The following is a 57671-nucleotide window of genomic DNA, read 5'->3' on the forward strand; positions in this document are numbered from 1 at the left end:
TACCTCGTAGGAGCGGGTTTACCCGCGAAGAGGCCGGCCCAGGTTGAACACCGCTCCCAGCTACACTGTCTTATCGAATAGCCGTTGCAGTCCATCGCCCCTTACAAGAGCAGGACCACCCGCCATGTTCGATATCCGCAAATACCCCCAGGCCCGGGCCGTCAGCCAGTCCGCCGCCCTCACCCCCGAAGACTACCGCCACCTCTACCGCCAGTCGGTCGAAGACCCAGACACCTTCTGGGCCGAACAGGCCAAACGCCTGGACTGGATCAAGCCTTGGTCAAGCGTGCAGCAATGCGACCTGCATACCGGCAAGGCCCGCTGGTTCGACGGTGCGCAACTCAACGTCAGCTACAACTGCATCGACCGTCATCTGGCCCAGCGCGGCGAGCAAACGGCCCTGCTGTGGGAAGGCGACGACCCCAAGGACTCCAAGGCCATCACCTACCGCGAACTGCACCGTCAGGTCTGCCGACTGGCCAATGCAATGAAAGCGCGCGGCGTGAAGAAAGGCGACCGGGTGTGCATCTATATGCCAATGATTCCCGAGGCCGCCTTCGCCATGCTCGCCTGCACCCGCATCGGCGCCATCCACTCGGTGGTGTTCGGCGGTTTCTCCCCCGATGCCTTGCGAGACCGTATTCTCGATGCCGACTGCCGCACCGTGATCACCGCCGATGAAGGCGTGCGTGGCGGCAAGCGCATCCCGCTGAAACAGAACGTCGACAAGGCCCTGGCCAACTGCCCGGCGGTCAGCAGCGTGTTGGTGGTGCGCCGCACTGGCGGCGATGTTGCCTGGGCCCAAGGCCGCGACCTCTGGTACCACGAAGCTACGCAGGACGCCGGCGACGACTGCCCCCCTGAACCGATGGAGGCCGAAGACCCGCTGTTCATCCTCTACACCTCTGGCAGCACCGGCAAACCCAAAGGGGTATTGCATACCACCGGCGGCTACCTGCTACAGGCGGCAATGACCTTCAAGGTGGTGTTCGATTACCGTGACAGAGAAGTGTTCTGGTGCACCGCCGATGTCGGCTGGGTGACCGGCCACAGCTACATCGTCTATGGCCCGCTGGCCAATGGCGCAATCTCGCTGATGTTCGAAGGCGTACCGAACTACCCGGACACCTCGCGCTTCTGGCAAGTGGTAGACAAGCACCAGGTGAACATCTTCTACACCGCTCCGACCGCCCTGCGAGCGCTGATGCGTGAGGGCTCTGCGCCACTGCAGAGCACCTCACGCAAAAGCCTGCGCCTGCTGGGCAGCGTCGGCGAGCCGATCAACCCGGAAGCCTGGGAATGGTATTTCGAGGAGGTCGGGCAAAAGCGCTGCCCGATTGTGGATACCTGGTGGCAGACCGAAACCGGCGGCATCATGCTCACCCCACTGCCCGGCACACAGTCACTCAAACCCGGCTGCGCCACCCAGCCAATGTTCGGCGTGCAACCGGTGCTTCTGGACGAAAAAGGCAAACTGATCGAAGGCCCCGGCGCCGGCGTGCTGGCGATCAAAGCCAGCTGGCCCGGGCAGATTCGCAGCGTCTACGGCGACCACCAACGGATGGTCGACACCTACTTCAAGCCCTTGCCCGGCTACTACTTCACTGGCGACGGTGCCCGCCGCGATGCCGATGGCGACTACTGGATCACCGGGCGCATCGACGATGTGATCAACGTGTCCGGGCACCGCATCGGCACCGCTGAAGTGGAAAGCGCACTGGTGCTGCATGACAGCGTGGCCGAAGCCGCAGTGGTCGGCTACCCCCACGACCTCAAGGGCCAAGGCGTCTACGCCTTCGTCACGACCATGAATGGCGTGACGCCAGATGACACGCTAAAGGCCGAGCTGCTGGCCCTGGTCAGCAAGGAAATCGGCAGCTTCGCCAAGCCTGAGCTGATTCAGTGGGCGCCAGCGCTACCCAAGACGCGCTCAGGCAAGATCATGCGGCGTATACTGCGCAAAATCGCCTGCAATGAGCTGGAGAACCTGGGCGATACCTCGACCCTGGCCGACCCAAGCGTGGTACAGGGCCTGATCGACAAACGCCTCAACCAGTAACTGGCGGCCACCCATCATGGCCGCCCTGCACAGCAGGTCGCCATGGAAGCCCTTCGTCGCCGCATCGAAACCCAGGTCATGAGCCTCACCGGGCTGGCCCTCGGCCAGCTCGACCTGGAATCGCCCAAGGGCGACCCCGGCCTGTTCGGCCCGCAAAGCATCAGCTGGCGGGTACATGGCGACTTCCCGAGCATGCTGGTCGGTGGCATCAGCGCGCTGATGCTGCAGTTGTTGCATCCCCTGGCCTTGGCCGGTGTGTGGGACCACTCCAATTTTCGTGAAGACCTGCTCGGCCGCTTGCGCCGCACCAGCCAGTTCATTTCCGGCACCACCTTCGGCGCCACTGGCGATGCCGAGTGGCTGATCGACAAAGTGCGCACCATTCACCTGCAGGTCACCGGCACGGCACCAGATGGCCGCCCCTATGCGGCCAGCGACCCGGATCTGTTGACCTGGGTGCATGTAGCGGAGGTCAGCCGTTTCCTCGCTGCCCACCTGCGTTACCGCAACCCACGCCTGCCACGCGCCGAGCAGGATGCCTATTACAACGAAATCGCCCTGATCGCCGAGCGCCTTGGCGCCCGTGACGTGCCGCGCTCGTGCCAGCAAGTTGAAGACTATCTGCAACACATACGCCCGCAGCTGCATTGTGATGCGCGCAGCCATGAGGTGATACGAATCCTGCTCGACGCCCCTGCTCCCAGCCGCCTGGCACAGCCGGTTGGCAAACTGATGCTGCACGCGGGTATCGACTTGCTGCCCGGCTGGGCCCAGGCACTGCTCGGCCTGCAGCACGGGCCCCTGCAGCAGCGCCTGATCCGCCTGGGCCTGCAACGCACTGCGCCGGTACTGCGCTGGGCAATGCGCGACGGCTCGGCACACCGAGCCAAACGGCGCATGGGCATTGATTGAGCGCAAAGGGTGGCCCCTGCGGAACTGATTTAACGTGCCATACTCCAAGCACTCCTGCTTAGACTGACGAAGCGACACATGTACAAAGGATTGACTCGCGCCGCTGGCGCAATCGTGGCCTTGGTAGCCCTGTATAGCCTGCTTGGCTTTCTCATTCTTCCTGGTGTCGCACTGCGCATTGCCAACCAGCAGTTGGCCCAATACGCCACCGTGCCGGCCCACCTCGAACGGATCGAACTCAACCCCTTCAGCCTCGAGTTGACGCTGTGGGGCCTGCAGATCGGCGAGCCGGGCAAGGAGCAGGTCGGCTTCGAGCGTCTTTACGCTAACGCCTCGCTCGACAGCCTGTGGACCAAAGCCCTGCATCTGGAAGCGGTGGAACTCGACAAACCGCGCAACGAAGTGCTGTTCGCCAAGGACGGTACCCTCAACCTGACCGGGTTGTTCAAACTACCGGCCAGCGAAGCCAAACCCGAAGAGCCGCCCAGCGACCCGTTCCCGCTGCGTATTGGCAGCATCAAGCTCGTCGACGGCTACCTGCACTTCGAGGACCTGCGCCCCAGCGAGCCGATCGAGTTCCTCTACGACAACATGAATCTGGAGCTGAAAAACCTCAGCACCCTGCCCAACGACAACGCCGACATGACCTTGGTGGCCAGCGGCCCCAATGGCGGACGCATCGACTGGAAGGGCACGCTGAGCCTGTCGCCGATCGCCTCCGAAGGCACACTGAAGGTCACTGACGGCAAGATGAAGCTGTTCTGGCCCTACGTGCGCGATGCCGTGCCACTGGTGCTGGAAGACGGCGTGGTAAGCCTCGATACGCACTACAAGCTCAACCTCGCCAAACAGACCGAGCTGCTGCTGGATAAGGTCTCCGTGCGCATCGCGCCATTCGCCATCAAGGCGCCGGATGGCCGACCGTTGGCACGCCTGGCCAGCCTGGAGGTTAGCGAAACCACCATTGATCTGGTCAAACAGCAGGTCACCGTGGGCAAGGTTCGCAGCGAAAAGCTCGAAACCTGGGCGGCGCTGGAAAAAGATGGCCAGCTCGACTGGCAGAAGCTGTTCGCCAGCCAACCCGCCAAGGCTACGCCGAAGGAAAAAGCCGAGCCGGCTGCCGCAGAACCTACGCCTGAAGAGAAAGCTGCCAAGGAGCCAAGCAAGCCTTGGCAAGTGCTGCTCAAGGACGTGCAGTTGCGCAACTACCTGGTGCACCTGGCAGATCGCAGCCAGAAGGAACCGGTAGCCTTGGACATTGGCCCCCTCAACGCCGACCTGCAAGGTTTCGACAGCCTCAACCAGTCGCCCTTCACCCTCAAACTCGATACCGGTGTGGGCAAGCAAGGCAAGCTGCAGGCCGCAGGCCAGGTCAACCTGGCACCGATATGGGCAAAGCTGGATGTGAGCACCCGCGACATCGACCTGCGTGTGGCCCAGGCCTACATTAGCCCGTTCATCCTGCTGGAGCTGCGCAGCGGCATGCTCTCGAGCGACCTCAAGGTCGACCTGAAGAACACCGCGCCGCTGGCCTTCAATGTGACCGGCAAGGCGCAGGTCAGCCAGTTGCACACCCTCGACACCATCAAGAGCCGCGACTTCGTCAAATGGCAGCAGGTGAACGTCGACGGCTTGTCCTACGTGCACGGCGATGCACTGTCGATCGACAAGGTGACCCTGCTGCAGCCCTATGCACGCTTCATCATCAACGAAGACCGCACCACCAATGTCAATGACCTGCTGATCCCGCAACCGGCCGACGCCCCGGCGAGCAGCCAGCCCAAGCCGACCACGGCCAGCAACAACAAGCCGCTTGGCATCCATATCGGGCAGATCGACATCAACGACGGCTCGGCCAACTTTGCCGACCTGTCGCTTACCCCCAACTTCGCCACGGCCATCCAGCAACTCAACGGCCAGATCGGCACCATCGACAACCGCAAGCCGCTGCCGGCCAAGGTCGAAGTCAAGGGCAAGGTAGACCGCTACGCACCGGTCACCATCAAGGGCGCACTCAACCCGTTCAACCCACTGGCCAGCCTGGACATTGCCACCAGCTTCAAGCGCGTCGAACTGACCACGTTGACGCCCTACTCCGGCAAGTTCGCCGGCTTCCGCATCCGCAAAGGGCGGCTGAACCTGGACCTGCACTATCTGATCACCAACGGCCAACTCAAGGCCGAGAACAAGGTAGTAGTGGAACAACTGCAGCTGGGCGAGAAAGTCGACAGTCCGGATGCAGTCGACCTTCCGATCCGCCTGGCGGTGGCATTGCTGAAGGATACCGAGGGCAAGATCTCGATTGAGCTGCCGGTGTCTGGCGACCTCAACAACCCGCAATTCAGCGTGATGCCGATTGTTTGGCAAACCCTGCGCAACCTGGTGCTGCGCGCGGCGCAGGCGCCATTCAAATTCATTGGCGGACTGATCAGCGGCGGCAGCTCGGAAGACCTTGGCAATGTGGCGTTCGCCCCCGGCTCCAGCGAACTCAGCGGCGAGGCGCAGTCGTCCCTGGACAAGCTGGCATCCGCGCTGAAAGAGCGCCCGGAACTGCGCCTGGAAATCGAAGGCACCAGCGCCCAGGCCAGCGATGGCCCGCTGATTGCCCAACAGCGCCTTGAGCGTGAGTACCAGGCCACCTGGTACAAGATCCTGCAGCGACGGGGTGACAAGGTGCCGGCCAATGCCTCGATGCTGGTGGTGGACGACAGCGACAAGCCCGCGATGCTCGAAGGCATTTACCGCACCCGCCTGAAACAGCAGCCGCCAGCAGAATGGGAGCAACTGAGCCGTGACGAGCGTACCGCCAAGCTGCGCGCCGCGGTGATCAAGTCTTGGGCTGAGAGTACCGCCTTGCTGCGTACACTGGGCCAGGAGCGGGCCAGCAGCATCAAGGACTACCTCGTGGACAAGGGCAAGCTTGAAGATGACCGGGTGTACTTCATCGACACCAGCCTGGGGCAGCCTGAAAGCGATGGGCGGGTGATTACGCCGATGCATCTGGATGCCGAGTAATCCCCTCCGGCAGGCCTGATCTCTTTCGCAGGCACGCCCGCCCCCACAGACCTGCGCACTACCTGTGGGAGCGGGCGTGCCCGCGAAGAGGCCCGTACGGGCTTCAAACCAACCGCTGCCCCGACACCGCCGGGTGATACAACGGTTGAACCTTGTTCCCGGCCGGGTCCAGCAGGTGGAAGCTGCGTGCGCCGTCACCATGGTTGAACGGCCGGTCGAGCAAGGTCACGCCATGAGCCTTGAAGTACTGGTACCAGGCTTCCAACTCCTCCACGCTGTCGACAATGAACCCGTAGTGATCCAGGGTCTGCAACCCGTTGGCCGCCCCTGCCCCACGCCCCAATGAAAGGTTGTCGTTACCGCAGGTGAGGTACACCAGGTCCTCATTGGCACGATTCAGCACTTCCATGCCCAGCACATCGACGTAGAAGCGTTCACACTCCTCCAGGTTAGGCACCAGCAGGGCAATGTGGCGCAAGCCATTCAGGCGGCCAGGGCGTGCAGGCAATTCGGACATTGGCGAAGCTCCATTTTTGTATACAATTCATTATTGAATTTAAAACAAAAGGAGAGATTTGTGTATAGCCTGTTCATCAAGACCCGAGTGAAGCCTGGATGCGCCGAAGCTTTCCTCAGTGCAATCAAGGTCAATGCTGCAGCTTCCGTGGCGAGTGAGCCAGGCTGCCTGGTGTTCGATGTGTCGCAGGACCGGGTCGATCCGGAGGTGATCTACTTGTACGAAATCTACCGCGATGATGCTGCGTATGAAGCGCATACCCAGACCGCGCATTTTCGCGACAGCCGCCCATTGGTGGAGCCTCTGATCCTTGAGCAGGAATGCTTCGAAAGCGATGTGATCGCGCGCAACCCAGTGTATTGAGCGCAAGAAAAAGCCCTGGCACGGGCCAGGGCTTTGGTGAAAGTGGCCAAATCCATTTGGCCGACGGGACATTCCTTTACTCGGCTTTCAGGCCGTCAGACATTACGCTCTTGACGCCTTTGATGTTCTTGGTGATGCGCACCGCTTCTGCTTTCTGCGATTCGGTAACCTTCACATCAGAAGACAGCGAAACAACACCTTGGCTGGTCTCGACTTTGATGTCGCTGCCTGGGATGCCTTTTTCAGTCAGCAGATCAGCTTTGACCTTGGTAGTGATCCAAGTGTCGGAGCCTTCTTGCTTGGCGTTGTCGACGGTGTTGGCCGCCAACATGACTGGAGCCTGGGTTGGCTCAGCGGCGAATGCACCGTTAGCCATGGTCAGGGTCAGAGCGGTAGCAGTAGCGGCAGCAATGGCGAACTTCTTCATGTGGGTCACTCCTGTTTTTCGAAGGGTCTGCGCCGTATGTCCTGGCGTCAGGTATGAAGGTAGTTGCATGGGCTGTGCCAGCTTAGCCTCCCCGTTTATTTCCTTTTAAATCAAACAGTTAGTAAAACACCATCGCAGTTGGGGTCGTGCATTTTGCAATCTGCGCGGTAAACCTGCATGCAAGATGCAAGTCCGCAAAAGGTTCCCGTCCCCATGAAAAAAGGGCCCCGAAGGGCCCTTTCTCTATTGCGTGACGGTCGCTTAGACGCCCGAGGCCTTGGCCGCAGCGACGTCCTTGATCGACAGCTTGATACGGCCGCGGTTATCCACGTCCAGTACCAGCACTTCGACTTCCTGGCCTTCCTTGAGGATGTCGGTGACTTTCTCGACGCGAGCATCGCTCAGCATGGAGATGTGCACCAGGCCGTCCTTGCCAGGCAGGATGTTGACGAAGGCGCCGAAATCGACAATGCGCTCGACCTTGCCGACGTAGATCTTGCCGATCTCGGCCTCAGCGGTGATGCCCAGGATGCGCTGCTTGGCAGCATCTGCCGCTTCCTTGGTTTCGCCGAAGATCTTGATCGAGCCGTCGTCTTCGATGTCGATCGAAGCCTTGGTCTCTTCGCAGATGGCGCGAATGGTGGCGCCGCCTTTACCGATGACGTCGCGGATCTTGTCGGTGTCGATCTTCATCGCGATCATGGTTGGGGCGTTGGCCGACAGTTCGGTACGCGACTGGCCAATGACCTGGTTCATCTGGCCGAGGATGTTCAGGCGCGCTTCCAGGGCTTGGCCCAGGGCGATTTCCATGATCTCTTCGGTGATGCCGTTGATCTTGATGTCCATCTGCAGCGCGGTGACGCCTTTGGCGGTACCGGCTACCTTGAAGTCCATGTCGCCCAGGTGGTCTTCGTCACCCAGGATGTCAGTCAGGACTGCGAACTTGTCGCCTTCCTTGACCAGGCCCATGGCGATACCGGCAACTGGCGCCTTCATCGGCACACCAGCGTCCATCAGGGCCAGGGATGCACCGCAGACCGAAGCCATGGAGCTGGAACCGTTGGATTCGGTGATTTCCGAAACCACGCGGATGGTGTAAGGGAACACGTCAGCAGCAGGCAGCATGGCCTGAACCGAACGGCGGGCCAGACGGCCGTGGCCGATTTCGCGACGGCCAGCACCGCCCATGCGGCCACACTCACCTACCGAGAACGGTGGGAAGTTGTAGTGCAGCATGAAGGGGTCTTTCTTCTCGCCTTCGAGGGTGTCCAGCAGCTGGGCATCACGGGCAGTACCCAGGGTCGCAACGACCAGGGCCTGGGTTTCGCCACGGGTGAACAGTGCCGAACCGTGAGTTTTCGGCAGCACACCCACTTCGATGTTCAGCGGGCGTACAGTCTTGGTGTCGCGGCCGTCGATACGTGGCTTGCCGTTGACGATGTTTTCGCGAACGGTGCGGTATTCGATTTCGCCGAAGATGTCTTTTACTTCGGAAGCCGAAGGCTGGCCTTCTTCACCGGAGAACTTGGCAACCGCCTGGTCACGCAGCTCGCCCAGACGCGCGTAGCGGTCGGCCTTGACGGTGATGGTGTAACCCTGCGAAACCGCTTCGCCGAACTCGGCGCGGATAGCATTGAACAGCTCGGTGTTGGCAACGGCAGGTTTCCAGTCCCAAGTCGGCTTGCCAGCTTCGGCAGCCAGCTCTTTGACAGCCTGGATAACAGCCTGGAATTCGTCGTGGGCGAAAAGTACGGCACCCAGCATCTGGTCTTCGGTCAGCTCTTGAGCTTCCGATTCAACCATCAGGACAGCGTCGGAGGTACCGGCAACGACCATGTCCAGGCTCGAGGCAGCCAGTTGCTCATAGGTCGGGTTCAGCAGGTAGCCAGTGCTTTCGTGGAAGGCAACGCGGGCAGCGCCGATCGGGCCTTCGAACGGAATACCGGAAATGGCCAGGGCAGCCGAGGTACCGATCATCGCAGCGATGTCCGGGTCGGTCTTCTTGCTGGTGGAAACCACGGTGCAGACGACCTGCACTTCGTTCATGAAGCCTTCCGGGAACAGCGGACGGATCGGACGGTCGATCAGGCGAGAGGTCAGCGTCTCTTTCTCGGAAGGACGGCCTTCACGCTTGAAGAAGCCACCTGGGATCTTGCCAGCGGCGTAGGTCTTTTCCTGGTAGTGAACCGACAGCGGGAAGAAACCCTTGCCTGGATCAGCCTGTTTGGCACCTACCACAGTCACCAGCACGGTGACGTCGTTGTCGACGGTAACCAGCACGGCGCCGGTTGCCTGACGGGCAATACGGCCCGTTTCGAGAGTGACGGTCGATTGACCGAACTGGAAAGTCTTGATTACCGGGTTCACGGTTTCCTACCTTTTTCAGTGGCTCTTGGGGGAACTGGTTTCTTGCGAATTCTTGGGCAGAACGGGGAATCGGCCCCATTGACCGTCCAGATACAACACGAGGCTGGGAGCCTGGCACCAAGCGGAAAAACCGCTCAGCATTGCCAGGCTGCCAACCTCGGAGATACGCGTGAAGTGCCCAACGGCAGCGCTGCAAAACAGCCCTGCCGAAGCCTGCGACACCCCACGCACACCACTGACCAGGCCGCTATTAGCGACGCAGGCCCAGGCGACCGATCAGGGCGCTGTAACGAGTGGTGTCTTTGCCCTTCAGGTAATCCAGCAGCTTACGACGCTGGTTGACCATACGGATCAGACCACGACGGGAGTGGTGGTCTTTGTCGTTGGCCTTGAAGTGGCCTTGCAGCTTGTTGATGTTGGCGGTCAGCAGAGCAACCTGCACTTCCGGGCTACCGGTATCGCCGGCGGCTTGCTGATATTCGGCAACGATCTGAGCTTTTTCTTCAACGCTGAGGGCCATTTGGCTTCTCCTGATAACGGATCCCGCATGCGGGGTCCAATAGGCCAGGGACAAATCCCTGTATTAATAAAAAAGGTGTGACCGTGCCTACTGACAGCCACCCTTGATGCCGTGGGGCTCGGCAACTGCCTGACCCCGCGGTTTCGGTCATTCCGACCGAATTAGCCGACGCGGCGCAATGCGCCCGTCTTCGCTCACTTCACCGATACCGATGAAGCGTGCATTGTGATCCTGTACCCGAACCATGCCAAATTGTGGCGCGTCCGGCGCGCGTACCGCCTGGCCATGCAGCCAGTAGAACGCACTGTGTTCCGACAGGCTGACCAACGGCCAGTCCTGCAGCCCGCTGTCCGATGGCATCAGGAAGCGGTCGAGCGCTTCGTTGCCACCTTCGGCATGGGCCTGTTCGAGTTCCTCGAGGGTGACCGTCTGTGCCAGCGCAAAGGGCCCTGCCTGGGTCCTGCGCAGCTCGGCGACATAGGCGCCGCAACCAAGGGCTTCACCGATATCCTCCACCAGCGTGCGGATATAGGTGCCTTTGCTGCATCCTACGCTCAGCCGGGCACGGGTGCCTTCGCACTCGAGCAACTCCAAGCGGTTAATAGTAACAGAACGCGCCTCGCGCTCCACTACCTCTCCTGCACGTGCCAGCTTGTACAACGGCTGGCCGTCACGCTTGAGCGCCGAGTACATAGGCGGTATCTGGCTGATCGGGCCGCGAAAACGTGGCAGCAGTGCTTCGATGTCGGCGCGACCAACGGTCACGTCGCGGGTCTGCAGCACCTCACCCTCGGCATCGCCGGTGTTGGTAGTCTGCCCCATCTGCATGACGGTTTCGTAGCCCTTGTCGGAATCCAGCAAGTACTGCGAAAACTTGGTCGCTTCACCGAAGCACAGCGGCAACACGCCGGTTGCCAGTGGGTCGAGGCTACCGGTATGGCCGGCCTTTTCCGCGTTCAGCAGCCAACGCACTTTCTGCAAGGCGGCATTGGACGTGAAGCCCAGCGGCTTGTCGAGCAGGATGATGCCGCTGACATTGCGGCGGATACGTTTGACCTGGGCCACCGCTTACTCCTTGGTGTCCGACTCGTCGGCATCCTTGTGCAGGCGGTCTTCGGCCACTGCACGCTCGATCAGCGCCGACAGGTGCACACCACGGCTGACACTTTCATCGAAATGGAAGTGCAGCTGCGGCACGCTGCGCAGTTGCATCGAACGCCCCAGGTGCAGACGCAGGAAGCTGGCAGCGCTATTCAATGCCTTGAGCGATTGCTGCACAGCATCCGGGGTTTCCTCGCCCATGACGGTGATGAACACCTTGGCATGGCCCAGGTCACGGCTCACGTCCACGGCGGTGATAGTCACCAGACCGACACGCGGGTCCTTGACTTCGCGACGGATCAGCTCGGCCAGCTCGCGCTGCATCTGATCGCCAATACGTTGGGTACGGCTATATTCTTTGGCCATTCTTGCTACCTGTAACTTAAAGCGGCAAACGCCCGGACAGACGAATGCCTGACCGGGCGCTACCTGAAGAGGTACCGCAAGCCGCCCTGTAGCAGGCGCTTGCGGCTCGCTCGCCCTTAAAGGGTACGAGCCACCTGGACTTTCTCGAAGACTTCGATCTTGTCGCCGACCTTGACGTCGTTGTAGCTCTTGACGCCAATACCGCACTCCATGCCCGAACGGACTTCGGAAGCATCGTCCTTGAAGCGACGCAGCGATTCCAGTTCGCCTTCGAAGATCACAACGTCATCACGCAGTACGCGAATCGGACGGTTGCGGTACACGGTACCCTCGATGACCATACAGCCAGCGATGGCGCCGAACTTCGGCGAACGGAACACGTCACGTACTTCGGCGACACCCAGGATGTTCTCGCGAACATCGCTGCCGAGCATGCCGGTCAGGGCCTTCTTGACGTCTTCGATGATGTCGTAGATCACGTTGTAATAACGCATATCCAGACCTTCCTGCTCGACGATCTTGCGCGCACCGGCATCGGCACGCACGTTGAAGCCGAACAGTACAGCATTCGAAGCCAGCGCCAGGTTGGCGTCGCTCTCGGTGATACCACCGACGCCACCACCTATCACGCGTACTTGCACTTCGTCGTTGCCCAGGCCGCCGAGCGAACCCTGCAGCGCTTCCAGAGAACCACGCACATCGGTCTTGAGAACGATGTTGAGGGTTTTCTTCTCTTCCTGACCCATGGTCTCGAAGATGTTTTCCAGCTTGCCGGCGTGAGCACGGGCCAGCTTGACCTCGCGATACTTGCCTTGACGGAACAGGGCAACTTCACGGGCTTTCTTCTCGTCGGCAACCACGGACAGCTCGTCACCGGCTTCCGGAGTACCGTCCAGGCCGAGGATTTCGACCGGGATCGACGGGCCAGCTTCCTTCACAGGCTTGCCGTTCTCGTCGAGCATGGCGCGAACGCGGCCATAGTTGGAACCGCACAGGACCATGTCGCCCTGACGCAGGGTACCGTCCTGAACCAGGATGGTCGCCACCGGGCCACGGCCCTTGTCCAGGCGCGATTCGACGACCACACCACGACCTGGCGCGGTTGGAGTAGCGGTCAGTTCGAGGATCTCGGCCTGCAGCAGAACGGCTTCGAGCAGCTCGTCGACACCGGTACCCATCTTCGCCGAAACCTTGACGAACGGCGTGTCACCACCCCAGTCCTCGGAGGTAACGCCTTCGACGGACAGCTCGTTACGGATGCGATCGAGGTCAGCACCTGGCTTGTCGATCTTGTTCACCGCAACGACCAGCGGAACACCGGCTGCCTTGGCATGCTGAACGGCTTCGCGGGTTTGTGGCATCACACCGTCGTCCGCCGCCACCACCAGGATGACGATGTCGGTCGCCTTGGCACCACGGGCACGCATCTGGGTAAACGCAGCGTGACCTGGGGTATCGAGGAAGGTGACCATGCCGCGGTCGGTTTCCACGTGATAGGCACCGATGTGCTGGGTGATACCACCGGCTTCGCCAGCGGCAACCTTGGCACGACGGATGTAGTCGAGCAGCGAGGTCTTACCATGGTCAACGTGACCCATGACGGTAACCACCGGCGCACGCGACTCGGTCTGGCCTTCGAACTTCAGCGATTCGGCCAGGGAGTCTTCCAGGGCGGTGTCGCTGACCAGCGTGACCTTGTGGCCCAGCTCTTCGGCGATCAGCTGAGCGGTTTCCTGATCGAGCACCTGGTTGATGGTGACTGGGGTCCCCATCTTGAACATGAACTTGACCACTTCAGCGCCCTTGACGGACATCTGGTTGGCCAGCTCGGAGACGGTAATGGTCTCGCCGATGGTCACGTCACGGATGACGGGGCCGGTCGGGTTCTGGAAGCCGTGCTGATTACGCTTTTTCAGCTTGCTCTTGCCACCACGGCCACGACGAGCGCCATCGCTCTCTTCGTCGGTAGTGCGCGGAGCCGCACGCGGAGTCGGCGCCTTTTCCTTCTCCTTGACCTTGACCTTGATCGACACACGAGGCGCCTCGCCACGACGACGGTCGTCATCACGGGTACGGCTTTCGTTGCGACGGGTCTCGTCTTTCTTGCGCTCGGCAGCACGGGCTGCGGCGTCTTCAGAGGCCGGAGCGTCTGCGACTACCGGGGCCGGAGCAGCGGCAGGAGCCGGCTCTGGCTTGGCAGCAGGCGCTGGAGCGGCTGCAGTGGAGCCGGCCGCCTGACGGCGAGCCTGCTCTTCATTGCGCTGGCGAACTTCGGCCTCGACCTTGTCGCGAGCGGCATTTTCAGCCGCGCGGCGCTCTTCCAGCTCACGCTTCTGCTCAGCCTGGATTTCTTCAGGGCTGCGCTGCACGAAAACTTTCTTCTTGCGTACTTCTACGCTGATGCTTTTGCTACCGGCGACACGCAGGGTGCTGGTGGTTTTGCGCTGCAAGGTAATCTTGCGCGGCTCTTCCGCCTTGCTTTTGTGGCTGCTTTTCAAATGAGTCAGCAGGGTCTGCTTCTCATTGTCGGTCACTACCTGACCGGCGTCGGTGTGCGGCAGACCTGCCTCACGCATCTGCTGCAGCAGGCGCTCTACCGGTGCCTCGACCTCTTGGGCCAGTTCTTTCACCGTGACTTGCGTCATGCACTTCTCTCCTCAGGCCGCGCCTAATTACTCGAACCAGTGGGCTCGGGCGGCCATGATCAACTTGCCGGCACGCTCTTCGTCGATGCCGTCGATGTCGAGCAGATCGTCGATCGACTGCTCGGCCAGGTCTTCGCGGTTAACCACGCCGCGCACCGCCAGTTCAGCCGCCAGGTCTTTGTCCATGCCCTCAAGGGAGAGCAGGTCTTCGGCCGGGTGGGCGTCTGCCAGTTTTTCTTCGGTAGCGATGGCCTTGGTCAACAAACGGTCCTTGGCTCGAGCGCGGAGCTCATTGACGATGTCTTCGTCAAAGCCATCGATGTTGAGCATTTCTTCCAACGGTACGTAGGCAATTTCTTCAAGGCTGGTGAAGCCTTCGTCGACCAGCACTTGGGCCAGCTCCTCGTCGACTTCCAGTTCCTCGATGAAATTGCGCAGGATGTCACCGGTTTCGGCCTGTTGCTTGGCCTGGATGTCCTTCTCGGTCATCACGTTCAGGGTCCAGCCGGTCAACTGACTGGCCAGGCGAACGTTCTGACCGCCACGGCCAATGGCCTGGGCCAGGTTGTCCTCGGCGACGGCGATGTCCATTGCATGGGCATCTTCATCAACGATGATCGCCGCGACTTCAGCCGGCGACATGGCGTTGATGACGAACTGCGCCGGGTTATCGTCCCACAGGACGATATCCACACGCTCACCACCCAGCTCCCCGGATACGGCCTGGACGCGCGAACCACGCATGCCGATACAGGCACCTTGCGGATCGATACGCTTGTCCTTGGAGCGGACGGCAATCTTGGCTCGCGAACCCGGATCACGGGAAGCAGCCATGACTTCGATGAGGCCCTCGGCAATTTCCGGCACTTCAATGCGGAAAAGCTCGATCAGCATCTGCGGCGCGGTGCGCGACAGAATCAGCTGTGGGCCACGGTTTTCGGTGCGAATTTCCTTGAGCAGCGCACGCAGGCGCACGCCAACACGGAAGGTTTCGCGCGGAATGATGTCTTCGCGAGCCAGCAAGGCCTCGGCGTTGTTGCCCAGGTCAACGATGACGTTGTCGCGGGTAACCTTTTTTACGGTACCGGAGATGATCTCGCCAACGCGCTCACGGTAGGCATCGACCACCTGGGCACGCTCGGCCTCACGGACCTTCTGCACGATGACCTGCTTGGCGGTCTGGGCGGCAATACGACCGAACTCGATGGACTCGATCTTCTCTTCGATCACGTCACCGACCTTGGCTTCAGGGTGGGTGTCCTTGATCTTGTCCAGCCAGGTCTCGATCGCCGGATCATCAAGATCGGCTTCGTCGACCACGGTCCAGCGACGGAAAGTCTCGTAGCTACCGGTGTGGCGGTTGATTTCCACACGTAGGTCGACTTCGTCTTCAAAACGTTTTTTGGTTGCAGTGGCCAGGGCCACTTCCAGCGCTTCGAAAATGACGCCGGGCGGTACACCTTTTTCGTTGGATACCGATTCAACAACCAGCAGTACTTCTTTGCTCATCGTACGCCTCGCCTTGCGCAAGCCATTGGGCCCGGATAGTCCGCCGGGCCCGGCACGTCTCAGTCAAAACTGGGAATAATATTGGCCTTGTCGATCGAGTCGATCGGTAACAGGAACTCCTGGTTGTCCACCTGGACCACCACATCCTGCTCCTCCACACCGCGGAGAAGGCCCTGGAAGTTACGACGACCCTCGAAGGGTGAGCGCAGCTTGATCTTCACTTGTTCGCCGGCATGCGAGGCAAACTGTTCCAGCGTGAACAGTGGGCGATCCATGCCTGGAGAAGACACCTCGAGGGTGTACTCACTGCTGATTGGATCTTCCACATCGAGGATTGCGCTGGCCTGACGGCTGACTGCTTCGCAGTCGTCCACCAGAATACCGCCTTCCTTGTCGATGTAGATGCGCAGTACCGAATGCTTACCCTGGGAAACGTATTCGATCCCCCAGCACTGATAGCCCAGACCCTCGACAACCGGGGCCAACAAGGCCTGCAACTGTTCTAGCTTGCTCGACACCTGAACCCCCTCGTGCATGCTGTGCAAATAAAAAATGGGCGAAGCGCCCATCCCTGAAAGCGCCGTAGGACAACGACGCCGAAACTGTTCGGTTAGCAAAAAGCCCCTGAAAAGGGGCTCCGCTGAAGCTGGTTGCGGGGGCTGGATTTGAACCAACGACCTTCGGGTTATGAGCCCGACGAGCTACCAAGCTGCTCCACCCCGCGACAAAGCTGGGGCAAAAGTATAAGACCGAACCCTGTTGAGGGTCAAATCCAAACATTCACCTACAAGAAAGCCCGCTAAAGCGGGCTCTCAAGCTTTAATTGGTACCGAGAAGGGGACTCGAACCCCTACACCCTATGGGCACAACCACCTCAAGGTTGCGTGTCTACCAATTCCACCACCTCGGCAATACTACTACTTGAAACCCGTTACTTCTGCTCTTGAGCCGGAGGAGGTACATCACCCGTGTTATTGGTGGTTTCGCTCTTCTGCTGTTGGAGCACCGGTACATCATCATTAACTGCCGGTTTTTGCGGCTCTTTCACTTCTAGCACTGCTGGATCTGGAAGACCTGCTTGGCTAAGCTGCTGAGCTTGTTGCTTCGCGAAGTATCCTAACCCAAGTGCTGTCAAAAAGAAAGTGGCAGCGAGTATAGCAGTTAATTTACTTAGGAACGTTGCAGAGCCTTGGCTCCCGAACACGGTATTTGAAGCCCCCGCGCCGAAAGATGCACCTGCTTCAGCACCTTTACCCTGTTGCAACAGAACCAGCACTACAAGCGACAGCGCTGCCAACAGATGAAAAACAACGATGACTGTTTCCAGCATTTGTTCAGTTTCCTGCGGCGCGACAAATTGCACCGAATTCGTCTGCGTTCAGGGAAGCCCCACCAATGAGACCCCCATCGATATCCGGCATGCCGAACAGTTCGGCCGCATTGGCCGCCTTCACGCTGCCGCCGTATAGCAACTGCACCTTCGCAGCCACTTCAGCATCTTCTGCCGCCAACTGGCCGCGGATGGCGGCGTGCACATCCTGGGCCTGCTGTGGCGTGGCCGTAAGGCCTGTACCGATGGCCCATACAGGCTCATAGGCAATTACTGCATCGGCAAAAGCCTTAACACCGAATGCTTCGATGATACTGCTTAGTTGACGCCCGACAACTTCGAGCGTTTTGCCAGCCTCGCGCTCTTCAAGGGTTTCCCCTATGCAAAGCACTGGCTTCAAGCCTTTGGCCTGGGCCGCTGCAAACTTGCGATTGAGCACTTCGTCGGTTTCACCAATAATCTGGCGACGCTCCGAGTGACCAATCAACACCAACTTGCAACCTGCTTCAACCAGCTGCTCGGGAGCAACTTCCCCGGTCAGCGCACCCTGTTCGGGTTGTACAGCAGAATTCTGTGCGCCGACAGTAATTTCTTTACCTGCCAGGCCATCAATCACCTGATTGATGAACAAGGCCGGTGGAAATACGGCGACTTCCACTTCGCTCGGCAAGGCGAGATTACTCAAGCCTTTGGTCAGCTCAGCGACGCTAGCGCGGGTACCGTGCATTTTCCAGTTACCAGCTACCATAGGGCGACGCATGCTTTACCTCGTCGGTCAAAGTGGGCGCAGATCTTACCCAACCAGATCTGCGCTGGCAAGCGCCTTCAGACACAAACTTCGCCGACCAGTTTGGCCAGCGCTTCAGCATGGGCCCGCACCTGGCTTTCGTCCTCGCCCTCAACCATGACCCGCACCAACGGCTCGGTACCGGACTTGCGCAACAGCACACGACCCCGCCCCGCCAGCGCTTCGGTAACCTTGGCACTGGCTTCCTTGACGGCGGGGTGCTCCAGCGGGTCGACCTTGCTGGCGCCAAAGCGCACATTGATCAGCACCTGCGGGCACTTGCGCAGGGCCTGACGGGCCTGGGCCAGGGTTTCGCCCCGGCGCTTGAGCGCCATCAGCACCTGCAGCGCGGCAATGATCGCATCGCCCGTTGTGGTGTGGTTGCAGCACACGACGTGACCGGAGTTTTCACCGCCGACCAGCCATTCACGCTCCAACAGCTCGGCCATGACGTAACGGTCGCCGACCTTGGCCCGCACAAACGGGATGTCCAGGTCCTTGAGCGCCAGCTCCAGGCCCAGGTTACTCATCAGCGTACCGACCACCCCGCCTTGCAGCTTGCCATGCTCCTGCAGGTCGCGAGCGATGATGAACAGCAGCTCGTCACCGTCGACGATGGCGCCCGTGTGGTCGACCATCAGCACGCGATCGCCGTCACCGTCAAAGGCAATGCCGAGATCGGCATGCCCGACCAGTACAGCGGCCTGCAGCGATTCGATGTGTGTCGAGCCGCAACCTTCGTTGATGTTCAGGCCGTCCGGTTGCGCATGCAGCACGGTCACGTCGGCACCCAGCTCACGGAATACGCTGGGCGCAACCTTGTAGGTAGCACCATGGGCGCAGTCGACCACCAGCTTGAGGCCGTCGAAGCTGGTGCTGCTCGGCACGCTGCTCTTGCAGAATTCGATGTAGCGGCCGGCGGCATCGTTGATACGCGAAACCTTGCCCAGCTTGCCCGACTCGACAACGGTCATCGGTTGGTCGAGCAGCTCTTCGATCATCAGCTCGACCTCGTCCGGCAGCTTGGTGCCCTGGCCCGAGAAGAACTTGATGCCGTTGTCATCGTGCGGGTTGTGCGAGGCACTGATGACGATGCCGGCTTCGGCGTGGAAGGTACGCGTGAGGTAAGCGATGGCCGGTGTCGGCATCGGCCCGAGCAGCATCACATCGGCACCTGCCGCGGACAGGCCGGCTTCGAGTGCGGACTCGAACATGTAGCCGGAGATGCGCGTGTCCTTGCCCACCAGCACGCGGCAATGGCCTTGCTTGCGGAAGGCCATGCCGGCCGCCCAGCCAAGCTTCAGCATGAAGTCAGGCGTGATCGGGTATTCGCCGACGCGGCCACGAATGCCGTCGGTACCAAAGTATTTTCTGCTCATAGGGACTCCAATGTTCTTATTCGGCGTTTTGCACCGCAGCGATCATGCGTACCACATCAACGGTTTCGGCCACGTCATGTACCCGAAGGATGCTCGCCCCTTTGGTCATGGCCAACGCCGCCAGCGCAAGGCTGCCGTACAAGCGCTCGCCGACCGGACGTTCCAGCGTCAGGCCGATCATGCTCTTTCGTGAAACGCCCACCAGCAGTGGGCGCCCAAGGCGATAGAGCGCTTCCATGTGCTTGAACAGGCTCAGGTTGTGCGCCAGTGTCTTGGCGAAACCGAAGCCCGGGTCAAGGATGATTCTATCAGCGTCGATGCCCGCTGCTGCGCAGGCGGCCATCCGCTGTTCAAGATAACGGGTGACGTCGGCGGTAACGTCCTGGTAATGCGGATCGTCCTGCATGTTGCCTGGCTCGCCACGCATGTGCATCAGGCACACCGGCAGACCGGTATCCGCCGCAGCGTCCAGGGCGCCGTCGCGCTCCAGGGCCCGCACGTCGTTGATCAGCCCGGCACCCAGGCGTGCTGCTTCACGCATGACAGCAGGCGTGGAGGTATCGACCGAAATGACCACGTCGAGGTGACTGTTGATGGCCTCGACCATTGGCGCCACACGCTCCAGCTCCTCGGTCACCGAGACTGCACGCGCACCCGGGCGCGTGGACTCGCCACCGATGTCGATCAGCGTTGCGCCGGCGGCAACCATCGCTTCGGCGTGGCGCAGGGCCTCGTCGCGCTGACTGAAACGACCGCCATCGGAGAAGGAATCGGGGGTGATATTGAGAATACCCATGACATGGGTATGCGACAAATCAAGAACCCGGTTGCCGCAAGGCAACCGGGTGGGGTACTGCACTGAGCTCATAGATGCCCTTAGTGTTCAGCCGCTGGGCCGCCGATTGGCGATTCCGGACGCTCATCCTGGGCCGCAGGCGTGCCCGAGTGCTTGTCATCGTCCCAATCACGTGGCTCACGTGGTGTGCGCCCAGCCATGATGTCGTCAATCTGATCGGCATCGATGGTCTCGTACTTCATCAGCGCTTCGGTCATCGCCTCGAGCTTGTCGCGGTTGTCGATCAGCAACTGCTTGGCAGTGGCATAGCACTGATCGATGATGCTGCGCACCTCGGAGTCGATCAATTTGGCAGTCTCGCCGGACACGCTGGCATGCTGGCTACCGGCACTGCGGCCGAGGAACACCTCGCCCTCTTCCTCTGCATACATCAGCGGGCCGAGCTTCTCGGACAGGCCCCATTTGGTCACCATGTTACGAGCGAGCTGGCTGGCGCGCATAATGTCGTTGGACGCGCCAGTGGTCACGCCATCGAAGCCCAAGGTCATCTCCTCGGCGATACGGCCGCCATACAGCGAGCAGATCTGGCTGATCAGCGCACGCTTGGAGAGGCTGTAGCGGTCTTCTTCCGGCAGGAACATGGTCACACCCAAGGCACGACCACGCGGGATGATCGAAACCTTGTAGACCGGGTCGTGCTCAGGCACCAGGCGACCGACAATGGCGTGGCCAGCCTCGTGATAGGCAGTGTTTCTCTTTTCCTTTTCGGACATGACCATGGTCTTGCGCTCAGCGCCCATCATGATCTTGTCCTTGGCCAGCTCGAACTCTTTCATTTCGACCAGGCGCTTGTTGGAACGCGCGGCAAACAGCGAAGCCTCGTTGACCAGGTTGGCCAGGTCGGCGCCGGAGAAGCCTGGGGTACCACGCGCGATGACCGCCGGGTTGACGTTCTCGCCGATCGGCACCTTGCGCATGTGCACCTTGAGGATCTGCTCGCGACCACGAATGTCTGGCAGGCCCACCACCACCTGGCGGTCGAAGCGGCCGGGGCGCAGCAGCGCAGGGTCGAGCACATCCGGACGGTTGGTGGCGGCGATGACGATGATGCCATCGTTCATCTCGAAGCCGTCCATCTCCACCAGCAACTGGTTGAGGGTTTGCTCACGCTCGTCGTGACCGCCGCCCATGCCGGCGCCACGATGGCGACCAACGGCGTCGATTTCGTCGATGAAGATGATGCACGGGGCGTGCTTCTTGGCCTGCTCGAACATGTCGCGCACACGGCTGGCACCGACACCCACGAACATTTCCACGAAGTCCGAACCGGAAATGGTGAAGAACGGTACTTTCGCTTCGCCCGCAATGGCCTTGGCCAGCAGGGTCTTACCGGTACCGGGTGGGCCAACCATCAGCACACCGCGCGGGATACGGCCGCCCAGGCGCTGGAACTTGCCCGGATCGCGCAGGAACTCGACCAGCTCACCAACCTCTTCCTTGGCCTCGTCGCAGCCCGCAACGTCAGCCAGCGTGGTCTTGACCTGGTCTTCGGACAACAGGCGTGCCTTGCTCTTGCCGAAGCTCATCGGCCCGCCCTTGCCGCCCGCGCCCCCTTGCATCTGGCGCATGAAGAACATGAACACGGCAATGATCACCAGGATCGGGAAGCTCGCCACCAGCAACTGCGTCCAGATGCTCTGCTGCTCAGGCTGCTTGCCTTCGACGACCACGTGGTTGTCGACCAGGTCGCCGATCAGGCCATTGTCGGTAATGGCCGGGCGCACAGTCTTGAAGTTGTCGCCGTCGGTGCGCTTGCCGGTAATGATGTAGCCATCGACGGTCACACGCTCGACCTTGCCATCCTTGACCTGCTGGATGAAGTCGGAGTAGTTGAGGGTCTGCGGCTCGTTAGGGCTGGAGAAGTTGTTCATCACTGTCACCAGGACAGCTGCGATGATCAACCACAGGATCAGATTCTTTGCCATGTCGTTCAATTAGCTACCCTCTGAGGCCGGCGCACGACGCAGCCGTGCCTCGCATGATATTCATCGCCCTAACTTACTACATTACCTACGCAGCCGCAGGCACCGTCTGTAACCCTTTGTGAAAGCTAGACTACACGAAGTTCGGACGATCCTGACGCAGTGGCCGATTGGAATTAACTATCGACCACCCCGCTTCACACCTTTCATTACCCTTTGAAGCCCCTGCCCAACAGGTATTGCTCGCGGGAACGGTCCCGTGACGACGATGGCTTGCGCATTTGTACCTTGTCGAACTTGCTGCGCACGTCCTTCAGGTACACGTCAAAACCTTCGCCCTGGAAAATCTTGATCAGGAAGTCGCCCCCGGGCTTGAGTACGCGGGTCGCCAGATCGAGGGCCAGCTCGCAGAGGAACATGGCACGCGGAATGTCCACCGCGGGCGTACCACTCATATTGGGGGCCATGTCGGAAATCACAAGGTCTACATGCGAATCGCCCACCGCTTCGAGAATGCGCTGCAGCACTTCGTCGTGGGTGAAGTCACCCTGAATGAAGGTCACGTCGGCGATCGAGTCCATTTCCAGAATGTCGGAAGCGATCAGGCGACCCTGGCCACCAATCAGACGACTGGTCACCTGGGACCAGCCACCAGGGGCCGCGCCGAGGTCGATCACGCTCATGCCTGGGCGGATAAGGCGGTCCTTCTCCTGGATCTCCAGCAGTTTGTAGCTCGCACGCGAGCGATACCCATCCTTCTGCGCCTGCTTCACAAAAGGGTCGTTGAAATGCTCTCGCAGCCAGTTTGCGCTGCTTTTGGAACGTTGTACCACGGGGCACCTCGATGATATGCGTCGTGATTGACTGGGCGGAGCCGGTGGCCCTCGGGTAAAATGCCGGTCAATTTTACAGAATCAGACGGAAAGGGTCAGATTATGCCGCTCAATAACGAGCAGAAGAAGCAATACAAGTCCATTGGTCATGACCTGAAGCCGGTCCTGATCGTTGCTGGCAACGGTTTGAATGAAGGCGTGATCGCCGAACTGGAGCGCGCTCTGGTCGACCATGAGCTGATCAAGGTCGAAATTCGCTCGGAAGACCGCGAAGAACGCGCCGAGACCATCGCCGAGCTGTGCAAGGCCGGCCGCGCCGAGCTGGTGCAGACCATCGGCAAGAAAGCCCTGATCTACCGCAAGAACCCACAGCCGAACAAGCAGCTGTCCAACATCCACCGTTACAAGTAACGGTAGCTCCGATCAGTGGCGCGGTGAACGCGCCCTGACCGGTACCGGCTGGGCCACCAGCACGATGCCGGAAAAGCCCAGCACCAGGAAGCAGAACATCTGCCAGCGCTCGCCCACGGAAATACCGTAGCGCAAGGTGTAATACCCCACGCAGGCCCCGAAGCCGAGCAACAGCATCTGGCCGCGGAACTGCCGCCACCAGGCCGCCAGGCCGTCCACCCTCGCCAGCACTGCCAGCTGGGTCAACAAGCCAAGCAACGCCACGCCGATCAACCAGCGGTCGATCTGCCCGGCGATATCCTGTACCAGCAGCGGGGCCAGGCCACTGACCTTGAGCGCAGGCACCAGCCCGACATGGAACACCCACAGGCCACCGACCCAGAAAACCTGGGCCAGTTGCCAGAGGATCCCCTCGAGGGACGGCGCACGCAGGCGTCGGTCAGATGTGCTTGACTTCGACAATCTCGTACTCGACCGTGCCACTAGGCGTCTTGACGACGACAGTATCACCTTCTTCCTTGCCGATGATGGCACGGGCAATGGGTGCGCCGCTCGACAGCTTGCCCTGCTTCACGTCAGCTTCATCCTCGCCAACGATCTGGTAGGTCACCTCTTCATCGGTTTCGGTGTTGGCCAGTACCACGGTGGTACCGAAAATCACCTTGCCGGTGTGAGGAATGGTGGTCACATCGATGACCACCGAATTCTGCAGGCGGCCTTCGATATCACGGATACGCGCTTCGACCATACCCTGCTCCTCACGGGCGGCATGGTATTCGGCGTTTTCCTTGAGGTCACCCAGCTCACGCGCTTCACCAATGGCCTGACTCAGGCGCGGACGCTCGGTCTTGCTCAGGAACAGGTGCTCTTCTTCCAGGGCGCGAGCGCCCTGGACGGTCATCGGGTATTTGGTAATGCTCATGCTTTCAGTCCTGCATGCAGATCCTGCAAGCGACGAACGGTCTTTTCCGGACCGAATTTCAGCGCTTCGCAGATGGCTTCACCAGCCGCAATGGTAGTGGTGCAGTAAATCTTGTGCTGCAGCGCATTGCGACGAATCGAGTAGGAGTCGGCGATCGACTGGCGACCTTCGGTGGTATTGATGATCAGCGACACTTCGTCGTTCTTGATCATGTCGACCACGTGAGGGCGACCTTCGGTCACTTTGTTCACACGGCGCACTTTCAGGCCAGCCGCCTCGATAACCTTGGCGGTGCCGGCAGTGGCAACCACTTCGAAGCCCAGGGCGATCAGGTCGCGGGCAACGCCGGCCACTTGTGGCTTGTCGTCGTCCCGTACGCTGATGAACGCGGTACCGCCCGTCGGCAGCACTTCGCTGGCACCCATCTGGGCTTTGGCGAAGGCTTCACCGAAGCTGTCACCGACACCCATCACTTCACCGGTCGATTTCATCTCAGGGCCGAGGATCGGGTCAACCCCTGGGAACTTGGCGAACGGGAAGACGGCTTCCTTCACGCTGTAGAAGTTCGGGATGATTTCCTGGGTGAAGCCCAGCTCTTTCAGGGTTTTACCCGCCATGACACGGGCTGCGATCATCGCCAGGGACGTGCCGATGCACTTGGACACGAACGGTACGGTACGCGAGGCACGCGGGTTGACTTCGATCACGTAGATCTTGTCGCCCTGCAGGGCCAGCTGCACGTTCATCAGGCCGACTACGCCCAGCTCCAGCGCCATTTTCTTGACCTGAACGCGGACTTCGTCCTGCACTTCCTTGCTCAGCGAGTAAGGTGGCAGCGAGCACGCCGAGTCGCCGGAGTGTACGCCAGCCTGCTCGATGTGCTGCATGATCGCGCCGATGACCACGTCGGTGCCGTCGCACACCGCATCCACGTCCATCTCGATGGCGCAGTTGAGGAAGTGGTCGAGCAGTACCGGGCTGTCGTTCGACACTTGTACCGCTTCACGCAGGTAGCGCTTGAGCTCGTCCAGCTCGTAGACGATCTCCATGGCACGGCCGCCCAGTACGTAGGACGGACGCACGACCAGCGGGTAGCCGATGCTGCCGGCAGCACGGATGGCTTCTTCTTCGCTGCGCACGGTGGCGTTTGGCGGCTGCAGCAGGCTCAGGCGCTGAACCATCTGCTGGAAGCGCTCACGGTCTTCGGCGCGGTCGATGGCGTCAGGGCTGGTACCGATGATCGGCACGCCAGCTTCTTCCAGAGCGCGGGCCAGCTTCAGCGGGGTCTGACCGCCGTAGTGAACGATCACACCTTTCGGCTTCTCGACGCGGCAGACTTCCAGCACGTCTTCCAGGGTCAACGGCTCGAAGTACAGGCGGTCGGAAGTGTCGTAGTCGGTGGAGACGGTTTCCGGGTTGCAGTTGACCATGATGGTCTCGTAACCGTCTTCACGCAGCGCCAGGGCTGCGTGCACGCAGCAGTAGTCGAACTCGATACCTTGGCCGATACGGTTCGGGCCGCCACCCAGGATCATGATCTTGTCGCGGGTCGACGGATTGGCCTCGCACTCTTCCTCGTAGGTGGAGTACAGGTAGGCGGTGTCGGTGGCGAACTCGGCGGCGCAGGTGTCGACGCGCTTGTACACCGGGAACACTTCCAGCTTGTGGCGGTGGCGACGCAGGTTCTTGTCGGTGATACCCAGCAGTACTGCCAGGCGCTGGTCCGAGAAGCCCTTGCGCTTGAGGCGCAGCATGTAGTCCTTGTCGATTGCCGACAGGGCCAGGGTCTTGACCTTCTCTTCTTCTTTGATCAGGTCTTCCATCTGCACCAGGAACCACATGTCGATGCCGGTCAGATTGAAGATTTCTTCGCAGGTCATGCCCGAACGCATGGCATCGGCGACATACCAGATACGCTCAGCACCCGGCACGGTCAGTTCGCGCTTGAGGATGCTGGCGGCTTCCGGGCTGGCCAGGTCGACTTTCGGGTCGAGGCCGCAGGCGCCGACTTCCAGGCCGCGCAGGGCTTTCTGCAGGGACTCCTGGAAAGTACGGCCGATGGCCATGACTTCACCCACGGATTTCATCTGGGTGGTCAGACGGGCGTCGGCTTTCGGGAATTTCTCGAAGGCGAAGCGTGGCAGCTTGGTGACGACGTAGTCGATCGACGGCTCGAAGGACGCTGGGGTGCGACCGCCAGTGATGTCGTTCTGCAGCTCGTCGAGGGTGTAACCAATGGCCAGCTTGGCGGCGATCTTGGCGATCGGGAAGCCGGTGGCCTTGGAGGCCAGGGCGGACGAACGCGATACGCGCGGGTTCATCTCGATGACGACCATGCGGCCGGTGTTCGGGCAAATGCCGAACTGGACGTTGGAACCGCCGGTTTCCACACCGATTTCACGCAGCACCGCCAGCGAGGCGTTGCGCATGATCTGGTATTCCTTGTCGGTCAGGGTCTGTGCCGGGGCAACAGTGATCGAGTCACCGGTGTGCACACCCATCGGGTCGAAGTTCTCAATCGAGCAGACGATGATGCAGTTGTCCTTCTTGTCGCGGACCACCTCCATCTCGTATTCCTTCCAGCCGATCAGCGATTCGTCGATCAGCAGCTCTTTGGTCGGCGACAGGTCCAGACCACGGGTGCAGATTTCTTCGAACTCTTCACGGTTGTAAGCGATACCGCCGCCGGTGCCGCCCATGGTGAACGACGGGCGAATGATGCACGGGAAGCCAAGCTTCTCGAGGACCGCATTGGCCTCTTCCATGCTGTGGGCGATACCAGAGCGCGGGCATTCCAGGCCGATGTCCTTCATGGCCTTGTCGAAGCGCGAACGGTCTTCGGCCTTGTCGATGGTGTCAGCGTTGGCACCGATCATCTCTACGCCGAACTTCTCCAGAACGCCGTGGCGCTCCAGGTCCAGGGCGCAGTTCAGGGCGGTCTGGCCACCCATGGTCGGCAGGACGGCGTCCGGGCGCTCTTTCTCGATGATCTTGGCCACCGATTGCCACTTGATCGGCTCAATGTAGGTGGCGTCGGCCATGGCCGGGTCGGTCATGATGGTGGCTGGGTTGGAGTTCACCAGGATGACGCGGAAACCTTCCTCGCGCAGGGCTTTACAGGCCTGGGCGCCGGAGTAGTCGAATTCGCAGGCCTGGCCGATCACGATCGGGCCAGCGCCGAGAATCAGGATGCTTTTGATGTCTGTACGTTTTGGCATGGTGGTCACTCAAATCCGGGGTCAGTCGGCAAGCCGCTTTGAACAATCTGGGTCAGGCGCTGCCGGGCGCGGCGTGTGCCGGCCCGGGGCCTTGAAGCAGGATGCTCAGCGGCGCTTGGCCATGGCATCGGTGAAACGATCGAACAGAGGCGCGACGTCGGTCGGGCCCGGGCTCGCTTCAGGGTGGCCCTGGAAGCTGAACGCGCTCTTGTCGGTACGCTCGATACCCTGCAGGGTGCCGTCGAACAGCGACTTGTGAATGGCGCGAACGTTACCCGGCAGGGTCGCCTCGTCAACGGCGAAGCCGTGGTTCTGGCTGGTGATCATGACCACACCGGTATCCAGGTCCTGGACCGGGTGGTTGGCACCGTGGTGGCCGTGGCCCATTTTCACGGTCTTGGCGCCGGAAGCCAGGGCCAGCAGCTGGTGGCCGAGGCAGATGCCGAATACCGGGATCTCGGTTTCGAGGATTTCCTTGATCGCCTGGATCGCGTAGTCGCACGGCTCAGGGTCACCAGGGCCGTTGGACAGGAACACGCCGTCCGGGTTGAGTGCCAGCACTTCGCTGGCAGGGGTCTGGGCCGGCACCACGGTCACGCGGCAGCCACGGGCAACCAGCATGCGCAGGATGTTCAGCTTGACGCCATAGTCGAAGGCGACCACATGGTAAGGCAGGTCGGCTGCGTCGATGGTCGGGTGGCTGTCGGTTTTCAGCTCCCACACGCTGGAGCGCCACTCGTAGCGTTCCTTGGTGGAAACTACCTTGGCCAGGTCCATGCCCTTCAGGCCTGGGAAGCTGCGGGCGGCGGCGATGGCGGCTTCTTCGCTGATGTTGTCACCGGCCAGGATGCAACCGTTCTGGGCGCCTTTTTCACGCAGGATACGGGTCAGGCGGCGGGTGTCGATGCCAGCGATGGCAACGACGTTGTTGGCCTTGAGGTACTCAGGCAGCGACTGGGTGTTACGCCAGTTGCTGGCCAGCAGCGGCAGGTCACGGATGACCAGGCCAGCGGACCAGACGCGGTTCGACTCGGCGTCTTCCGGAGTAGTACCGGTGTTGCCGATGTGCGGGTAGGTCAGGGTAACGATTTGCTGCGCGTAGGAAGGGTCTGTAAGGATTTCCTGGTAGCCGGTCATAGCGGTGTTGAATACCACCTCACCAACGGTCTGACCGTCGGCACCGATGGCTTCACCGCGAAAAATACTGCCGTCGGCAAGGGCGAGTATGGCTGGCTTTGTCAAGAAGACCTCCCGTAAATCAAGCATGAAAGGGCGATCGCAGGTTGCAAAAAAGCGGAGTGACGTATGGACACGTCACCCCGCTTTCATGTGCTGAATTCAATTCGCTGCGCGCTTTTAGTGGACACACTAAAGCTGTAGCTTACAGAAAAGTGTGTTTTCGGTCTACCGTGGATGTGTCTCTAAAACACATCAATGCGACAGACTGACATCTGTGTTGGCTTCTTCGCGGGCTTGCCCGCGAAGAAGCCAACACCACACTCACGGCTTAACGCAGCTCAAGCACATCCTGCATGTCATACAGCCCCGGCTCGCGCCCATCCAGCCACAGCGCCGCACGCACGGCACCCTTGGCGAAGGTCATGCGACTGGAAGCCTTGTGGGTGATTTCCAGGCGCTCGCCTTCGGCAGCGAACAACACGGTGTGATCGCCCACCACATCGCCGGCACGCACGGTAGCGAAACCGATGGTCTTGCGATCACGCGCGCCGGTCTGCCCTTCACGGCCATATACGGCCACTTCCTGCAGATCACGGCCCAGCGCATTGGCAACCACTTCACCCATGCGCAGTGCGGTACCCGATGGCGCATCGACCTTGTGCCGGTGGTGCGCCTCGATGATTTCGATATCGACATCATCGCCCAGCACCCGCGCAGCCATATCCAGCAGCTTGAGGCTAAGGTTGACACCCACGCTGAAGTTGGCGGCGAACACGATTGGAATGTCCTTGCCAGCTTCGGCCAACAGCTGCTTCTCTTCGACTGTAAAACCGGTCGTGCCGATGATCATCGCCTTGCCGTGTTTGCGGCAGAACGCGAGGTTCTTCAGGGTCACCGAGGGGTGAGTGAAGTCGATCAGTACATCGAACTCGTCGGCAACCTTGGCCAGGTCGTCGGACAGCAGCACGCCAATTCGGCCAAGTGCCGCCAGCTCTCCGGCATCAGCCCCGACCAACGAGCTGTCAGGGCGATCGATCGCCGCAGTCAGCCCCGCGCCCGATGTTTGTTGCACGGCTTCGATAAGGGTTTTGCCCATCCGCCCCGCCGCGCCCATCACTGCAATACGTCGCATAACCTGTTCCTTGTCAGAGATCGCCGAAGAAGCGCTTCACACCATCGAACCAGCCGCTGGCCTTGGGCGAGTGGGAACTGTCACCTTCCAGCGAATCACGCAGCTCTTCGAGCAGCTCGCGCTGACGGCGACTGAGATTGACCGGGGTTTCTACGGCCACACGGCACAGCAGGTCACCCGCACCACCGCCACGCACCGGGGCAACGCCCTTGCCACGCAGACGGAACTGCTTACCGGTCTGGGTGCCTTCCGGAATCTTCAGCTTCACGCGACCATCCAGGGTCGGCACTTCCAGCTCGCCACCCAAGGCAGCATCGGTGTAGCTGATCGGCACTTCACAGTACAAATGCTTGCCGTCGCGCTGGAAAATCTCGTGCTCACGCACGCTGATCACCACGTACAGGTCGCCAGTCGGGCCACCATGAGTACCAGCCTCGCCCTCACCCGACAGACGGATGCGGTCGCCGGTATCGACACCTGCCGGCACCTTGACCGACAGCGTCTTGTATTCCTCGACACGACCTTCACCATGGCACGAAGTGCACGGGTCGGTAATGATCTTGCCTTGGCCATGGCAGCGCGGGCAGGTCTGCTGCACCGAGAAGAAGCCTTGCTGCATGCGCACCTGGCCGATGCCGCCACAGGTCGGGCAGGTCGACGGGGTCGAGCCCTTCTTGGCACCGGAACCGTCGCACGGCTGGCAGTTGACCAGGGTGGGCACGCGGATACTGACCGTGGTGCCACGCACCGCTTCTTCCAGGTTCAGCTCCAGGGTGTAGCGCAGGTCGCTGCCGCGCTGGGCACCGCCTCGACCGCCACCGCGACCACCGCCGCCGAAGAAGTCGCTGAACACATCACCGAAGATGTCGGAGAAGTTGGCACCACCAAAGCCGGCACCACCGCCACCCATGCTTGGGTCGACACCCGCATGGCCATACTGGTCGAAGGCCGCACGCTTGCTCGCGTCCGACAGCACTTCGTAGGCCTCGTTGGCCTCCTTGAACTTGTCTTCCGACTCTTTATCGCCCGGGTTGCGGTCCGGGTGGTACTTCATCGCCAAACGGCGGTAAGCCTTCTTGAGGTCCGCTTCAGTGGCGCCGCGCTCGACACCCAGGACCTCATAATAATCACGCTTGGACATAGGTCATTTGCACCTTGTTGGGCGTGTGGCATCTGCGCCACGCCATCAGCACCCGCGCGCGACCCTCAAGAGCCGCTGACAGATGCTGTAAAAATTCTCGAATTCCAGATACGCCAACGCGGGAGCAAGCCCCCGCGCGGCGACATCCTACCAGCTCCCCGGCAAACGACGGGGAACTGGCCGACAACATGCAGGGATTACTGCTTGTTGTTGTCTTTCACTTCTTCGAACTCGGCGTCAACCACGTCATCGTGCTTGGCTTCCGGCTCGGCCTGCTGCGCGCCACCCTGAGGCTGTTCAGCCGACTGCTCGGCGTACATCTTCTGGGCAACCGGGGCAGAGACCTTGGACAGCTCCTCAACCTTGGCGTCGATGGCAGCCTTGTCGTCGCCTTTGACAGCGGCTTCCAGGGCAACAACGGCGGCCTCGATGGCGGTTTTCTCTTCAGCGGTAACCTTGTCACCTGCATCAGCGACCATCTTGCGGGTCGAGTGCACCAGCGCGTCACCCTGGTTACGGGCAGCAGCCAGCTCTTCGAACTTGCGGTCTTCCTCGGCGTTGGCCTCGGCGTCACGCACCATGCGCTCGATCTCTTCGTCCGACAGGCCGGAGTTGGCCTTGATCACGATCGACTGAGTCTTGCCGGTGGCCTTGTCTTTCGCACCTACGTGCAGGATGCCGTTGGCATCGATGTCGAAGGTCACTTCGATTTGCGGCACGCCACGCGGTGCTGGCGGAATGTCAGCCAGGTCGAACTTGCCCAGCGACTTGTTCTGCGCAGCCTGCTTACGCTCACCTTGCAGCACGTGAATGGTCACGGCGCTCTGGTTGTCGTCGGCAGTCGAGAACACCTGCGACTTCTTGGTCGGGATGGTGGTGTTCTTCTCGATCAGCGCGGTCATCACGCCACCCATGGTTTCGATACCCAGGGTCAGCGGGCTTACGTCCAGCAGCAGGACGTCTTTCACGTCACCGGCCAGTACCGCACCCTGGATGGCAGCGCCCATGGCGACGGCTTCGTCCGGGTTGACGTCCTTGCGCGCTTCTTTACCGAAGAAGTCGGCTACTTCTTTCTGCACCAGCGGCATGCGGGTCTGACCGCCGACCAGGATCACGTCGTCGATCTTGCTGGCGTCGATGCCGGCGTCTTTCAGGGCGATGCGGCAAGGCTCGATGGTACGCTTGACCAGGTCTTCGACCAGCGACTCCAGCTTGGCGCGGGAGATCTTCACGTTCAGGTGCTTAGGACCGGTGGCATCTGCAGTGATGTACGGCAGGTTGACGTCGGTCGACTGAGCGGACGACAGCTCGATCTTGGCTTTTTCTGCGGCTTCTTTCAGGCGCTGCAGGGCCAGAGGATCGTTCTTCAGGTCCATGCCCGACTCTTTCTTGAACTCGTCGACAAGGTAGTCGATCAGGCGCATGTCGAAGTCTTCGCCACCCAGGAAGGTGTCGCCGTTGGTAGCCAGTACTTCGAACTGGTGCTCACCGTCGACTTCGGCGATTTCGATGACCGAAACGTCGAAGGTACCACCACCCAGGTCATAAACGATGACGGTGTGGTCGCCCTTGGCCTTGTCCATACCGTAAGCCAGTGCAGCGGCAGTCGGCTCGTTGATGATGCGTTTTACGTCCAGGCCAGCGATGCGGCCGGCGTCTTTGGTAGCCTGGCGCTGGCTGTCGTTGAAGTAGGCCGGAACGGTGATGACCGCTTCGGTGACTGGCTCGCCGAGGTAGTCTTCGGCGGTCTTCTTCATTTTCTTCAGAACTTCGGCGCTGATCTGCGGCGGAGCCATTTCCTTGCCAGCAGCCTCGACCCAGGCGTCACCGTTGTTCGCCTTGACGATCTTGTACGGCACCAGCTTGATGTCTTTCTGCACGACATCTTCTTCGAAGCGGCGGCCAATCAGGCGCTTCACTGCGAACAGGGTGTTGTGCGGGTTGGTGACAGCCTGGCGCTTGGCCGACTGGCCGACCAGGATTTCGCCATCGTTGGCGTAGGCCACGATCGAAGGGGTAGTACGCGCACCTTCGGCGTTTTCGATGACTTTGACGTTACCGTTTTCCAGAATGGAGACGCACGAGTTGGTGGTCCCCAGGTCGATACCGATGATTTTACCCATGTTAACTCTCCCGAAACTTGAATTTGGTAGCAGCGACTACTTTGGCCAACTGCGGTAATACTTGAAGGCTTGACACCTAGATGGGGATGCCCCGAAGGATTTCAAGCCTTTTCATTGATCGAGGGTTGCGCCGCGCTCGGCGCCTTGCTGACCACCACCATGGCGGGGCGCAGCAGGCGGCCGTTCAGCAGGTAGCCCTTCTGGAACACGTTCAGCACGCTGTTTGGCTCGACCTCGGCGTTTTCCTGCATGGCCATGGCCTGGTGGTGCTCAGGGTTGAACGGCTGGCCGTGCGGGTCGACAGCTTCAAGGTTGTAGCGCTTGAGGGTGTCCTGGAACATCTTCAGGGTCAGCTCGACCCCTTCGCGGATCTGCTTGACGTGCTCATCGTCGGCACTGGAGTGAGCCAGGGCCAGTTCCAGGCTGTCGATCACCGGCAGCAAGTCGCTGGAGAACTTCTCCAGGGCGAACTTGTGGGCTTTCTCCACATCCTGCTCGGCACGACGGCGTACGTTCTGCAGGTCGGCAACGGCGCGCAGCGCCTGGTCCTTGGCTGCGGCCAGCTGTTCCTCGAGCTCCAGAACACGGGTATCAGCTGCATTGCCTGCACCGGTTTCTTCCACGTTAAGGTCTTTCTCGTTCAGCTGCTCATCAGCCATGGGGTCTCTCCTGCGCAATTTTGTGGACTGCGAGCCAGGCTCGCCTTGGATGTCGGCTATATGGGGCCGGAAAAACCAGGTTCAAGGGGCAAGGTGGTTTTCGAGGCTGCAACAGAATCTGCGAAGGGGCATTGGCAGGCCTGAAAAAAGTACTGTATAAATAACCAGACCTGATTTCCGGGAGCCGCCCCCATGCTGGTGCACCTGTCCATTCACAACTACGCCATCGTCGAGCACCTCGACCTCGAAATCGCCCGTGGCATGTCCGTCATCACCGGCGAGACCGGTGCCGGCAAATCGATCATGCTCGACGCCCTCGGCCTTGCCCTGGGCGACCGTGCCGACAGCGGCGTGGTGCGCCCCGGCACCGACAAGGCGGACATCCTGGCCACCTTCGACCTGGTGGACATTCCCGAAGCGCATACCTGGCTGGCCGAGCGCGACCTGGACAACGAAGGCCTGTGCATCTTGCGCCGGGTGATCACCGCCGAAGGCCGCAGCCGCGGCTACATCAACGGCACGCCCTGCCCGCTCGGCGACCTCAAGGCGCTGGGCGAACTGCTGATCGATATCCACAGCCAGCACGAGCACCAGTCCCTGCTCAAGACCGACACCCACCGTCGCCTGCTTGACGAGTATGCCGGTGCCGTCGACCTGGCCCGCCAGGTACAGCTTGCAGCCAAGCGCTGGAACCAGACCCGCCTGGAGCTGGAGCGCCTGTCCAACTCGGGCGACGAGCAGCGCGCCCGCCACCAGTTGCTCAGTTACCAGCTGGAAGAGCTGGACAACCTCGGCCTGGGCGAGCACGAACTGGAGCAGCTGGAGCAGGAACACAAGAACCTGACCAGCGCCGAAGCCCTGTTCGGCATCTGCCGCCAGGTCATCGACCAGTGTAGCGAGAGTGATTCGGGCAATGTGCTCAGCGCCCTCACCTCCAGCCTCAACCGCCTGGGTGCCGCCACCAACTCGCCCAAGGCACTGAGTGAAGCGGCCAACCTGATCGCCAGCGCGCAGATTCAGGTCGAGGAAGCCGTGGGCGAACTCAACCGCTTCCTCGACAACTTCGACGCCGACCCGATGCGCCTGCAAGCCCTGGAAGAGCGCCTGGACACCATCTACACCCTGGCGCGCAAACACCGGGTGCACCCCACCGAGCTGCCCCACCTGCAACAGCAACTGATGGAGGAGCTGGAAGGCCTTAACGCCAGTGACGAGTCGATCGAGCGGCTGGGCGAAGAGCTTGCCGCCTACGCCCAGCACTATAAAGAGAAGGCGCGCGAACTCAGCGGCCTGCGCCAGCAAGCAGCGCAGCAGCTGGCAGGCGCGGTGGAGCAGGAAATCCAGCGCCTGGGCATGCCTGGCGGGCGCTTCTGCATCGAACTGACAGCGAACGAAGGCGCCGAACTGTCACCCCATGGCCTGGAGCAGATCGAACTGCTGGTCAGCGCCAACCCTGGCCAGCCGCTCAAGGCCCTGGCGAAGGTGGCGTCGGGTGGCGAACTGTCGCGCATCAGCCTGGCGATCCAGGTCATTACCGCGCAGACCTCGCGTATTCCCACCCTGGTGTTCGACGAAGTCGACGTGGGTATTGGCGGGCCAACGGCAGAAATCGTCGGCCAACTGCTGCGGCGCCTGGGCGAGCGCGGCCAGGTACTGACCGTGACCCACCTGCCGCAGGTGGCGGCGCAGGGGCATCACCATTTGTTCGTGCACAAGGTGCGCAACAGCGACACCACCCACACCGCCGTGGCTAGCCTTGGCAAGCGTGAGCGCGTGGAAGAAGTGGCGCGGATGCTCGGCGGGATCGACCTGACCAAGGAATCTTTGGCGCATGCGCGCAAGATGGTGGTGAGCGGCAAGGCCTGAGCCTTGCTTTTCCAGGACGATTCGCGGGCACGCCCGCTCCCACAGGGTGATCACAGGATCTGAAACCTGAGGTGTACCTGTGGGAGCGGGCGCGCCCGCGAAGAGGCCGGCACGGACAACACATCTTTTAGCCCCAGAAAGCACAAAGGCGACCCGAAGGTCGCCTTTGCTATCCATAACGAAAAATCGTTACTTCTTCTTACGCACGTACAGGACCAGATTGTGGTCCACCAGCTCGAAGCCATGCTCGGCTACGATTTCGCGCTGGCGCTTCTCGATTTCGGCGTCCATGAATTCGATGACTTCACTGGTATCCACGTTCACCATGTGGTCGTGGTGACCGCCATCAGCCAGCTCGAACACTGCATGACCGCCGTCGAAGTTGTGGCGAACCACCAGACCCGCCGCCTCGAACTGGGTCAGCACGCGATAGACGGTGGCCAGGCCTACATCCTCGCCAGCCTCCATCAGCGCCTTGTAGACATCCTCTGCACTCATGTGACGCTGCTCGGTAGAGTCGAGCATCTGAAGGATCTTGACTCGAGGCAGGGTCACCTTGAGACCGGCTTTGCGCAATTCGCTATTTTCAACCATGGTCAGCTTTCTCGCCGATGCTGCTTCGCAGCTTCTCTTAATACGGGTATGATCGGGGTTTACGTTGTCCAGCCAAGATAGTGGAAGTCGCCCACCGATGCAAAACACCAAGCTCTTGCTAACCAGCCTCACCCTAGTGGGACTGCTCGCACTCGCCGGTTGCTCGTTTCCCGGGGTTTACAAAATCGACATCCAGCAGGGCAATGTCGTCACGCAAGACATGATAGACCAATTACGCCCGGGAATGACCCGCCGGCAAGTAAGGTTTATCATGGGCAACCCGCTGATTCAGGACACCTTCAACACCAATCGTTGGGATTACCTGTACAGCCTGCAGCCTGGTGGCGGTAAACGTCAGCAAGAACGCATGAGTGTATTTTTCAACGAAAGCGATCAACTGGTCAGCCTGTCTGGCGACTTCATGCCAGGCGTAAGCCGCGATCAGGAAATCCTCGGCGGCAGCAGCGACACCACCGTCAGCCCAGCCACCGAGCCAGGCCAGGCCGAACAGCCGGCAGCGCAACCTGAAGAAAAACCGGCCAAGCCTGGTTCGACCGAAGAGTCCATCCAGCGCGAGATCGACACCATCGAGACCACCCCGGTCCCGACCCCGGCACCGCTGGAAACCCGCTAAGCGGGAACAGCAGATGCAAAAAAGCCCGGACCTGGTCCGGGCTTTTTGTTTGCGCCTTATCCGTCAGGCATTCAATTGCTTGGCGCGCTGGCAGAACGCATCGACCAGTGTGTTGGCCGCCTGATTGAACAGCGGGCCCAACGTGGCGCGCACAATCGGCCCAGCGTAATCGAAGGAAAGGTCCAGGCTGATCTTGCAGGCTTTTTCACCCAGCGCCTTGAACACCCACACACCATGCAACTGGGTGAATGGCCCTTCTTCGAGGTTCATCTCAATGGACTGCCCCGGCACCAGCACGTTACGCGTCACGAAGTGCTGGCTCATACCACCCTTGGCCACTTCGAGCTTGGCACGCATGTGTGTATCGCTGGTTTCGATCACCGTCGAGGCCGAGCACCACGGCAAAAACTCAGGGTAGCTGGCCACATCGTTGACCAGATCGTAAAGCGCCTGGGCGGGGTATGGCAGCAGGGCGGAGCGTTGAATATGGGTAGTCATCCAGGCGTCACTTCCAAGGCTGGGTGGCGGCGCTTCGCAGCGTGCCGAAAACAGGTTCTGTGCGTATGACAGGGTTTGTATTGTCCGGTATTCATTCCAGTGGCTCAAGCACACCGAAATCCCATAGCGGACGACGCGCGGACTTGCCTATAATGCCGCCCCTATGGCTAAGCAAAAAAAACATCCGACCGGGACCATCGCGCAAAACAAGAAAGCGCGACACGATTACTTCATCGAACACAAGTTCGAGGCCGGGCTGGTCCTGTCCGGCTGGGAAGTAAAAAGCCTGCGAGCCGGCAAGGCGCACCTGACTGACAGCTACGTGCTGCTCAAGGACGGTGAGGCCTGGCTGTTCGGCAGCCACATCACCCCGCTGACCACGGCCAGCACCCACGTCATCGCCGACCCTACACGCACCCGCAAGCTGCTGCTGAACAAGCGCGAGCTCGAGCGCGTGGAAGCGGCCGTGGCGCAAAAAGGCTACACCTGTGTGGCTTTGGCGCTGTACTGGAGCAAGCACCTGATCAAGTGCGAAATCGCACTGGGCAAGGGCAAGAAGGAATTCGACAAGCGCGACACCATGCGCGAACGCGATTCCAACCGCGAGCTGCAGCGGGCTGTGCGGAACAAGGGCAAGGAAGACTAACCAGCCTGCCTGGCCGCTGTGGGAGTGGCCTTGTGTCGCGAAAGGGCTGCGAAGCAGCCCCAGCAATCTGCGCATCGACGCCGATCCTGGGGTCGCTCTGCGACCCTTTCGCGACGCAAGGCCGCTCCCACAGGCCCCGCGTTACAGCACAAAGAGCGTGCTCTCAGCGCCCGCTGCGCCGCTCCGCCCGCGCCACCCGCTGCGCTTCTTCGTGCGCCTCATGCAGCACCTCCTGCACATACAAAATGTGCCGGCTGGACACCTCTCGCGCATCCTCCGCCCTGCCCTCGACAATCGCCAGGTACAGTTCCCGGTGCTGACTGATCAGCATGTCCCGGGTTTCGGTGCGCTGCTGGTACATGCCGCCGATGTTGGTCACCACGTTGCGCTTGAGCAGGTCGAACAGCCCCCGGATGGTGTGCAGCAACACCGCGTTATGGCTGGCCTCGGCGATCGCCAGGTGAAAGCGCGCATCAGCCGCGCCCTCCTCGGCACGGGTCACCTCATCGACCCTGGCATAGCAGTCCTGCAGCGCATCGAAGGCCGCCTTCAACCGTGCCCGGTCCGGCTCGGTGGCACGCTGGGCAGCGTAATAGGCGCAGGACGCCTCCAGGGTATGGCGGAATTCGAGCAGGTCACGCTGCGCTTCGGCACTGTGCTCGAGCAACTGCAGCAACGGGTCGCTGAAGGTGGACCCCAACGACTCCGCCACAAAATTACCCCCGCCCTGACGGCTGACCAACAGCCCCTTGGCCACCAGCTTCTGGATCGCCTCACGCAGTGACGGGCGGGACACACCAAACTGTTCGGCCAGGACGCGCTCGGCCGGCAGCCGCTGCCCCGAGGTCAGCGTGCCTTCCAGAATCATCCCTTCCAGCCGATCGACAATGTCGTCGGACAGGCGCCGTTGGCGTACCTGATCAAAAACCATCACATGCTCTCCACAAACCCCCGGCAAATTTCAGGGGGTGTCTATTCTCGCCGATCCAGGCCACGCAAACACCCATCAAGCCGCGATTTTCCGAGCACATCAGACGCCCGCTCATCGGCACGCGACCAAAGTTTTGCACGGGACAAATTGACACACCCACGGCAGCGCTTTTAACCTAGCGCCCAGCCATTGTAAATTGGTCTTACCAATTATCCAATGCCAGTGCCTGACCAACAACAATTAGGGGCCACCCCATATGCAAACCTGGCAACAACTCTATAGCCCGCTTGGTAGTCTTGGCTTGTCCGCACTGGCGGCGGTCATCCCTATCGTGTTCTTCTTCCTGGCCCTCGCCGTGTTCCGCCTCAAGGGCCACGTAGCGGGCAGCATCACCCTCGCGCTGTCGATCCTGGTGGCGATCTTCGCCTTCCAGATGCCTGTCGACATGGCCCTCGCCGCCGCGGGTTACGGCTTCCTCTATGGCCTCTGGCCAATTGCCTGGATCATCGTTGCCGCGGTGTTCCTGTACAAACTCACGGTCAAGAGCGGCCAGTTCGAAGTGATCCGCAGCTCGGTGCTGTCGATTACCGACGACCAGCGCCTGCAAGTGCTGTTGATCGGCTTCTGCTTCGGCGCCTTCCTCGAAGGTGCGGCAGGCTTTGGCGCACCGGTGGCCATCACTGCCGCACTGCTGGTGGGCCTGGGCTTCAACCCGCTGTACGCTGCCGGCCTGTGCCTGATCGCCAACACCGCGCCAGTGGCCTTCGGCGCCCTGGGCATCCCGATCATCGTGGCCGGCCAGGTTACCGGTATCGACGCCTTCCACATCGGCGCCATGACCGGCCGCCAGCTGCCGCTGCTGTCGCTGTTCGTGCCGTTCTGGCTGGTGTTCATGATGGACGGCCTGCGTGGCGTGAAGGAAACCTGGCCTGCCGCCCTGGTCGCCGGCCTGAGCTTTGCCGTCACCCAGTACTTCACCTCGAACTTCATCGGCCCGGAACTGCCAGACATCACCTCGGCTCTGGCCAGCCTGATCAGCCTCACCCTGTTCCTGAAAGTCTGGCAGCCCAAGCGTGCGTTCAGCGAGGCCAAGGGCAGTGTCGGCGCAGCCGTTGTGCAGCCAAGCGGCAGCCAGCCTAGCCCGTACAGCTTTGGCGAGATCTTCAAGGCCTGGTCGCCGTTCCTGATCCTCACCGTGCTGGTCACCATCTGGACCCTGAAGCCGTTCAAGGCGGCTTTCGCTCCGGGCGGCGCGATGTACAACTTCGTGTTCAACTTCGCCATCCCGCACCTCGACCAGCTGGTGATCAAGACCGCACCGATCGTTGCCGCGCCGACCGCCATGCCGGCGGTGTTCAAGCTCGACCCGATCTCCGCCACCGGCACCGCGATCTTCCTCTCGGCGCTGATCTCGATGGCGGTGCTGAAGATCAACTTCAAAACTGGTCTTACCACTTTCAAAGAAACCTTCTGGGAACTGCGCTGGCCGATTCTGTCGATCGGCATGGTGCTGGCTTTTGCCTTTGTCACCAACTACTCGGGCATGTCCTCGACCATGGCCCTGGTGCTGGCCGGTACCGGCGCCGCGTTCCCGTTCTTCTCGCCGTTCCTCGGCTGGCTGGGCGTGTTCCTGACCGGCTCGGACACCTCGTCCAACGCCCTGTTCGGCTCGCTGCAGGCCACCACCGCGCACCAGATCGGGGTCAACGACACCCTGCTGGTGGCGGCCAACACCAGCGGCGGCGTAACCGGCAAGATGATCTCGCCGCAATCGATCGCCGTGGCCTGCGCCGCTACCGGCCTGGTCGGCAAGGAATCCGACCTGTTCCGCTTCACCGTCAAGCACAGCCTGTTCTTCGCCACCATCGTCGGCCTGATCACCCTGGTCCAGGCTTATTGGCTGACCGGCATGCTGGTCCATCACTAAAGTGAAAGGGGCCGGGCGCCATCGCGCGCCCGGCACTCCCACAAGCAACGCTGCGAGAATCCATGATCATTTCTGCCTCTACCGACTATCGCGCCGCGGCCCAACGCAAGCTGCCCCCCTTCCTGTTCCACTACGCTGACGGCGGCGCCTACGCCGAGCACACCCTGCGCCACAACGTGTCGGACCTGGCCGGCATCGCCCTGCGCCAGCGCGTGCTGAACAACATGTCCGAGCTCAGCCTGGAAACCAAGCTGTTCGACGAAACCCTGAGCATGCCGGTGGCCCTGGCCCCGGTCGGCCTCACCGGCATGTACGCCCGTCGCGGTGAAGTGCAGGCAGCGCGCGCGGCAGCCGCCCACGGCATCCCGTTCACCATGTCGACCGTGTCGGTGTGCCCGATCGAAGAAGTGGCGCCCGCCATCAACCGGCCAATGTGGTTCCAGCTGTATGTGCTCAAGGACCGCGGCTTCATGCGTAATGCCCTGGAGCGGGCCAAGGCCGCCGGCGTCAAGACCCTGGTGTTCACCGTGGACATGCCCGTACCCGGCGCTCGCTACCGCGACGCCCACTCTGGCATGAGCGGCAAGAACGGCCCGCTGCGCCGCGTGCTGCAAGCCATGACCCACCCCGAGTGGGCATGGGATGTGGGCGTGATGGGCCGCCCGCATGACCTGGGCAACATCTCCAAATACCGTGGCAACCCCACCGGCCTTGCCGACTACATCGGCTGGCTGGGCAACAACTTCGACCCGTCCATTTCCTGGAAAGACCTGGAGTGGATCCGCGAATTCTGGGACGGCCCGATGATCATCAAGGGCATTCTCGATGCCGACGACGCCCGCGATGCGGTCAAGTTCGGTGCCGACGGCATCGTGGTGTCCAACCACGGCGGCCGCCAGCTCGACGGCGTGCTGTCCAGCGCCCGCGCCCTGCCGGCCATTGCCGACGCGGTCAAAGGCGACCTGAAGATTCTGGCCGACTCGGGCATTCGCAGTGGCCTGGACGTGGTGCGCATGATCGCCTTGGGTGCCGACACCGTACTGATCGGCCGCGCCTTCCTCTACGCCCTTGCCGTGCATGGCCAGGCCGGCGTGAAAAACCTGCTTGAGCTGTTCGAAAAGGAAATGCGCGTGGCCATGGTGCTGACCGGTGCCAAGTCGATCAGCGAGATCACCCGCGACTCGCTGGTACGCGAACTGGGCGCCTGAACGCCTGCAAGAACCACCGCCTGAATGACCCGGGGCATGTAGCGCACAGACGCCACAGCCCCGCGAGGAGACTGCATGAGCCTGCCCGCCGCGTTCCTGCGTGATGCCGAGCGCCTGATCCCCGCCGAACGCCGCTTCGACGACCCCACCTCCACCCTGGCCTTCGGCACCGACGCCAGCTTCTACCGCTTGATCCCCAAGCTGGTGGTGCGCGTCGAGTCCGAGGACGAAGTGGTCGGCCTGATCAAACTGGCCCAGCGCGAGCGGGTGCCGGTCACCTTCCGCGCTGCCGGCACCAGCCTGTCTGGCCAGGCCATCAGCGACTCGGTGCTGATCGTGCTCGGCGATAACTGGAACGGCCGCGAAATCCGTCGCCAGGGTGAGCAGATTCGCCTGCAACCCGGCGTGATCGGCGCCCAGGCCAACGCCTGGCTGGCCCCCTTCGGGCGCAAGATCGGCCCCGACCCGGCCTCGATCAACGCCTGCAAGATCGGCGGCATCGTCGCCAACAACGCCAGTGGCATGTGCTGCGGCACCGCGCAAAACACCTACCACACCCTGGCGGGCCTGCGCCTGGTGCTGGCCGACGGCACCCGCCTGGACAGCGAAGACCCGGCCAGCGTCGCCGCCTTCGAAAGCAGCCACGCCGAACTGCTGGAAGCACTGGCCCGCCTGGGCCGCGAAACCCGCGCCAACACCGCGCTGGCCGAACGCATCCGGCACAAATACCGGCTGAAGAACACCACGGGCCTGTCACTGAACGCGCTGGTGGACTACGACCAGCCGCTGGACATCCTGCAGCACCTGCTGGTCGGCTCGGAAGGCACCCTGGGCTTCATCAGCGCCGTCACCTACGACACCGTGCCCGACCACCCGCACAAGGCCAGCGCCCTGCTGGTGTTCCCCAGCGTCGAAAGCTGCTGCCGCGCGGTACCCGTGCTCAAGCAGCAGCCGGTCTCGGCCGTGGAACTGCTCGACCGCCGCAGCCTGCGCTCGGTGCAGAACATGCCCGGCATGCCGCTGTGGGTAAAAGGCCTGTCGGACAATGCCTGTGCCCTGCTGATCGAATCCCGCGCCGCCAGCCAGAGCCTGCTGCACGAGCAACTGCAGCAGATCATGGCCTCGATCGCCGACTTCCCGCTGGAACAACAGGTGGACTTCAGCGAAGACCCGGCCGTGTACAACCAGCTGTGGAAAATCCGCAAGGACACCTTCCCCGCCGTCGGTGCCGTGCGCCAGACCGGCACCACGGTCATCATCGAAGACGTGACCTTCCCCGTCGAGCAACTGGCCGAAGGCGTCAACCGCCTGATCCAGCTGTTCGACAAGCATCACTATGACGAAGCGATCATTTTCGGCCACGCGCTGGAAGGCAACCTGCACTTCGTCTTTACCCAAGGTTTCAACAGCGCCGAAGAAGTCGCCCGTTACCAGGCGTTCATGGACGACGTGGCGCAGCTGGTGGCGGTGGAGTTTGGCGGCTCGCTCAAGGCCGAACACGGCACCGGGCGCAACATGGCGCCCTTCGTGGAGCTGGAGTGGGGGCACGACGCCTACCAGCTGATGTGGAAGCTCAAGCGCCTGCTCGACCCCAACGGCATCCTCAACCCCGACGTGGTGTTGAGCGACGACCCGGATATCCACCTGAAAAACCTCAAGCCGCTGCCTGCCGCCGACGAAATCGTCGACAAGTGCATCGAGTGCGGCTTCTGCGAACCGGTGTGCCCGTCCAAGGGCCTGACCCTCAGCCCGCGCCAGCGCATCGTCATGTGGCGTGACATCCAGGCCAAGCAACGCGCCGGCATCGACACCCGCGCACTGATGCAAAGCTACCAGTACCAGGGCATCGACACCTGCGCCGCTACCGGCCTGTGTGCCCAGCGTTGCCCGGTCGGCATCAACACCGGCGAGCTGGTGAAGAAACTGCGCAGCCAGGCCGCCGACCACGCTAAAACCGCCGACTGGCTAGCCGAGCACTTCCACACCGCCCTAAGCGGTGCGCGCCTGACCCTGACCGCCGCCAATACCGCACGCAAGCTGCTTGGCGCCCCGCGCCTGGGCCGCCTGAGCGCCTCGCTGAGCAAAGCCAGCAAAGGCCGCCTGCCACAGTGGACCCCGGCCATGCCGCAACCGCTGCGCCCCCTGGCCTTCGGCGCGACCAGCAACGACGCCCGCCCCCGCGTGGTGTACCTGGCTGCCTGCGTCTCACGGGTAATGGGCCCGGCCTATGCCGACCGCGAACAAAGCTCGCTGCTGGACAAAACCCGCGCCCTGCTGGAAAAGGCCGGTTACCAGGTGGTGTTCCCCGTCAACGCTGACAGCCTGTGCTGCGGCCAACCGTTCGCCTCCAAGGGCTACCCCGAGCAGGCCGAACACAAACGCCAGGAGCTGATCACCGCCCTGCTGCACGCCAGCCGCGGCGGCCTCGACCCGATCTATTGCGACACCAGCCCCTGCACCCTGCGCCTGGTGCAGGACCTGGGCGACACCCGGCTGGACCTGTACGACCCCGTGCGCTTCATCCGCACTCACCTGCTCGACCGACTGGAGTTCACCCCCCAGGACGAACCTGTAGCCGTGCACGTAACCTGCAGCACCCAGCACCTGGGCGAAAGCCAGGCCTTGATCGACCTGGCGCGGCGTTGCAGCAAACAGGTGGTGATCCCGGAAGGCATTCATTGCTGCGGGTTTGCCGGTGACAAAGGCTTTACCACCCCCGAGTTGAACGCCCACTCGCTGCGCAGCCTGAAGGACGCCGTGCAGTATTGCAGCGAAGGCATTTCCACCAGCCGCACCTGCGAGATAGGCCTGTCGAGCCACAGCGGCATCGACTACCACGGCCTGGTCTACCTGGTAGACCGCGTCACCCGGCCACGCAGCTTCTAACGCGTTGATATAGGTGGGGAGCGCTGTGTAGGAGCGGGTTTACCCGCGAAAGGGCCGGCCCTGCTGGCCAATTTCTACCCGTCGTCCACCGTCGCAGCCACCACCGTATTCGCGGGTAAACCCGCTCCTACGCAGATTGGAGGTGGACACACATTGGTGATTGGACACAGCCCGTCGTGTAGGAGCGGGTTTACCCGCGAAGAGGCCGGCCCTGCTGGCCAATCTCCACCCGCCGTCCACCGTCGCAGCCACCACCGCGTTCGCGTGTAAACCCGCCCCTACACCGATTGGTGGTGCCCACACATCGGTGGCTGTACACAGCCCGCCGTAGGAGCCGGTTCACCCGCGAACACCGGCAACGCCGGTGCCATCCCCACCTCAATATCGCCCCGCCACCATCCCGATTGAACCCCCGCCAATCCCCCACAGTCCACCTTACAGGCCCACCTTCCAGAGGCCCCAGAGGAGACACCCATGAAAGGTACCGCACTTTCGGCCCTGTTCGCGGCCGCCACCCTGCTGGCTTCGCCGGTGTTCGCCGCCGATGACCTCTGCACCACCAACCTGCAAAAGATCGACGACAGCATGGCCACCGCTGGCGCCACTTCCGAAGGCCTGGACAAGGCCATCACCGAGCACGTCGACAAAGCCAAGGCCGCCCAGGCCTCGGGCGACACCAAGGAGTGCATCGCCATTACCAGCAAAGTGCTGGAGCGCCTGGAAAAAACCGAGAAAGGCAGTAGTGGCAACGGCGGCGCATGAGCCCCAAAGCGGGCGACTGGACCGGCTGTCGACGTCGCCCGCGCAATGGCGTATACTCCGTCCTACGCGCCGTAAGGTGCGTTAGCCAAGAGCTAGTGCGGGGCCGATTAGGATTCGACGCCGGTAGCGAAACTCTAGGTGCATGCCGAGTTGGTAACAGAACTCGTAAATCCACTGTTGCAACTTCTATAGTTGCCAATGACGAAACCTACGGCGAGGAATCCTACGCTCTCGCAGCGTAAGTGACCTTTGCTTCTGGTAGCTTCGGCTCCAGCAATCACTAGGGGATGCCTGTAAACCCGAAATGATTGTCATACAGAACAGGATCGTCGCGTAGCACGTTGTGGGCGAAGTGACTAAAACTTACACAACTCATCCAAAGCACCCTGCCCGTCGGGCGGCTGCGGATTAAATCAGTAGACACGGCTAAGCATGTAGTACCGACAGCGGAGTACTGGCGGACGGGGGTTCAAATCCCCCCGGCTCCACCAAATCCAAAGAAGAAGACGCCCTCGGGCGTCTTTTTTTGTGCCTGGTATTTGGGCGCTGCGGGTCGTAAAAATCGGAGTTAACCCTTCCTTGCAGGGCGTTTCCCAAAGATATTCCCTGCGGCTCCCAGTCCGTTGTAGATCTCTTCGAATGTACCATCACGGTTCATACGTTCAATTTGACTCTCTAGCAAAGCGCAGTCGCCCTCACCCCACCAGCGACAATCCCCTACCCACCCCACCACGCGGCAGATCCTCGAGCCCGTCGATACCATTGGCCAGGTACCGACTACGCCACTTGAACACCACCGGCGCGGTAACGTTCAGCCGCAAGCTGACCTCCTTCGGTGTCAATCCACTGTCCAGCAACAGCAGAATCGAGGCCCGGGTAACGCTACGATAGGGCATTCGCCCGGAGCGGGCAGTCTTCCTCAGATGTGCGCGGTCGTCATCCGACAGCAGGAATTCCAGTGCCTTCCTGGCCATGCAGCCTCCTGGTTACATTCAAAACGGTTCATTTGCTGGCCGACGCCATCAGCACGCCAAAACAGACGAAAGTGACGCCCGAAAGCTTGCCGACAATCCGCGCGCCGCGGTTGGTCGACAACCAGCCCCTGGCGCCGTTGGCCATCAGCGCATAGCCGGTGTGCACCAGCACCACCAGCAGGGCGTAGGACGACACCAGTATGAAGAACTGGCTGTAGTAGCTGTCCTGCGCACGGATGAACTGCGGGAAAACCGCCAGGAAGAAAAATCCTGCTTTGGGGTTGAGCAACTGGATCGACAGCGCCTCGACAAAACGGCGCCAGGGTTGCGTGGCGGTCACTGTGAGCTCGGAGATAAAGCGCTGCGTGCGCCACATCTTCACCCCCAGGTACAGCAGGTACAGGGCACCAACATACTTGAGCACGGTGAACGCCATCGCCGAGGTCGCCAGGATCAACCCGACACTGCTGGCCGAGAGTCCGGCGACGATGAAGGCGCCCAGGGCGATGCCGAGGATCCCAGGCAGCGCGCCGCTCCATCCATGGCGCAGGGCGTTGGAAAGTGTCAGCACCACTCCGGGGCCAGGGCTGAGTACGGTAAGCGTCGCGAGAATGAGGAACAGTCCATAACTAGCCATGCAGCATGCCTCCTGGCAGCAGGTTCAACAACGTCCGCGCCGCCCAGAGCAGGTATTGCCCCAGCAGCCCGGTGAACAGCAGGCCGGCACCGACCACATAGAGGTACGGTTGCAAGCCTTGATAACGCCTCCACCCCCGCTCGCCACACAGCGCCTGAATACAGGTGGCGCCATCCAGCGGCTGCACCGGCAGCAGCAGATACAGCAGGAAATCGCCGGGCAGGCACAGGCCAAGTATCACGGCAGCGCGCAGCGAATCCCGATCGGCAGCATGGGTGGTGTTCACAGCCATGGGGCGGCGGCCAGGGCAGAAAGAGCGGCCTTCAGGGTGGCGCGAAGCGCAACTGCTGACAAACGCTTTTATTGCGCCTTTGATGTGACTAAATTAGACAGATGATCGCCGACCTCCCGCCCTTGAACGCCGTCCGTGCCTTTGCCTCGGCTGCGCGTCACCAGAGCTTCAGCCGTGCCGCCGAAGAGCTGCACGTTACCCACAGCGCCGTCAGCCGCCATATCCGGCTGCTCGAGGAACACCTGGGGGTGGTGCTGTTCGAACGCCGCAACCGGCAATCGCTGCTGACCCCGATCGGCCAGGCCTATTTCGAACAGATCAGCCAAGGCCTGGCGCAGATCGCCAACGCCACCCACGCCCTGACCCACGGCAGTGCGCCGCGCAAAGTAGTGATCAATGTCCGACCGTCTTTCGCGGTGCGCTGGCTGATCCCGCGTCTGCCCGATTTCATGGCGCAGCATCCGGACATCCAGCCTGAGGTGGTCACCAGCACCCTGGCCCCGGACCAGTCACGGGAAGCCTTCGATGTGGTGGTACGCCGTGGCAGCTCGGGCTGGGCGGCCAACGTGGAACCGCACGTCCTGCTCGAGGACGACATGCTGCTGGTCGCCGCACCCGCCCTGCTGCAGGCGATACCGGTAATTGCACCGAGCGATGTGCTGCGCCATACCCTGCTCTCGGGCCGCACCCGCAGTGGCGACTGGGCGGCCTGGTGCAAACTGGCCGGCATCAGCCAGCCGCAGCGCCAGCCAAGACTGCAGTTCGACCACATGCACCTGGTGCTGCAGGCCGCCGTCGATGGACTTGGCGTGGCGCTGTGTCCGGCCTCGCTGCTGGGCAAGGACCTGGCCACCGGTCGCCTGCACAGCCCACTGCCACACCTGCGCCTGCCACTGACCCGTTACTACTACGGGGTATCCCAGGATGCGGTCGCCGAGACCCAGGTGTTCATCGACTGGATGTTCTCGCAGTTCAGCCCAGGCAGCGACCCGTTGCCGTTATGAGCGCCACTGACACGCAGCGCGCCGTCCTGCACCGGTAACGGCGTATCGAGAAGACACCTGCAGTGTTATCGAAGGGGGCCTCGGGCGTCTTTTTTTGTGCCTGCCATTTGGGCGCTGCGGGTCGAAAAAATCGGATTTAACCCCTTTCTTGTAGGGCGTTTCCCAAAGATACTGCCTGCGCCTGTTTTCCGTTGCACACGTTAAATACGGTCTCTAGTCTCGACGTGTCGTTGGCATTCAACGACCGGGTTTAGCCGCCCGCTATCGTCAGACAACACAGCCGTGCAATTCCGAGCAATCGGCATTGGCGCTTTATGGCGGCTGTGCGTGGGGCACCTTCGGGTGCGCCGGGTGCCTGACGTCCCGGTCGGCTAACCCGCGTACAGTTGCCACCTTACTGTTTAGCCGCGGTGGGTGGTTGCTTCACTACGACAGGAGCCACGCCATGCTAAAGATAGTCCCCGACCCACCCCACCACCTCCACTCCCTGGAAGACACGATCATGATGGCCTCGGACTACGCGCTCTGTGCAGAAGCCGTAGCCCAGCAGGCAATACTGATGCAGCCCAAGTCACCCGCATCGGTGTTGATCATGGCCTCGATGCACGAGCTAGAAACCCTGCGGCGATTACTCGAATCCGCGCTGACGCAAATACAGCAAACAGCCAACCCGCAACCGATGCATTGATTCGCATACCGAGCGGAAAACTGTGGGAGCCCGGCTTGCCGGCGCATCAGCAGAACCAGGGAAATTGAACAATGACAACCGAAGACACCCAATGCACAGTGGGTAAAACCATCTTCTTTCAAGGTGAAAACCAGACCCATCCATTGTTCCGCATCGAAGCCGGCATTCCTTGCCAGAACGCCCGCGAACAGGCCTCGGAACTGATGGGCTACGCGCGGGACCTGACCATCGACGGGCTGATGGAAGACAAGCCCAAACTGATCTGGGCGGCGCACTACCTCTGTGCTTTGGGTAAAGCGCTACTGGATGATGCCGAACTCGGCATGATGCGTTAAGCCCTGCGTCTTCCATTTACGTGGCCGCGATCACACGACCTAGGTGGCGGCCATATCATCGAAATGCGGGAAGCGCTCCTTCAAACGCTCAATCGTAGATCTCCATTTCGGTGTTTTTGGCCGACACACCGTATTCTGATTGCCGAACATCCCAATCTCTCGGACTGCCTGACTGATCGGCACGGTTTGCAACCATTGCACCGGAACGAAATACTCGCACTGCTCTGGGTCGTCGATGAATGCTGCGTCGTAGCTAGCACGGGATGCCACCTCCAGAACTAGACGCTCCTGGCCATCTTTCATCACTGTAAATTCATTTGCAGGTGATGCACCACCGAGAACCCGGCCCCCCCCACATAACCCTGCTGCGGAATATTTATCCACACACGGTCCCCAGCAGATAGCTGCTGGAGAGTCTTACTGCACCAAAAGTCCACCATTCAGGCGACTGCAACGTAGAGTGTATGTAGCGAGCGTTGGCAATCAAACCTATCGACAGCTGATAGGTAAAAAACTCAAAAAATACTCGGAAAGCAACAAAAACTCTTACAATCCAAGGCCGGATTTCCTACACATTTTCCCCACCGCTGACCAAGAGATAGCCCCCGTGAGTGACTCAGACGGCTCATCCGCGCCACTGATTGACGTAGTGAAGCTTGCCGCATCGCTCCAGCGGTTCGCAGATGACCGCGACTGGCACCAGTTCCACTCCCCCAAAAATCTCATCCTGGCTCTCACTGGCGAGGTAGGCGAGCTGTGCGAGATTTTCCAATGGATGAGCGATGCCGACTCGATCTCCGCCGCAACAGATCCCGAAATCGGCCAAGCCGTTAAGGACGAATTGGCGGACGTACTGATGTACTTGGTTCGCCTGAGCAGCGTACTCGGCGTTGACCTCAACGAGGCCGTGACACAGAAACTCGCCTCGAATGGCCAGAAGTACCCCGTGGATAAAGCCAGAAGCAACAGCAAAAAGTACGACCGACTCTGACCAACACGCACCTAAGGACAACCCGTGATCGTTTACGCTGCGACCAAACAGCAATTTCTTCAAGACAACGATAACGATGACATTGAGGAGGTGATCCTCAGGCATTACAAGGAAGCTACCGGCAAGAACGTTGGCACCTCGGAAATCAGGTCGTGGCAAGGATCCCTGACATACATGGCCAAGGTCCTTAGAGATGAAGGCCTGCCGAGCGATGCAGGCCTGGCCATTGAATTGCACATTCCGCAGTCGTCGAAGCGAATCGACTTTCTACTCACCGGTCGCGACGAAAACCAGGCAAAAAAGGCCGTACTGATCGAGCTGAAGCAATGGAGCAAGGCCAACGCCACAACCAAAGACGCCATCGTCAAAACGGCGTTGGGTGGCGGCCTCATTGAGACCATTCACCCGTCCTATCAGGTGTGGTCATATGCAGCGCTGTTGGAAGGCTTCAACGAGGCGGTGTATGACAAAAGCATCGAAATTCGTCCGTGTGCCTACCTCCATAACTATGTCAGCGACGGCATCATAGATTCGGCTCACTACGGGCCCCACATCAGCAAGGCTCCACTGTTCCTGAAAGGCCCGGAAGAGCTCAGTAAACTCCGAAGCTTTCTGAAAAAGCATATAACTCATGGGGACAACAAAGAGGTTCTTTACGAACTGTCCGAAGGAAAAATTCGCCCGTCCAAGGCGCTAGCCGAAGCCCTCGGCGGGTTGATGAAAGGCAAACCCGAGTTCGTGTTGATTGACGATCAGAAAGCAATTTTTGAGTCGGCGCTGGCGGCAGCAAGCGAGGCCTCGGAGCAAGCACCCAAGGTGATGATCATCGAAGGTGGACCGGGCACCGGGAAAACTGTTCTCGCTATCAATCTGCTGGTGAAGCTCACCGAATTGAAGCTGATGAGCAAATACGTCTCCAAGAATGCTGCCCCACGCAAGGTCTACGAAAGCAAACTGGTTGGCACCATCAAGCGCAGCCATTTCTCGAATTTCTTTTCAGGCTCTGGGGCATTCATCGACACTGAGCCCAACACATTCGATGCGCTTATCGTGGACGAAGCTCATCGGCTGAATGAGAAAAGCGGGCTTTATGGAAACCTTGGGGAAAACCAGATCAAGGAGCTGATTGACTCAGCGAAATGCTCCATCTTCTTTATCGATGAAGACCAACGTGTAACCTTGAGCGATATCGGCAGCAAGCAGGCGATACGCGCCTTTGCAAAAGCCAAGGGCGCTGTGGTTGAAGAACACGTGCTGTCTTCGCAGTTTCGCTGCAGTGGTTCTGACGGTTACCTGGCATGGCTGGATGACACGCTAGGAATTCGCTCGACGGCAAACCCGACGCTTGAGACTCAAGAGTACGAGTTCAAGGTGTTTGACTCACCTCAGGCGATGCATGAAGCAATCAACGAGAAAAACCACGGAAACAAAGCTCGTGTGGTTGCGGGCTATTGTTGGCCTTGGTTGAGCAAGAAAGACCCCGCCGCTGCTGATATCGTCATTGGTGACTACAAACGCCAATGGAACCTGGATCAGGATGGCAGCCTGTGGATCATCGCTGAGAACTCCATCGAGCAGGTTGGCTGCATTCATACCTGCCAAGGTTTGGAAGTCGACTACATCGGAGTGATTATCGGGCCAGACCTAGTCGTACGTGACGGTCAGGTAATGACATCCCCGGATGAGCGCGACAAGCACGATAAATCGATTCGCGGCTGGAAAAAAATGATGAAAGAGCAACCTACCCTCGCGAAAAATGAAACAGACCTGATCATCAAGAATACATATCGAACCCTGATGACACGCGGGATGAAGGGTTGCTATCTGTACTGCACCGACAAAGAGACTGCGCAATACTTCAAGAGTCGGCTTAGCCAACACAGCAATCATTGACGGTATCGTTTGCTTCTGGCGCAGCCGGCATTGGCAAAGGACGTGACTACCCCACTTGCACCTTAAACGCATCGTACGCTGCTAACGGCAGGCTGATCCCCTCACGAACCGCACGAGCATAAGCTTGCTCTTTACCCTTCCCCGGCAGGTAAACCCCCAAGGCCTCAAGCCGAGCCATCTGCTCGCCCAACCTTAAAGCAAAGCACTCGTCCAGCAACCTGGGAGCAATACCAATCACCAGCATCCCAGCCCCAGGGGATTCACTACCAGCACGGAAATCCGCTGCATCCAACGACCAATTGGCCCCCGTCACCCCCGCCGCAAGCACCTCAACCATCAACGCAATATTAGCCCCACGAACGCCCCCAAATGCCAGCAATGTCCCATGCAGTGCCTCCCGCGCGCTGCGCGTTTCATTGCCTTGTGCATCAACCGCCCAGCCTGCCGGTATCGCCTCCCCCGCTTCAGCGGCCCGCACCAGGTTTACGTAGGCCGTGGCGCTGCTAGCTTGGTCAATCGCCAGTAACCGCCCCGTGTCACTGGCGGCGGCAAATGCGATGGGGTTAGTGGAGTACAGCGGCCGGCTCTGGCCAGCCACGGTGAGCAGCGGTGAGCCATTGGTGAACGCCAACGCGACCAGCCCCTCCCGCGCCAGGCGACGGGTGTAATAGCCCAACTCGCCGCAGGTGAACGCGTTGAACTGCGCAAACAGGGCGATACCCAGTTGATGCGCATTGCTGCACAGCGCTGGGAAGGCGCGATCGAACCCCAGTTGCGCGATGCCTCGGGCCGCGTCGCAGCGGATCATGGCCGGCGCGACCTGGGTCACGATGGGTTCGGCCGCCGTGGCGATTCGGCCGGTGGCAAAGCCGCTTAGGTAGTCCGGCAAATGGCCGAAACCGAGTTCGTGTTGGCCATGGGCCTGGGCTGATACCGTGGCGGCGGCAAGCGCCGAGGCCACGGCGTGGCTGGCGCCGTGGGCCAGGCAGAGCTGTCGGGCGAAGGTGGTGGCATCGGTCAGGGACAGGCGCTTTTCGGGGTTTTCGTCGTCCATGGTTTCAGTGTTCCCGGATAGTAGGTGTGCCGCAGGCTGAAAACCTGCAGGGGCGGGCTTGCCTGCGAACACCGGCACAGCCGGTGCCAACCACCGCGTTGGATTCTTCGCGGGCACGCCCGCTCCCACAGGGTATGCGGCGCGCTCACGGGCCTTGTTCTCTGCGCGACAGCGCAGCCCGGAGGGCTGGGTAATCTCCCACAGGATTTGGGTCGTTCAGTTAGTCATCTTTACTGAATCATCCTCGGCTCACCCACTTTTGCAGCCTCGCGGTCCAGGCCAAACGAGGCGAGGATTTCTGCGATTTCGCCCGAGGCGTGCAAGGCCTGGATGTTCTTGCCCAGTGCCTCGCCCAGGGCGGCGTTGGCCTTGGTGTACGGGAAGGCGCTCTGCCCGGGCTCAAGCGTGGCCTTGACCCGTTGATCGGGCTCGGACACCTTGATGCTCTTGCCGGGGTAGCCGCCCTTCTGCTGCGAAGAAACGGCCACCGCGAAGCTGTCCGCGCCAACCTGGATGCGCCTGGACGCCAGGTCCTGGGCCATGGCCACGGGGTTCGGGTAGAGCACCAGGTTATCGCCAAAGGCTTTCTTCAAATCGTCCACCCACAGGTAGCCCTGCACGGTGCCGATACGCTTGCCATCCAGTTCGGAAATCTTCGTGTAACCCTCATCCGAAATGATGCCCATCACGTCCAGGTACAACGGTGCCGACAAGCCCAACGCCTTGCTGCGCTCTGCCGTGCGATACCAATCGCCGATGCCGACATCGGCGCGCTTTGCCACCACTGCCTGGACGACGGCTGCCGTGTCCACCACCATGGTTTTGACTTTCAGGCATTCGCGCTCGGCGATGCGCTTGATGATCTCGCCGTCCACGCCGCTCAACTGGTTGTTCGGCCCCGGTATCGAGTAAGGCGGGAAGACATACGCCGCCACGGTCAGCACACCCGGGGTGATGGTTTCAAACAGGTTCGCGGGGGTGCATTCGGCCAGGGCGTACGGGGCGCCGGCCAAGGTGGAGCACAGGAACATCCAACGGGTAAAACGTTTGAATGAGCGAGTCATGACGTCACCTTTGCAATAAGAGAGCAGCAGCCGAAATCGGCGCGAGTGGATTTGTTGTTATGGCTGGCTGGGGGCCAGTCTTTTTTCCAGCGCTGCCACACCCAGGGTCGCCGGGGCGCAGACAGCGGCATACATCAAACCGGCCAGTATCAGCACCGGCATGTACTCGAACGTGGAAGAGCCAATGGAGGACGCCCGGCTGACAATTTCTGGCAGGGCGATGGTGAAACACAGCGACGAGGCCTGGAACATCATGATCGAGAACCCCAGCAGCGATGGCAGCGCCACCCGCAAGGCCTGAGGCAGGATCACAAAGCGCAGCGCGTCGAACCGGTTGAGGCCGATCACTTCGGCGGCCTCGGTTTGCCCTGCGGCCACCGACTCGATGCCACCGCGAATGATTTCACTGGTGTAGGCCGCCGTGCAGTACGCCATGGCCAGCGCAGCAGCCCAGAACGAGGTCAGGGTGAGGTTGACGCTGGGCAGGCCAAAGTAGAAATACTGCAGCAGGATCAACGCCGGTGCGCCACGCCCCAGTTCCACCACTACCAGGGAGGGGTAACGCAACCAGCGGCTCGGCGACGAAACGCCCAGTGCCAGCAACAGCCCCAGCACAACGCCCAGGCCCAGGCTCACGGCCGTGACCTGCATCGACAGCACAAAGCCCTTCCACAACTCCGGCAACCATTGCGCCCACATCGTCAGCAGTTCGCTCATCGGGCAATCCTCTGTTTCAACGTGGCCGACAGCCAACGAGAGAACAAGGCCACTGGCACGCTGAGCACCAGGTACACCACCGCCGCCGCGCTGTAGACGCTCAGGCCTTGAAAGGTTTGCTGTGAAACCTGGTAAGCCTGAAAGCTGATTTCACCAACGCCAATCGTCGAGGCCACGGCCGAGTCCTTGAGCAGGCCAATGGCGTAGGTGGCTGAGGTGGGAATGGCGATACGCACCAACTGCGGCAACACCACATCGAAAAACCGTTGCTGCGCCGACAGGTTAAGCACATAGGCGGCTTCGAACTGGCCGGCGGGAATGGCCGCGAACGCACCGCGGTACACCTCGGACATGTGCGCCGCCGTAATCAGTCCCAGGCCAACCACCGCTGCGGTAAACGGCGACAGGCTGATATAGCCGCCACCGATGCCGAAGAAGATGAAGAACAGCCAGACAATCGGGGGGATTGAGCGCAGGGTCAGCACCAGCATGGCAGCCAGAATGCTCAGCACCTTGAACCTGGACATGCGCAGGGCACAGATGGGAAAGCCCAGCACTACGCCGACACAGAATGCGAGCACGGTAACGGCAATGGTCCAGGGTATGCCGTTCAACAGCATCATCAGGATGTCTTTCATCAGCGATTCCTCACTGCCTGAAGGAACTGGATCACCCGTTCATGCTCGGGCTCGCGCATCACTCGCTGGCTCGGCCCGTGTTCGATGATGCGCCCGTCAGCCATGACCACCACCCGGTCGGACACGGTTTCGGCGAAGTGCATCTCGTGAGTCACGACAATCATCGACATGCCTTCGCCGGCCAGCTCTTTCATCACCGCCAGCACCTCCAGGCCCAGCTCGGGGTCCAGCGCCGAGGTCGGCTCATCGAACAGCATCAGCTCAGGGTCCAGTGCCAGGGCGCGGGCGATGGCGATCCGTTGCTGCTGGCCACCGGAGCAGCGCGCCGGATAATGCTGGGCCTTGTCAGCCAGCCCAACGCGTTCGAGCAGTTGCAAGGAGCGGGCGTCGGCTTCTTTGGCGCTGCGGCCCAAGGTGCGGATTTGCGCCAGGCTTACGTTGCGCAGCACCGTCAGGTGCGGAAACAGATTGAACGACTGGAACACCATGCCAATGCGCCGGCGCAACTTCAGCAGCTCTGTACGGGGCAACGCCTTGCCAGCTTCGATGTGCACGCCATCCATGCTGACCCGCCCCTTGGTCGGCGGCTCCAGTTGGTTGATGCAGCGCAGCAAGGTACTTTTGCCCGACCCACTTGGGCCGATAATGGCCACCACCTCGCCCTTATTCATTTCAAAACACACGTCGTGCAAGACGGGGTATGGGCCAAACTGTTTATGAATGCCTTCCAGGCGCAAGAACGGTTCGGCGCTGGCCACCGGGCGCGGCGCCAAGGTGGGTGCGGTTTCGATCACAGTCATGCTGCTCATGGTTTTGCTCCAGCTATCGATCGCCGTCGACCAAGGGTGTGCGCGAGAGTTTGATCGGCCCGTTGGCGCTGATCAGCACCTGCTCTTCGAGCTTCACCCCTTCCCCACCACCTTGCTCACCGATGTAACTTTCCACCGACACCACCATGTTTTCCTCGAACAGGCCGTCGTACCCCCACTCGGCAAAATCCACCGCGTAGGCGACGCTGGGGTACTCGTCCACCAGCCCGACACCGTGCAGCATCATCATGTAGCGGTTGTGCTCGAAGCGCTGGGGCACCGGCCAGCAGCGCTCGGCGAACTCGCGAAAGGTCAGGCCCGGGCGCAGCAGTTCGACGTTGTGGTTGATCTGCTGCGAGGCGATGTCCAGCAAGTCGCGTTGGGCCATGGTCGGCGCCTTGCCGGGGCAGATAAAGCTGCGCGAGATGTCTGAAAGGTAACCGCCGGGCCCGACCATGTCGGTGTCGAAACAGACCATCTCACCGGCCTTGATGACCTTGTCGGTGGCGTCCTGAAACCACGGATTGGTGCGCGGCCCGGAGCTGAGCAGGCGGCTTTCGGCCCACTCTCCGCCGTGCGCGACGTTGGTGCCGTGCATGATGCTCCACAGCTGGTTTTCAGTAACCCCCGGCACCAGGCTTGTGCGCATCCGGGCAATGGCCAGGTCGCAGACGCCCATGGACACCCGGTGGCTGGCCACTTCTTCAGCCGATTTGATCAAGCGTGCCTGCTCCATCAATGGCTGCGCATCGAACAGCTCAATGCCCTGGTGTGTCAGGCGCTGCGCGCCCCAAGGGTCGCAGCGGTCGACCGCCAAGCGGCGATTGCCGCCACCGTGGCGGGCCATCAGGTCCGCCACCTCCTGTGCCCAGCGCTCGGCTTTTTCCTGCACGCGGGGGCCGGCGAGGAAATACAGCCAGGGAATCGCCG

The 57671-nt window shown here is 61.0% G+C and carries 51 protein-coding genes, 2 tRNA genes, 1 other RNA gene and 2 pseudogenes (1 of these 56 running past the window's edge); 18 read left to right on the top strand and 38 right to left on the bottom strand.

Annotated features, from left to right (window positions below; all coding sequences use genetic code 11):
• The first annotated feature begins 124 nt into the window (after positions 1 to 124).
• From acs to QYE47_RS09755, 3 genes are all read left to right on the top strand, one after another.
• Entirely contained in the window at positions 125 to 2059 is a 1935-nt protein-coding gene (acs, locus tag QYE47_RS09745; protein WP_014592400.1) for an acetate--CoA ligase, read from the top strand.
• 42 nt (positions 2060 to 2101) lie between these two features.
• Positions 2102 to 2971, top strand: a complete 870-nt coding sequence (locus QYE47_RS09750) for an oxygenase MpaB family protein (RefSeq protein WP_014592401.1) — start codon at positions 2102 to 2104, stop codon at positions 2969 to 2971.
• Positions 2972 to 3049: 78 nt separating this feature from the next.
• Positions 3050 to 5986 (top strand): DUF748 domain-containing protein, encoded by a 2937-nt coding sequence (locus QYE47_RS09755; protein WP_070384357.1) that lies wholly within the window; start codon positions 3050 to 3052, stop codon positions 5984 to 5986.
• A gap of 103 nt (positions 5987 to 6089) precedes the next feature.
• Here QYE47_RS09755 and QYE47_RS09760 read toward each other — a convergent pair whose 3' ends face one another.
• Entirely contained in the window at positions 6090 to 6503 is a 414-nt protein-coding gene (locus QYE47_RS09760) for a VOC family protein (RefSeq protein ID WP_010955354.1), read from the bottom strand.
• 60 nt (positions 6504 to 6563) lie between these two features.
• On the opposite strand from QYE47_RS09760, the gene QYE47_RS09765 reads away from it, so the two are divergent.
• On the top strand, positions 6564 to 6866 hold the full coding sequence (locus tag QYE47_RS09765; protein ID WP_014592403.1) for a putative quinol monooxygenase: 303 nt from the start codon (positions 6564 to 6566) through the stop codon (positions 6864 to 6866).
• Between the two features lie 76 nt (positions 6867 to 6942).
• On the opposite strand, the gene QYE47_RS09770 is transcribed toward QYE47_RS09765, so the two are convergent.
• The 16 genes from QYE47_RS09770 to rlmE all read right to left on the bottom strand — a co-directional run bounded on the left by QYE47_RS09770 (position 6943) and on the right by rlmE (position 22908).
• Positions 6943 to 7293, bottom strand: a complete 351-nt coding sequence (locus QYE47_RS09770; RefSeq protein WP_003249976.1) for a BON domain-containing protein — start codon at positions 7291 to 7293, stop codon at positions 6943 to 6945.
• A gap of 261 nt (positions 7294 to 7554) precedes the next feature.
• Positions 7555 to 9660, bottom strand: coding sequence for a polyribonucleotide nucleotidyltransferase (gene pnp, locus QYE47_RS09775; RefSeq protein ID WP_004575780.1), 2106 nt, complete (start codon positions 9658 to 9660; stop codon positions 7555 to 7557).
• 250 nt (positions 9661 to 9910) lie between these two features.
• The gene (rpsO, locus tag QYE47_RS09780) at positions 9911 to 10180 is read right to left on the bottom strand and encodes a 30S ribosomal protein S15 (RefSeq protein WP_003249971.1); all 270 of its coding nucleotides are present in this window, start codon (positions 10178 to 10180) and stop codon (positions 9911 to 9913) included.
• A gap of 147 nt (positions 10181 to 10327) precedes the next feature.
• On the bottom strand, positions 10328 to 11245 hold the full coding sequence (gene truB / locus QYE47_RS09785) for a tRNA pseudouridine(55) synthase TruB (RefSeq protein ID WP_003249968.1): 918 nt from the start codon (positions 11243 to 11245) through the stop codon (positions 10328 to 10330).
• Between the two features lie 3 nt (positions 11246 to 11248).
• Positions 11249 to 11647, bottom strand: a complete 399-nt coding sequence (gene rbfA / locus QYE47_RS09790) for a 30S ribosome-binding factor RbfA (protein ID WP_003249967.1) — start codon at positions 11645 to 11647, stop codon at positions 11249 to 11251.
• A 116-nt stretch (positions 11648 to 11763) separates the two neighbouring features.
• Positions 11764 to 14292 carry a translation initiation factor IF-2 gene (gene infB / locus QYE47_RS09795; protein WP_014592405.1) on the bottom strand — a complete coding sequence of 843 codons (2529 nt, stop codon included), beginning with the start codon at positions 14290 to 14292 and terminating at the stop codon, positions 11764 to 11766.
• Between the two features lie 27 nt (positions 14293 to 14319).
• A complete protein-coding gene (gene nusA, locus QYE47_RS09800; protein ID WP_003249963.1) occupies positions 14320 to 15801 on the bottom strand; it encodes a transcription termination factor NusA in 1482 nt (493 codons plus the stop codon).
• Between the two features lie 59 nt (positions 15802 to 15860).
• Positions 15861 to 16319: a ribosome maturation factor RimP gene (rimP, locus tag QYE47_RS09805; RefSeq protein ID WP_003249960.1), complete on the bottom strand. Its 459-nt coding sequence runs from the start codon at positions 16317 to 16319 to the stop codon at positions 15861 to 15863.
• A gap of 129 nt (positions 16320 to 16448) precedes the next feature.
• A tRNA-Met gene (locus tag QYE47_RS09810) sits at positions 16449 to 16525 on the bottom strand.
• A gap of 100 nt (positions 16526 to 16625) precedes the next feature.
• Positions 16626 to 16711: transfer RNA gene (locus QYE47_RS09815), tRNA-Leu, on the bottom strand.
• Between the two features lie 21 nt (positions 16712 to 16732).
• Complete coding sequence (gene secG / locus QYE47_RS09820; protein WP_019438971.1) at positions 16733 to 17131, bottom strand: preprotein translocase subunit SecG; 399 nt, start codon at positions 17129 to 17131, stop codon at positions 16733 to 16735.
• A 4-nt stretch (positions 17132 to 17135) separates the two neighbouring features.
• Positions 17136 to 17891, bottom strand: coding sequence for a triose-phosphate isomerase (gene tpiA / locus QYE47_RS09825; RefSeq protein ID WP_019438970.1), 756 nt, complete (start codon positions 17889 to 17891; stop codon positions 17136 to 17138).
• 65 nt (positions 17892 to 17956) lie between these two features.
• Positions 17957 to 19297, bottom strand: a complete 1341-nt coding sequence (gene glmM / locus QYE47_RS09830) for a phosphoglucosamine mutase (RefSeq protein ID WP_014592408.1) — start codon at positions 19295 to 19297, stop codon at positions 17957 to 17959.
• Positions 19298 to 19313: 16 nt separating this feature from the next.
• Positions 19314 to 20165 (bottom strand): dihydropteroate synthase, encoded by an 852-nt coding sequence (folP, locus tag QYE47_RS09835; RefSeq protein WP_070384358.1) that lies wholly within the window; start codon positions 20163 to 20165, stop codon positions 19314 to 19316.
• Between the two features lie 8 nt (positions 20166 to 20173).
• A complete protein-coding gene (ftsH, locus tag QYE47_RS09840) occupies positions 20174 to 22078 on the bottom strand; it encodes an ATP-dependent zinc metalloprotease FtsH (RefSeq protein WP_012053749.1) in 1905 nt (634 codons plus the stop codon).
• A gap of 206 nt (positions 22079 to 22284) precedes the next feature.
• The gene (gene rlmE, locus QYE47_RS09845; protein ID WP_003249947.1) at positions 22285 to 22908 is read right to left on the bottom strand and encodes a 23S rRNA (uridine(2552)-2'-O)-methyltransferase RlmE; all 624 of its coding nucleotides are present in this window, start codon (positions 22906 to 22908) and stop codon (positions 22285 to 22287) included.
• 102 nt (positions 22909 to 23010) lie between these two features.
• Here rlmE and yhbY point away from each other — a divergent pair, with 102 nt between their 5' ends.
• Positions 23011 to 23319: a ribosome assembly RNA-binding protein YhbY gene (gene yhbY / locus QYE47_RS09850; protein WP_003249945.1), complete on the top strand. Its 309-nt coding sequence runs from the start codon at positions 23011 to 23013 to the stop codon at positions 23317 to 23319.
• 12 nt (positions 23320 to 23331) lie between these two features.
• On the opposite strand, the gene QYE47_RS09855 is transcribed toward yhbY, so the two are convergent.
• From QYE47_RS09855 to grpE, 8 genes are all read right to left on the bottom strand, one after another.
• Positions 23332 to 23781: a hypothetical protein gene (locus tag QYE47_RS09855; RefSeq protein ID WP_012053750.1), complete on the bottom strand. Its 450-nt coding sequence runs from the start codon at positions 23779 to 23781 to the stop codon at positions 23332 to 23334.
• A complete protein-coding gene (greA, locus tag QYE47_RS09860) occupies positions 23759 to 24241 on the bottom strand; it encodes a transcription elongation factor GreA (RefSeq protein WP_003249939.1) in 483 nt (160 codons plus the stop codon). The genes QYE47_RS09855 and greA overlap by 23 nt, the downstream gene beginning before the upstream one ends.
• Positions 24238 to 27459: a carbamoyl-phosphate synthase large subunit gene (gene carB, locus QYE47_RS09865; protein WP_010955363.1), complete on the bottom strand. Its 3222-nt coding sequence runs from the start codon at positions 27457 to 27459 to the stop codon at positions 24238 to 24240. Before carB ends, greA begins: the two co-directional genes overlap by 4 nt.
• A gap of 105 nt (positions 27460 to 27564) precedes the next feature.
• Complete coding sequence (gene carA / locus QYE47_RS09870) at positions 27565 to 28701, bottom strand: glutamine-hydrolyzing carbamoyl-phosphate synthase small subunit (RefSeq protein ID WP_014592411.1); 1137 nt, start codon at positions 28699 to 28701, stop codon at positions 27565 to 27567.
• Between the two features lie 265 nt (positions 28702 to 28966).
• Complete coding sequence (dapB, locus tag QYE47_RS09875) at positions 28967 to 29770, bottom strand: 4-hydroxy-tetrahydrodipicolinate reductase (RefSeq protein WP_012053753.1); 804 nt, start codon at positions 29768 to 29770, stop codon at positions 28967 to 28969.
• Positions 29771 to 29783: 13 nt separating this feature from the next.
• Entirely contained in the window at positions 29784 to 30911 is a 1128-nt protein-coding gene (gene dnaJ, locus QYE47_RS09880; RefSeq protein ID WP_010955365.1) for a molecular chaperone DnaJ, read from the bottom strand.
• Positions 30912 to 31108: 197 nt separating this feature from the next.
• On the bottom strand, positions 31109 to 33034 hold the full coding sequence (dnaK, locus tag QYE47_RS09885) for a molecular chaperone DnaK (protein WP_010955366.1): 1926 nt from the start codon (positions 33032 to 33034) through the stop codon (positions 31109 to 31111).
• Between the two features lie 101 nt (positions 33035 to 33135).
• Positions 33136 to 33693 (bottom strand): nucleotide exchange factor GrpE, encoded by a 558-nt coding sequence (gene grpE, locus QYE47_RS09890; RefSeq protein ID WP_010955367.1) that lies wholly within the window; start codon positions 33691 to 33693, stop codon positions 33136 to 33138.
• A gap of 192 nt (positions 33694 to 33885) precedes the next feature.
• Between grpE and recN the strand changes: the two genes are divergently transcribed.
• Entirely contained in the window at positions 33886 to 35559 is a 1674-nt protein-coding gene (recN, locus tag QYE47_RS09895; protein ID WP_070384359.1) for a DNA repair protein RecN, read from the top strand.
• Positions 35560 to 35748: 189 nt separating this feature from the next.
• Here the strand turns inward: recN and fur are convergent, their stop codons facing one another.
• The gene (gene fur, locus QYE47_RS09900) at positions 35749 to 36153 is read right to left on the bottom strand and encodes a ferric iron uptake transcriptional regulator (protein ID WP_003249922.1); all 405 of its coding nucleotides are present in this window, start codon (positions 36151 to 36153) and stop codon (positions 35749 to 35751) included.
• Between the two features lie 97 nt (positions 36154 to 36250).
• On the opposite strand from fur, the gene QYE47_RS09905 reads away from it, so the two are divergent.
• Entirely contained in the window at positions 36251 to 36787 is a 537-nt protein-coding gene (locus QYE47_RS09905) for an outer membrane protein assembly factor BamE (protein ID WP_023390041.1), read from the top strand.
• A 63-nt stretch (positions 36788 to 36850) separates the two neighbouring features.
• Here QYE47_RS09905 and QYE47_RS09910 read toward each other — a convergent pair whose 3' ends face one another.
• A complete protein-coding gene (locus QYE47_RS09910) occupies positions 36851 to 37285 on the bottom strand; it encodes a type II toxin-antitoxin system RatA family toxin (protein WP_014592414.1) in 435 nt (144 codons plus the stop codon).
• A gap of 163 nt (positions 37286 to 37448) precedes the next feature.
• Between QYE47_RS09910 and smpB the strand changes: the two genes are divergently transcribed.
• Positions 37449 to 37931: an SsrA-binding protein SmpB gene (gene smpB / locus QYE47_RS09915; RefSeq protein WP_014592415.1), complete on the top strand. Its 483-nt coding sequence runs from the start codon at positions 37449 to 37451 to the stop codon at positions 37929 to 37931.
• 163 nt (positions 37932 to 38094) lie between these two features.
• Here smpB and QYE47_RS09920 read toward each other — a convergent pair whose 3' ends face one another.
• Positions 38095 to 38862 carry an FCD domain-containing protein gene (locus QYE47_RS09920; protein WP_010955371.1) on the bottom strand — a complete coding sequence of 256 codons (768 nt, stop codon included), beginning with the start codon at positions 38860 to 38862 and terminating at the stop codon, positions 38095 to 38097.
• Positions 38863 to 39118: 256 nt separating this feature from the next.
• Between QYE47_RS09920 and QYE47_RS09925 the strand changes: the two genes are divergently transcribed.
• From QYE47_RS09925 to ssrA, 5 genes are all read left to right on the top strand, one after another.
• On the top strand, positions 39119 to 40789 hold the full coding sequence (locus QYE47_RS09925) for a lactate permease LctP family transporter (protein ID WP_041167080.1): 1671 nt from the start codon (positions 39119 to 39121) through the stop codon (positions 40787 to 40789).
• Positions 40790 to 40851: 62 nt separating this feature from the next.
• Positions 40852 to 41997 (top strand): FMN-dependent L-lactate dehydrogenase LldD, encoded by a 1146-nt coding sequence (gene lldD / locus QYE47_RS09930; RefSeq protein ID WP_003249907.1) that lies wholly within the window; start codon positions 40852 to 40854, stop codon positions 41995 to 41997.
• Between the two features lie 75 nt (positions 41998 to 42072).
• Positions 42073 to 44883, top strand: coding sequence for an FAD-binding and (Fe-S)-binding domain-containing protein (locus tag QYE47_RS09935; protein ID WP_070384360.1), 2811 nt, complete (start codon positions 42073 to 42075; stop codon positions 44881 to 44883).
• Between the two features lie 474 nt (positions 44884 to 45357).
• On the top strand, positions 45358 to 45645 hold the full coding sequence (locus tag QYE47_RS09940; protein ID WP_014592419.1) for a hypothetical protein: 288 nt from the start codon (positions 45358 to 45360) through the stop codon (positions 45643 to 45645).
• Between the two features lie 99 nt (positions 45646 to 45744).
• Positions 45745 to 46136, top strand: a transfer-messenger RNA (tmRNA) gene (gene ssrA, locus QYE47_RS09945).
• A gap of 234 nt (positions 46137 to 46370) precedes the next feature.
• Here ssrA and QYE47_RS09950 read toward each other — a convergent pair.
• From QYE47_RS09950 to QYE47_RS09960, 3 genes and pseudogenes are all read right to left on the bottom strand, one after another.
• Positions 46371 to 46520, bottom strand: a pseudogene (locus QYE47_RS09950) (helix-turn-helix domain-containing protein); the annotation flags it as partial.
• 127 nt (positions 46521 to 46647) lie between these two features.
• On the bottom strand, positions 46648 to 47256 hold the full coding sequence (locus QYE47_RS09955) for a LysE family translocator (RefSeq protein ID WP_019438954.1): 609 nt from the start codon (positions 47254 to 47256) through the stop codon (positions 46648 to 46650).
• Positions 47249 to 47548, bottom strand: coding sequence for a hypothetical protein (locus QYE47_RS09960; protein ID WP_070384361.1), 300 nt, complete (start codon positions 47546 to 47548; stop codon positions 47249 to 47251). Before QYE47_RS09960 ends, QYE47_RS09955 begins: the two co-directional genes overlap by 8 nt.
• A 101-nt stretch (positions 47549 to 47649) precedes the next feature.
• On the opposite strand from QYE47_RS09960, the gene gcvA reads away from it, so the two are divergent.
• The 3 genes from gcvA (at position 47650) to QYE47_RS09975 (ending at position 49575) form a co-directional block, all read left to right on the top strand.
• Complete coding sequence (gene gcvA / locus QYE47_RS09965; protein WP_070384362.1) at positions 47650 to 48552, top strand: transcriptional regulator GcvA; 903 nt, start codon at positions 47650 to 47652, stop codon at positions 48550 to 48552.
• Positions 48553 to 48997: 445 nt separating this feature from the next.
• The gene (locus tag QYE47_RS09970) at positions 48998 to 49240 is read left to right on the top strand and encodes a hypothetical protein (protein ID WP_003249899.1); all 243 of its coding nucleotides are present in this window, start codon (positions 48998 to 49000) and stop codon (positions 49238 to 49240) included.
• Between the two features lie 71 nt (positions 49241 to 49311).
• A complete protein-coding gene (locus tag QYE47_RS09975) occupies positions 49312 to 49575 on the top strand; it encodes a DUF3077 domain-containing protein (RefSeq protein ID WP_003249898.1) in 264 nt (87 codons plus the stop codon).
• A gap of 39 nt (positions 49576 to 49614) precedes the next feature.
• Here QYE47_RS09975 and QYE47_RS09980 read toward each other — a convergent pair.
• A pseudogene (locus QYE47_RS09980) lies at positions 49615 to 50003 on the bottom strand (nuclease); the annotation flags it as partial.
• A gap of 179 nt (positions 50004 to 50182) precedes the next feature.
• Here QYE47_RS09980 and QYE47_RS09985 point away from each other — a divergent pair.
• Entirely contained in the window at positions 50183 to 50566 is a 384-nt protein-coding gene (locus tag QYE47_RS09985; RefSeq protein ID WP_070384363.1) for a nucleotide pyrophosphohydrolase, read from the top strand.
• 24 nt (positions 50567 to 50590) lie between these two features.
• The gene (locus QYE47_RS09990; protein ID WP_070384364.1) at positions 50591 to 52459 is read left to right on the top strand and encodes a DUF2075 domain-containing protein; all 1869 of its coding nucleotides are present in this window, start codon (positions 50591 to 50593) and stop codon (positions 52457 to 52459) included.
• 46 nt (positions 52460 to 52505) lie between these two features.
• Here the strand turns inward: QYE47_RS09990 and QYE47_RS09995 are convergent, their stop codons facing one another.
• From QYE47_RS09995 to QYE47_RS10020, 6 genes are all read right to left on the bottom strand, one after another.
• Positions 52506 to 53513: an Ldh family oxidoreductase gene (locus QYE47_RS09995; RefSeq protein ID WP_070384365.1), complete on the bottom strand. Its 1008-nt coding sequence runs from the start codon at positions 53511 to 53513 to the stop codon at positions 52506 to 52508.
• Between the two features lie 230 nt (positions 53514 to 53743).
• Entirely contained in the window at positions 53744 to 54577 is an 834-nt protein-coding gene (locus QYE47_RS10000) for an ABC transporter substrate-binding protein (RefSeq protein WP_301158950.1), read from the bottom strand.
• A gap of 57 nt (positions 54578 to 54634) precedes the next feature.
• Positions 54635 to 55294, bottom strand: coding sequence for an amino acid ABC transporter permease (locus QYE47_RS10005; protein ID WP_019752558.1), 660 nt, complete (start codon positions 55292 to 55294; stop codon positions 54635 to 54637).
• Positions 55291 to 55932: an amino acid ABC transporter permease gene (locus tag QYE47_RS10010; protein ID WP_070384366.1), complete on the bottom strand. Its 642-nt coding sequence runs from the start codon at positions 55930 to 55932 to the stop codon at positions 55291 to 55293. The genes QYE47_RS10005 and QYE47_RS10010 overlap by 4 nt, the downstream gene beginning before the upstream one ends.
• Positions 55932 to 56741 (bottom strand): amino acid ABC transporter ATP-binding protein, encoded by an 810-nt coding sequence (locus QYE47_RS10015; protein WP_004576155.1) that lies wholly within the window; start codon positions 56739 to 56741, stop codon positions 55932 to 55934. Before QYE47_RS10015 ends, QYE47_RS10010 begins: the two co-directional genes overlap by 1 nt.
• A gap of 13 nt (positions 56742 to 56754) precedes the next feature.
• Positions 56755 to 57671, bottom strand: partial view of a Xaa-Pro peptidase family protein gene (locus QYE47_RS10020; protein WP_070384367.1) — the 3' portion only. Its footprint extends 391 nt past the window's final position; only the last 917 of its 1308 coding nucleotides appear in the window; its start codon lies beyond the right edge, outside the window; it ends in the stop codon at positions 56755 to 56757.

The sequence above is a fragment of the Pseudomonas sp. 2,4-D genome (genome assembly GCF_030418155.1).
GTDB classification, from domain to species: Bacteria; Pseudomonadota; Gammaproteobacteria; order Pseudomonadales; family Pseudomonadaceae; genus Aquipseudomonas; species Aquipseudomonas alloputida.

Excerpts from the sequence above, each read along its gene's own strand:
- acs (WP_014592400.1), top strand. The coding sequence starts at position 125 with ATGTTCGATATCCGCAAATACCCCCAGGCCCGGGCCGTCAGCCAGTCC.
- QYE47_RS09750 (WP_014592401.1), top strand. The coding sequence starts at position 2,102 with ATGGAAGCCCTTCGTCGCCGCATCGAAACCCAGGTCATGAGCCTCACC.
- QYE47_RS09755 (WP_070384357.1), top strand. The coding sequence starts at position 3,050 with ATGTACAAAGGATTGACTCGCGCCGCTGGCGCAATCGTGGCCTTGGTA.
- QYE47_RS09760 (WP_010955354.1), bottom strand. The coding sequence starts at position 6,503 with ATGTCCGAATTGCCTGCACGCCCTGGCCGCCTGAATGGCTTGCGCCAC.
- QYE47_RS09770 (WP_003249976.1), bottom strand. The coding sequence starts at position 7,293 with ATGAAGAAGTTCGCCATTGCTGCCGCTACTGCTACCGCTCTGACCCTG.
- rpsO (WP_003249971.1), bottom strand. The coding sequence starts at position 10,180 with ATGGCCCTCAGCGTTGAAGAAAAAGCTCAGATCGTTGCCGAATATCAG.
- rbfA (WP_003249967.1), bottom strand. The coding sequence starts at position 11,647 with ATGGCCAAAGAATATAGCCGTACCCAACGTATTGGCGATCAGATGCAG.
- infB (WP_014592405.1), bottom strand. The coding sequence starts at position 14,292 with ATGACGCAAGTCACGGTGAAAGAACTGGCCCAAGAGGTCGAGGCACCG.
- nusA (WP_003249963.1), bottom strand. The coding sequence starts at position 15,801 with ATGAGCAAAGAAGTACTGCTGGTTGTTGAATCGGTATCCAACGAAAAA.
- secG (WP_019438971.1), bottom strand. The coding sequence starts at position 17,131 with ATGCTGGAAACAGTCATCGTTGTTTTTCATCTGTTGGCAGCGCTGTCG.
- tpiA (WP_019438970.1), bottom strand. The coding sequence starts at position 17,891 with ATGCGTCGCCCTATGGTAGCTGGTAACTGGAAAATGCACGGTACCCGC.
- glmM (WP_014592408.1), bottom strand. The coding sequence starts at position 19,297 with ATGAGCAGAAAATACTTTGGTACCGACGGCATTCGTGGCCGCGTCGGC.
- folP (WP_070384358.1), bottom strand. The coding sequence starts at position 20,165 with ATGAGCTCAGTGCAGTACCCCACCCGGTTGCCTTGCGGCAACCGGGTT.
- ftsH (WP_012053749.1), bottom strand. The coding sequence starts at position 22,078 with ATGGCAAAGAATCTGATCCTGTGGTTGATCATCGCAGCTGTCCTGGTG.
- yhbY (WP_003249945.1), top strand. The coding sequence starts at position 23,011 with ATGCCGCTCAATAACGAGCAGAAGAAGCAATACAAGTCCATTGGTCAT.
- greA (WP_003249939.1), bottom strand. The coding sequence starts at position 24,241 with ATGAGCATTACCAAATACCCGATGACCGTCCAGGGCGCTCGCGCCCTG.
- carB (WP_010955363.1), bottom strand. The coding sequence starts at position 27,459 with ATGCCAAAACGTACAGACATCAAAAGCATCCTGATTCTCGGCGCTGGC.
- dapB (WP_012053753.1), bottom strand. The coding sequence starts at position 29,770 with ATGCGACGTATTGCAGTGATGGGCGCGGCGGGGCGGATGGGCAAAACC.
- dnaJ (WP_010955365.1), bottom strand. The coding sequence starts at position 30,911 with ATGTCCAAGCGTGATTATTATGAGGTCCTGGGTGTCGAGCGCGGCGCC.
- dnaK (WP_010955366.1), bottom strand. The coding sequence starts at position 33,034 with ATGGGTAAAATCATCGGTATCGACCTGGGGACCACCAACTCGTGCGTC.
- grpE (WP_010955367.1), bottom strand. The coding sequence starts at position 33,693 with ATGGCTGATGAGCAGCTGAACGAGAAAGACCTTAACGTGGAAGAAACC.
- recN (WP_070384359.1), top strand. The coding sequence starts at position 33,886 with ATGCTGGTGCACCTGTCCATTCACAACTACGCCATCGTCGAGCACCTC.
- fur (WP_003249922.1), bottom strand. The coding sequence starts at position 36,153 with ATGGTTGAAAATAGCGAATTGCGCAAAGCCGGTCTCAAGGTGACCCTG.
- QYE47_RS09905 (WP_023390041.1), top strand. The coding sequence starts at position 36,251 with ATGCAAAACACCAAGCTCTTGCTAACCAGCCTCACCCTAGTGGGACTG.
- QYE47_RS09910 (WP_014592414.1), bottom strand. The coding sequence starts at position 37,285 with ATGACTACCCATATTCAACGCTCCGCCCTGCTGCCATACCCCGCCCAG.
- smpB (WP_014592415.1), top strand. The coding sequence starts at position 37,449 with ATGGCTAAGCAAAAAAAACATCCGACCGGGACCATCGCGCAAAACAAG.
- QYE47_RS09920 (WP_010955371.1), bottom strand. The coding sequence starts at position 38,862 with ATGGTTTTTGATCAGGTACGCCAACGGCGCCTGTCCGACGACATTGTC.
- QYE47_RS09925 (WP_041167080.1), top strand. The coding sequence starts at position 39,119 with ATGCAAACCTGGCAACAACTCTATAGCCCGCTTGGTAGTCTTGGCTTG.
- lldD (WP_003249907.1), top strand. The coding sequence starts at position 40,852 with ATGATCATTTCTGCCTCTACCGACTATCGCGCCGCGGCCCAACGCAAG.
- QYE47_RS09935 (WP_070384360.1), top strand. The coding sequence starts at position 42,073 with ATGAGCCTGCCCGCCGCGTTCCTGCGTGATGCCGAGCGCCTGATCCCC.
- QYE47_RS09940 (WP_014592419.1), top strand. The coding sequence starts at position 45,358 with ATGAAAGGTACCGCACTTTCGGCCCTGTTCGCGGCCGCCACCCTGCTG.
- QYE47_RS09955 (WP_019438954.1), bottom strand. The coding sequence starts at position 47,256 with ATGGCTAGTTATGGACTGTTCCTCATTCTCGCGACGCTTACCGTACTC.
- QYE47_RS09960 (WP_070384361.1), bottom strand. The coding sequence starts at position 47,548 with ATGGCTGTGAACACCACCCATGCTGCCGATCGGGATTCGCTGCGCGCT.
- gcvA (WP_070384362.1), top strand. The coding sequence starts at position 47,650 with ATGATCGCCGACCTCCCGCCCTTGAACGCCGTCCGTGCCTTTGCCTCG.
- QYE47_RS09970 (WP_003249899.1), top strand. The coding sequence starts at position 48,998 with ATGCTAAAGATAGTCCCCGACCCACCCCACCACCTCCACTCCCTGGAA.
- QYE47_RS09975 (WP_003249898.1), top strand. The coding sequence starts at position 49,312 with ATGACAACCGAAGACACCCAATGCACAGTGGGTAAAACCATCTTCTTT.
- QYE47_RS09995 (WP_070384365.1), bottom strand. The coding sequence starts at position 53,513 with ATGGACGACGAAAACCCCGAAAAGCGCCTGTCCCTGACCGATGCCACC.
- QYE47_RS10000 (WP_301158950.1), bottom strand. The coding sequence starts at position 54,577 with ATGACTCGCTCATTCAAACGTTTTACCCGTTGGATGTTCCTGTGCTCC.
- QYE47_RS10005 (WP_019752558.1), bottom strand. The coding sequence starts at position 55,294 with ATGAGCGAACTGCTGACGATGTGGGCGCAATGGTTGCCGGAGTTGTGG.
- QYE47_RS10010 (WP_070384366.1), bottom strand. The coding sequence starts at position 55,932 with ATGAAAGACATCCTGATGATGCTGTTGAACGGCATACCCTGGACCATT.
- QYE47_RS10015 (WP_004576155.1), bottom strand. The coding sequence starts at position 56,741 with ATGAGCAGCATGACTGTGATCGAAACCGCACCCACCTTGGCGCCGCGC.